Raw genomic sequence first — 57,671 nt, forward strand, 5'->3', positions numbered from 1 at the left:
TCCCTTTTTACGGATTTTGAAGGGTATACCACCTTCCGTCCAACTGCTGATCATGAAACGCAACTGAAACTAATGCTTGATCAGGTCATTGCATGGTCTGCTGCTTTAAAATCACTTCGGGAAGATAAGCTTGAGCAGGCTGTGTAGATGCTTACCTGGATTCAGTAGTTGACAAATAAAGATTAAGAGCCTGAGCGAGATCATGTGGAGCAGTTCTTTGAGGATCTAATTCTGTTCTAAGCCGGAGACTACAATTTCAAACCTGACAAAGCTGAGGACAGTACGATATCAGATTCCTGACCTAGTTTATTTGAACCGAAGAGATTAGTGGATACGCGTGACTATATCAGGTTTGAATGATAGAAGCATATTGTAGCGTTTAGTTGCATCTTTATTAAACAGCGGTTGGTATATGCAAAGGCTGTGTGTCCGGTGGGTGTTGCGTAAAAGCTAACATTGTTCAGGACTTATATTTAGCTAAAACACAGACAGACCTTCAACTGATCTACAATAGCATTTATTCTATAACTTTTTGATAAGCTTCCAAGCAAATCATGCTTTCCTTATTGAATCGTGCAGTTGTACAACACAATCATGTAAACAGCCATTCCAAAAGCACGGGGTTTGTAAGACATTTGTATGGTAAGCTTTTATAAAATTATTTCTAACCCAATTAAATTAAACATTTACAGCATGAATACTACAGCTACGTTGACCACCACCAAATGGACCATTGATCCTGCTCATAGTGAAATCCAGTTTAAGGTAAAACACCTTATGATTACGACAGTTACAGGCAATTTTAAGGATTATGCCCTGGATGTTATTACCGAAGGAGAAGACTTCACAAAGACAACACAGATTGTTTTTACTGCCGATGTTAATTCAATTAATACCCAAAATGAACAAAGGGACAATCACCTGAAATCGGATGACTTTTTTGATGCTATCAACCATGGTCAAATAAAGTTTATAGGTAAAAGATTAGAGACAGCAGGTTCTGATTATCAACTGCAGGGTGATTTAACCATCCGCGGCATCACCAAACCCATTACCCTGAAGGTAACATATCGCGGTGTTGCAGTAGATCCATGGGGACAAACAAAGGCCGGATTCAGCATTAAAGGAAAAATAAGCCGTAAAGAGTTTGGTTTAACCTGGGGAGTTGTAACCGAAGCTGGTCAGGTTGTGGTAGGCGATGAGGTTAAGATCAATTGTGAAGTACAGCTAATCAAACAAGGATAATTGCTGTGGAATATCAACCCCTGAAATACATTTACCTACCCACGCATATGCCGGAAGCGCATACCCTGTTGTTGTTACATGCAGCAGGAGGCGATGAATGCAGTCTTTTACCACTTGCCAATGAATTTGGGCAGCGCCTGAATGTGCTAAGTGTGAGGGGTAATGTATTAGAGGGTGATATGTATCGGTTCTACCGGAGCATGGGCATGGGAATGTTCGATGAAAAGGACTTAGAATTCAGGACCCATGAGCTTGTTTACTTTTTGAAGAACCTCTCTAACAAGGAAGCTTTCGATGTAGAGAAAATTATAGCTTTAGGGTATTCTAATGGCGCTAATATCGCAGGGGGAATTCTCATGCTTTACCCTGACTTTCTGTCCGGAGCCATACTACTTAGACCAATGCAGACCATGCTGGAAAAATTAGATTTCAAATCAAGCCGTCAGCAACCTGTATTCTTCAGCTCCGGAGAAGAAGATTCTACAGTTGATTCTCAGGCGACTGATCGATATGGTCAGCTACTCACGGTCAATGGCTTCCTGGTGAGCAGGTTAAATTTACAGGTGGGGTATCAGTTAACCGGACATGATATCAAACTGGCGGTAAAATGGTATCAGTCAAGATTTGATCGCGTGTTCAAGATATAGCTACAACGGGCAGTGTTATTTCTTTGGGCTTATTGCAAAAAACATATTGCTGTTACACAAAATCTACAACTACAGTTCAAGCAAAAGGAATTATAACAGGCTAAACTATACATTTGATTCTACCTTCCGGTGCTTGCTTAACAAATGCTATCTCATAGATAAACTAATATGTGCATTCATTTGATGTGCCTGCTTCGGATGAATTTGGGTAGAAAGTGCAATCAATCTTCAATATGAATTGTGCTTGGTGAAAGCAGTATTCGGTGCTTAGTAGTCCCTGGGATTCTCTTTGAGTCATATTAGTAGGGATGAATGCCAGAATATTTAGGGGACTATGCATAGGATTTTCAAAAGTTAGTAGCCTTTGTAGCCTTTTTTTCAAGTAAATGTGCATGCATACCTTCAGGCAATTTATCTATTGCTGGTCTACAGCCTTTGATTGATAGGTAGGATAGGCTTTGCTTTTTGTACAGCCCAGCGGGCTTAAGATCAAAGACCAACTGACCTTGTTTTGCCAGGAGCTGACTTTCCAAATTTTATTTGTACAACAGATGGAAAACTTATTACGAAAAAAAATCATCTCACACGAGAGTAGTGCAATCAATCAGGCAGTAGAAAGAGCGCAGGCACAGGGAACATATCCTTACTTCAGATCCATTGAATGTGTGCTGGATACAGAGGTGATCATAGGGGGAAAAAGAATGTTAATGTTCGGATCTAATGCTTACCTGGGCCTTACAAATCACCCCAGGGTTAAAGAAGCAGCGGCCAGGGCGATTGAAGTGTACGGCACGGGCTGTGCCGGATCCAGGTTTCTGAACGGAACCCTGGATATTCACCAGGAACTGGAGCACAGATTGGCACAATTCATAGGCAAAGAGGCTGCTCTTGTTTTTAGTACAGGTTTTCAGGTAAATCTGGGAGTCATTTCCTGTCTCACAGGACGTAATGATTACATCCTGCTGGATGAATATGATCATGCCTCTATTATCGACGGCAGCAGGCTTTCTTTTTCAAAAGTGCTGAAGTACAAGCACAATGATATGCACGACCTGGAGAAAAAGCTTCGGAGGCTGCCTTCGGATGCTGTTAAGCTACTTGTTGTGGATGGCGTGTTCAGCATGGAGGGCGATATTGTAAAGCTACCTGAACTGACAGCTTTGGCAGTGCGCTATGGTGCTAATATAATGGTAGACGATGCACATGGGTTAGGGGTCATAGGAGAGGGAGGGGCTGGTACTGCCTCCCATTTTGGTCTCACAGATCAGGTAGACCTAATCATGGGTACCTTCAGTAAGTCGCTGGCCTCACTTGGTGGCTTTATTGCAGGCGATCAGGTTTTGATTGATTACATCAAGCACCATGCCCGTTCTATAATATTCAGTGCGAGTATGACGCCTGCTTCGGTGGCAAGTGCCCTGGCAGCACTGGACGTGATAGAGTCAGAACCAGAGCGAATGGAGCAGTTGTGGGCGAATACCCGATACGCTACAAGCTTATTAAGTGAAGCAGGTTTTGAGCTGGGACCTACACAAACGCCAATCATCCCCATCTATGTCCGCGATAATGACCAGACCTTTCAAGTAACTAAGCTGCTGCAGGATTGGGGCATATTTGTGAATCCGGTAGTTGCACCGGCTGTTCCTGCAAACGCTACACTGTTACGCCTATCCATCATGGCCACGCATACCTTCAGCCAGATCGAGGAAGCGGTGAGCAAGCTATCTACTGCCTTTGACTTTATAGGAATCAATACCAAAAAAGCAGCGTATGATGCAAGTATTACAAGTTAGTACAAAGCAAATGCTGAAGGCCTTTATTGACTTTCCGCATACGCTGTACAAAGATGATCCTAATTATGTGCCGGAGCTTTTTACGGCACAAAATGACCTGCTTACACCTGGAAAGCATCCCTTTCACGAGCATGCAGAAATCAAACTGTTTCTGGCTCATCAGCAAGGAGCTGTTATAGGAAGAATTGCTGCTATTCTAAACCACAATCATAATACTTTCAATAATAGCCAGGATGGCTTCTTCGGCTTTTTCGACTGTGTGGATAACGGAGAGGCCGCAGATATGCTGTTCCAGCAGGTGCACCAATGGTTAAGCCTAAAAGGAGCAAAAACCATTGTTGGGCCTGTAAACTTCTCAACCAACGAAACCTGTGGCTTGCTGGTTGAAGGCTTCAACAGTTCTCCAGTAGCCATGATGCCTTATAACTATGCGTACTATGCTAAGCTGCTGGAAAACAGGGGATTCCTAAAGAAGATTGATCTGTTGGCTTACCAGTTCTCGGCCCAGAGTTTCAATGATAAGCCTCTCCGACTGTCGCAACTGCTACGGAATCGCCTTGAGCAGAAAGGTATAACGATCAGACCGATTAACCTGAAGAAGTACGCAGAAGAGGTTGCCAGCTTGCGCGAGATCTATAATGCTGCCTGGGATAAAAATATGGGTTTTGTACCTATGACACCAAATGAATTTGAATATCAGGCCAGGGAGCTTAAGCTGATTCTCGATCCTGATTTCTGTTTGATCGCTGAACACAGGGGAAAGGTGATCGGCTTCTCACTCGCCATTCCTGATATCAACCAGATTCTGAAAAAAATCAAGGGAGGACGCTTGTGGCCTACGGGCATCTTTAAGCTGCTTTTTCAAAGAAGGAGAATCAATGCAGTACGCATCGTTGCCTTAGGCGTGCTGGAAGGGTATCGAAAAATGGGCATTGAGGCTTGTTTTTATGGAGCTGCCATGCAAAAATATCGCGAGAAGAAAATGCAGATGGCAGAAGCATCCTGGGTGCTGGAGAACAATGTACTGATGAACCAGGGATTGCTGAATATGGCGGCCAGACCTTATAAAAGGTACCGCATATACCAAAAAGAATTATGAAAGAGCGAGTGCTGATAACCGGGGCGAACGGATTTATAGGCAGTCATCTGGTAGAGGCAGCACTGCAGGCAGGCTTTGAGGTTTTTGCCGGAATACGTCCGGGTTGCGACATGGGGCATTTGGGTGCATATACGCTGCAGTATACCTTTCTGAACTATTTTGATGTTGCCGATTTGCAGGAAGAACTGGAGGAAAAACAGTACCACTACATCATACATGCCGCGGGTACCACTAAGTCACGGAGTGAAGCAGCCTATAGCAGGATAAATGCAGAGTACACCAAAAACCTGGGAATAGCTGCTGTTTCTGCGAAAATTCCCCTGAAGAAATTTGTGTTTATCAGCAGCCTGGCTGCACTGGGTCCAACATTAACTCCCCATGGGGCTCCAATCGATGAACAAAGCGTAGCAAAACCTTTAACAGCGTATGGCAGAAGCAAGCTGCTTGCAGAAAAATACCTGTCAAAATTAGAAAATCTCCCCTTAGTGGTATTAAGACCCACTGCTGTGTACGGACCAGGGGAGAAGGATATATTCATCCTTTTAAAGACTTTAAACTGTGGACTTGATCTGCATATTGGTAAGGGAGCGCAGCGGCTAAGCTTTGTGTATGTGAAAGACCTGGCAAGGGTGGTCATCCATGCTTTAGGGTCTAAAGGACAACAGGAAATTTATAACGTCTCAGATGGCAACTGCTACGACCGCTATGCCCTTGCAGACTATGTTCTCCGCATTCTTGACAAAAGAGCCATTCGCTTACACCTGCCAGTAGGGTTGGTGAGGATAATTGCAAAGGTTATGGAAAAAGTTTATCGACAGGGCAGCAGCTTGCCTGCCCTTAATGAAGAAAAGCTGTGTGAACTCACGGCGATGAACTGGTGCTGCAGTATTGATCACATCCGTAAGTCACTTGGTTTCAATCCTAGCTATAATCTGGAAAAGGGTCTTGTGCATACCCTTCGCTGGTACAAAGAAAACAACTGGTTATAAGGTATAACAATCAAATAAAATTATGGAACATCAGGTAAAAAGTGCTAGTGGGCGCTTAGGAATCTTGCTCCCGGGCATGGGAGCAGTAGCCACCACGTTCATTGCAGGGGTTGAGGCTATAAAAAGAGGCATCTCACAGCCCATTGGGTCCCTCACACAAATGGGGAACATTCGAATTGGGAAACGAACAGAAAATCTTAATCCGCTAATCAAGGATTTTGTGCCTCTGGCAAATCTGAATGACATTGTGTTTGGTGGCTGGGATTTGTATGACGATAACGTTTTTAAATCGGCAGTAAATGCCGAAGTGCTTGAGCCTGGCCTGCTATATGCCATAAGATCTGAACTGGAGGCCATCAAGCCTATGAAAGCAGTTTTCGATAAGGCTTATGTCAAAAATCTGAAAGGTACACATGTAAAAGAGGCTGCCAGTAAATATGATCTGGCCCTGGCGCTGATGGACGACATGCGCACTTTCCAGGAGGAGCGGGGATGCGACCGTTTAGTAGTGGTGTGGTGCGGTTCTACAGAGGTGTACACCGAAACAAGTGAGGTACATGCCACGCTTGCAAATTTTGAGCATGGCCTGCTGAACAATGATCCACGCATTGCTCCCAGTATGATATACGCCTATGCTGCCCTGCGGCTGGGGGTACCGTTTGCCAATGGAGCACCTAACCTTACGGTTGATATTCCGGCCCTTGTGGAGCTGGCAAAGAAAAATGGAGTGGCCATATCCGGCAAAGACTTTAAAACCGGCCAGACACTTATGAAAACAATTCTGGCACCAGGTCTTCAAGCCAGAGCACTGGGAATTAGGGGGTGGTTCTCTTCTAACATCCTGGGCAACCGCGACGGTCTGGTACTGGATGATCCGGATAACTTCAAAACCAAAGAAGTTTCAAAACTAGGCGTGCTGGAAGACATTCTGCGCCCGGAAAATAACCCTGAGCTGTACGGGAACATTTACCACAAAGTACGCATCAACTACTATCCTCCTCACGGCGATAACAAAGAGAGCTGGGACAACATAGACATCTACGGCTGGCTTGGCTACCAGATGCAGATCAAGATCAACTTCCTCTGTCGTGACTCTATCCTGGCAGCTCCCATTGTTCTAGACCTGGCACTCTTTACAGACCTGGCGCAACGGGCAGGGATGACTGGCATCCAGGAGTGGCTCTCATTCTACTATAAGTCCCCCCAAACAGCAGAAGGCCTGCGGCCGGAGCACGATATCTTCAAACAGCTCATCAAGCTACAGAACACTCTGCGCCATATGATGGGTGAGGACCTGATCACTCATCTGGGACTGGACTATTATCAGGAACTGGTAGAAGGGCTTTAGGCAAAGTACCATGATCAGGGTACATAAACTAATATCCACCAGTCTTGGTATAGGCTACATAGGTAAAGGAGGAGGTACCGTTGCTGCGGCTGCTACCTGCCTGTGCTGGTACCTTGCCAGTGAGGCTGGTGGAGAAAGGTTTGAGTTTTGGTCACCCTTCCTGGTGGTGGTGCTGTCAGGAGTGGGCGTTTGGTCTGCCAGCGCAGTGGAACCTCATTGGGGTAAGGACAACAATAAGGTAGTGATTGATGAGGTGTCGGGTATGTGCATTGGCCTGTTATTTATACCCCATTGCCTTACCTATACAATGCTGGCACTACTCGTTTTCAGGTATTTTGATATCATCAAGCCCCTCTACATCAAAGATCTCGAGTACCTGAAAGGGGGCTGGGGAGTGATGTTGGACGACATCGCCGCAGGCATCTATACGAATGTCGTACTGCACCTGATGATGCTCTTCTCTGAGCTATGATGGTAACCTTACTGAAAGCGCAGACAGCCTCTTTGGTAGCCTCAGGTGTTGATTTCCTGCTAACGCTGTTGTTGGTGGAACTAATTGGAGGATGGTACCTGCTGGGAGCTGCAGCAGGTACCTTTTTAGGTGGCTTTACACATTTTACAATGAGCAGAAGCTGGGTTTATGGTGCAAGGAAGAACAGGGCAACTCCGCAGCTCTTAAGGTACCTGCTGATCTGGAACGGCAGCATGATGCTGAATATCACAGGTGTGTTTATCCTAACGGATATGCTTGGGTTTCAATACCTCATTTCCAAAGTATCTACCTCCTTACTTGTCGGTTTTTTTTACAACTACCTATTTCATAAAAAGTATGTATTCAGGTGAGCCTACACCCATCTTAAGGATCAACGCATTTGTTGGCACCCTACTGATGATTGTCTTTGGATTTTTTCCAGGTAAGGGAGAGGCACAGGAGCTAACACCTGCCAAAACAATTATCAGAGGGGTTGTTACAGATGCCGTTACGCACGAGCCTTTAACCGGAGTGCTGGTAATTTTTCCTGGTACCAGCAACGGTACAACAACAGATGCAGAAGGTGAATTTGCCCTGGAGACAAAGGAGGCTTACGCTGCAATACAAATCAGATTCCTGGGCTACAAAACCATTGACATTCCTGTACAAGCAGGGCAAGTGCAGGAACTAAAGTTAAAAATGCAGGCAGTAAACGAGCAGCTGGAGGAAGTGGTAATTGTGGCTTCTAAACGAAGAGAAAGATACCGGAATCAAAACAACCCAGCCGTAGACCTTATCCGGCTGGTGGTAGCCAATAAAGCAAAAAACCGGGCGGAACAGTATGATTTTGTGCAATACGAGCAGTACGAGAAGATGCAGCTGTCCCTGGTGAACACTCCGGAAAAAATCAGGAAAAACTTCTTTTTGCGACGGTATGATTTTTTGGCCACCAGCCTGGACACTACTGTTGTGAGGGGTAAAGCAGCGATTCCGTTTTACTTAAACGAAGTCATCAGTATGCATTACCTACGGAAATCTCCTAAAAGCCGGAAAAAAGTTATCAGGGCAGAAAAGAGGGTAGACTTTGGAACCTTCGTAAACAACCAGGGGATGCTGGCCTACATGAAGCACGTTTACCAGGATATCGACATCTATGATAATAACATTACCATCGTCACAAACCAGTTCTTAAGCCCGATTGCAGATCTGGCGCCCACTTTCTACAGGTTTTACTTAACTGATACGATAAATACTGCAGATGGCAGGAGATTAACGGAACTCTCTTTCGAACCCCGTAATCCCGCTGCCTTTATGTTCACCGGCAGAATATACATCAGCCAGGATGGCAATTATGCGGTGCAAAAGGCAGAACTGTATGTAGGGAAAACGGTGGCTGTTAACTGGATCCGAAATCTAAAGATCGCTCTTGATTTTGAACAAAGTGGAAATGGCAGATACCATCTGATTAAAAGTGATCTTCGCACCGATTTTGCCATAAGCCAGGGAAGTGATGGTGGCTTCTGGGGAAGAAGAGTAGTTTCTTATAGGAACTTTACTATCAACCAGCCACATCCAGAAAGCTGGTATCAGGAAGAGGAAGTGCAGGCACATGAAAATACTGAGGAAAAAGATAGCAGCTTCTGGAAGTTAAGCCGTCATGATACCTTATCTGTGGCAGAGGCAAATACCTATACAAACATTGAAAAGTTAGCAGGTCAGGCGTCTTTCCGAAGAACCATGGACTGGGCCACAGCCTTACTGGCAGGTTATAAAAGCGCTGGCCCAAATATTGAAATAGGCCCTTTGAATACCTTTTACAGTTTTAACCCGGTAGAAGGCTTTCGCCTAAGGCTGGGAGGACGTACTACTCCTGAATTCAGTAACAAGCTAGGTTTGGAAACCTACATAGCCCATGGTTTTAGGGATAGAAAATGGAAATACTATCTGGGCGGCACCTATTCTTTCAGCGATCGATCCATATATGAGTTTCCAATCGTGGCCATAAAAGCCAGTTATCAAAAGGATACCAAAATTCCAGGGCAGGAATTACAGTTTGTACAGGAGGATAATTTTCTGCTCTCCTTTAAAAGGGGTGAAAATGATAAATGGCTTTACAACGAGATCTATACACTGGATTACCTGCATGAGTTTAGGAATCATTTCTCCTATAAGATTGGCCTCAAACACTGGCGGCAGACACCGGCCGGATCCTTGCAGTACAAGAGTGCTGCAACTGCCGCAGAAGAAGGCCCGCCTCTGCCTGAGGTGCAAGAACTGACCACAACAGAGGTAGTGCTCGAGCTTCGCTGGGCACCTCATGAGGAATTCTTGCAGGGTAAAATATACAGAACGCCTATCCGTAACCGCTATCCAGTTTTCATCCTTCGTGCTAGCTCGGGTATAGATGGCTTTTTGTACGGCAAGCATGGATACCAGAATTTAGGTCTGAATATCTTCAAGCGCTTCTACTTATCTCAGTTGGGATATGCTGATGTGGTGGGTGAAGCTGGTTACACTTTCGGACAGGTATCTTTTCCCCTGTTAACCATTCACAGGGCAAATCAGACTTATGCCTACCAGTTGCAGTCATACAACCTGATGAATTTTCTGGAGTTTATCAGCGACCAGTATGCCAGTATCCACATAGACTACACCTTCAACGGCTTTCTGTTTAACAAGATTCCAATCATCAAAAAGCTAAAGCTACGGGAATATATAACCTTCAAAGCCCTGTGGGGAAGCCTGCGCCAGGAAAGCCTGCCGCAGAATAATCCCGAACTACTCCGGTTTCCCGTTGATGACAGCGGAATAGCCCTTACCCACACCCTCGGCAGGGAGCCTTATATAGAGGCAAGTGTGGGCATAGGCAATATTTTCAGGGTCTTTAGAATAGATGTGGTGAAGCGATTCACTTACCTGGAAAATCCCAATGTACCAGACATTGGTATAAGAGGCCGATTCAAACTGGATTTTTAATTTATATAAAGGAGGATATATGTTTCATTACGTTTTAAGAAACACACTACAGCAGCTTATTTACAAAGTAATCAATCCCTTTGTGCTTGTTCTGATCAGGATAGGTGTTACACCCAATGCTGTTACCACCGTTGGCTTAATTCTGAACATTGGTGTAGCCGCCATTTTTATCGTAGGCGGAGAAACCAGCAACAGGGGAGAGCTGGAATATGTAGGTTGGGCAGGTGCGCTGGTCCTTTTTGCCGGCATCTTTGATATGCTTGATGGCCAGGTGGCACGCCTTGGTAAAGGAGCTTCTACCTATGGTGCTTTGTTTGACTCTGTGCTTGACAGGTACAGTGAACTGATTATGTTCATGGGCATTTGTTATTACCTGATTGCCCACCATTACCTGCTTAGTTCGCTGTTTGCTTTTGTTGCTTTGATTGGTTCCATGATGGTTAGCTACACCCGGGCACGTGCAGAAGGATTAGGCATTGAAACCAAGGGAGGTTTGATGCAGCGCCCTGAAAGGGTGGTACTGATTGGTATATCTGCAATCAGCTGTGGGGTGGTTGCCTCTGTCATAGGAGGGGACTATAAGCTCTTTCTACCAGGCCTGCCTTACCACGTCTTTGAAACCATGACGGTGTTCACTTTTCCGATATCCATCATGGCAGTGCTCACCAATGTTACAGCCTATAACAGGCTGGTGGGTGCCAGAAAAGTTTTGGCAAGAAAAGAAGCTAAGGTGTAATAAGCAGGAGCAGCTGTGAGAACTTTACTGATTTTAGGATTAGTGGTGCAGAGTATTGGCGCACTGTCGGGCTTCATTAAAGGAGCTACGGAAAACGTTGAGCTAAGTGCACAGGATAGTTTCCCGGTGCCTGTGGGAAATCCAGACATGTTGTTTTACCTGCAGCGGGATCCCAATATAAATACCATTGTTTATGAATTAAACCTGGACCAGGAGGGAAACCTGATTGAGAAGGAGCCTATCCATGTGTTTTGGATCCGGTATGCAGAGGGTGGCGAAAGGGAGGAACTCAATTATATGCAGCGAAAGCTGGCTTATGGTGTAAAGTCCAGGAGGCTTGATAAAGAAAACTTTGCTATAAGGTTTAACAGCTATTCAAAGCTAGACCTTTCTCTTGAAAAGTCCGGGAATGGCAGCTACCATGTTTACACCCTCATTAACCAGAAAAAGGCAGTATTAGAACGCATTTTTGTGGGCATAGAGGGAGGTGGATTTCTGGTTCCTAACATTACTTATGTAGAATTAAGTGGTCGGGAAATAGCAACTGGAAAAAAGCTCGTTAGCCGTTTTAAGCCCTGAATATTTGATTAATTCTTATTGATCAGATTATTTTTTTCAATCATGTATACAGATCGTGATACTACAATAATGATGGAGCTGCTCCTTGGGGGGAGTGCATTTCTATTGGTTTTATGTGGAGTTCTTCTCTCTTATATAGATCCGGTTTGGTTTAAAGAGGTGTATGTGCGGGAAGATGGTATAATTGAAACCCTGACTGTATTAGTGTTGCTGGGCATTAGCCTGCTCATGTTTGGAAGGCTTTTTCGCCTGCGGAATGAAAAAGGGAAGGGATTTCTGCTGGTGTTGTTCCTGCTGGGTGCTTTTGGCTTGTTCGGGGCAGGAGAAGAGGTTAGCTGGGGACAGCGTTTATGGGAGATTGAAAGCACAGATTTTTTCCTGCAGCATAATGCCCAGGGAGAAACAAACCTCCACAACCTCGTGGTAAAGGGTGAAAAGCTCAACAAAATCATCTTCTCACAGCTCCTGTTTATTGGCATCACTATTTATTTGCTTGTACTGCCGCTGGTATACAGAAGAGTGGAAGGGTTTGAAAAAGTTATTGATGACGTGCTGGGCATTCCCATTGCGAGGAAATACCAGGTAGGGGCATTTGGGGCCATGTTGTTGCTCACAAACATGGTAACTGTAGGGAAGGGGAGCGAACTGCTGGAGTTTGGAAGTTGCATGGTCTTTTTGCTGATCTTCCTGTATCCGGCAAATAAAAAGGTATATGCTTTTACAGCTAAAACTAAGGTGGCTGATAAGCCTGAAAAGAAAGAGGTGTTCATAGCTCAATCCTATGCGGTAAAAAGTATCAGGTAGCAGGGTGAATCTGGCACCAGGCTTTTGCTGTCAGGGTGTCCTTAATTTTTAGTCCTAGAAAAATATCAAATACATTCATGAAAAAGCATTATGTATCAACCTCTCAAGCATCAGTAAGGATGTTCAGGAGCAGTTGGATGGAGGCATTGTCTAAAGTTCATTTTACAGTACCGCTCATCTTATATGTACCCGTGGTGCTGTTCCTGCTCTGGAATGCACTATTTATAGTTGGTATCAGTATAGGGGCTTGTTTAGCGTTTTTTGGGCTGGGGCTATTTTTATGGACCCTGGTAGAATATGTGATGCATCGGTGGGTGTTTCATTATGAACCTTCATCCGGGTGGGGACGGCGCCTGCATTACATCTTTCATGGCGTACATCATGCTTATCCCAATGATGAAAAAAGGCTGGTACTACCGCCATCTACCAGCATTCCACTGGCTGCTTTGCTGTATTGCTTTTTTTCTGTGCTGTTATCCGGAGCAGGTTTATATGTTTTTTTTGCTGCTTTCCTGTTGGGGTACTTGTTTTATGACATTTCCCACTATGCCCTTCACCACTTCAGTTTTAAGAACCCCTTTTGGAGGAAGTTAAAACACCACCACATGCTCCACCATTATTCCGATGCCACAAAGGGATACGGGGTGAGCTCAGCCTTCTGGGATAAAGTGTTTGGTTCTGATTTTCACAAAGAATAGCATGCGTGCCCTTACCACACCTTCGGAAGAGATAAAACCTCTTACAACGAAACAACTATTTATGCTGCTTGGACTATCAGTGGCTTACCTGGCAGCGAGTTATTTACTGCTGGGTTTCCAGCAGTACCCCCTGTTGCTGGTGGCGCTTGTAAATGGGATGTATTTTATGAGCTCCGTTACCAGAAGAATGGTAACAGGCTTTTCGGTCTTTATTGTTTATGGCGTACTCTATGACTACATGAAAGCCTTTCCAAATTATTGGTTTAATACTGTCCACATTGCAGATCTGTATACAGCAGAGAAAGCAATTTTTGGAATTTCTATAGGAGGTAACATACTTACCCCTAATGAATTCTGGGCTCTTCATAGTCATCTGTCACTGGATATTGCCAGTGCCTTTTTTTATCTGTGCTGGGTGCCTGTTCCGCTGGCGTTTGCGCTTTATCTTTTTTTTAAAAGCAGCAGGCAGTTTGTCTACTTCGCGCTTACCTTCCTATTGGTAAACCTGCTGGGTTTTGTGGTGTACTACCTTTTTCCGGCAGCCCCGCCCTGGTATGTGCAGGAGGTTGGTTTTGCTTTTGATTCCGGGACAGCAGGTAACCCGGCAGGCTTGGGCAAATTCGATGCTTTTTTCGGAATAGCCGTATTCAGTTCACTTTATGCAAAAGGTTCTAACGTATTTGCCGCTATGCCATCTTTACATGCTGCTTACCCGCTCATTGTGTACTACTATGCTTTGAAGAACAGGGTAGGGATGATGGAATGGGTGTTTGCGCTCATAATGTTAGGCATTTGGTTTGCAGCTATTTATACCTCCCACCACTATGTGCTGGATGTATTGGCTGGTATACTTTGTACTCTTTTCGGTATCAAACTATTTAACCGAATGATCACTGGCAACAACATATTAAGCAGGAAAGTGGAAACCTTTATATCTATCATCAATAAAGGGTAGCGGGAGGTTTTATGTTTGAAAAGCCTCACATCTACTGTGCATAACTTGCATTTTTTACCCATCAATAGCAAACCATGAAAAAGCACCTGTTCCTACCATTTATGATATCTCTGCTCTTTGTGTCATGCGAAGATATTGAGATTGATTTCTTTCAATACAGCCCGAAACAGGCTAAGCTAAAGGAACATGAAAAAAACCTGACGGCCAGGAATCTGGAAAAAATTCTGCAGCAATCAGCAGAAGATACCATCAGACTTATACTGATGGGAGATACCCAGCGCTTTTACGATGAAGCAGATGATTTTGTAAAGGCCGCTAACAGTATAGAAGAGATAGATTTTGTTGTGCATCTTGGTGATATATCTGATTTCGGGATGGCCCAGGAGTTTAGGTGGATGCATGATATCATGAAGAATTTGAAGGTACCATACCTGACGGTAATTGGTAACCATGACATGCTGGCTTCGGGTAGAACTGCGTATCAGCAGATGTACGGAGCTTTTAATTATGCCTTCGTGTATGGCGAGACAAAATTTATTTTCCTGGATACCAACGGGCGGGAGTATGGCTTCAATGGAAAAGTACCTGATATTGATTGGCTGCAGAGCCAGTTAGTGCCTGCTGGTGAATGGAAGCAGGCTGTGGTTATCTCACATGTAAAGCCCTTTTCCGGTGACTTTGATGATAACTTGTCACTGCCCTATCACCAGGCTCTGGTTAACAGCAAAATGGTTGACTTAAGCCTGCACGGTCATGATCATGACTGGGGTACCACCTATGGGCCAGACAGCCTGATTACCTACCAGGTAACCACTACTATGAAGAAGAGAGCATTTTCATATTTAAAGATTTGGAACAGGGGATACCGCATTGAAAGAAGGTTCTATTAGCATGAGGATAGCATTTTACTATATCGGGACTATTTCAATGATGCTGTTACCAAACTTGGTTTTTAGTCAGCAATCACAACACGCTGCCTATCATCTGAAGGGTCAGTTTGCAGGAGATATAGGTTTTTTATCAGCCGGAATAGGGAGAAGTTTCTTTGAAGAGAGACTAGAAACAGATATTTTCTTTGGCTACTTACCGGAAAGCATAGGAGGGGTGCAGGTTGTCACAACAGCAATCAAAGCCAGTTATGTGCCTTTTTCCCCGGTTAAGACAGCCGTAATGGAGTGGCAGGCGCTAAAAACAGGCTGGCAGTTAAGCTACACCTTTGGGAAAGACTATTTTGCAAAGGAACCCCGGGACCGGTACCCCAAAAGCTACTATGGATTTTCTACCGCTTTGCACCTTTACTTTTTTCTGGGAGGGCAGGTGGATTTTGGAAGGGTGCATAAGACGAAAAGATTTGGATTTTATTACGAAGCAGGCGCCACTGGTGAATACATCATCTCCTATGTTTCGAACCCTGATTACCTGAGTCTCAATAAAATATTTAACCTGGCCTTAGGCATCAGGTATGCCTTATGATTTTCTTAATCTAGCATAAGTTCTTTTCTTAAACTACTTCATGAATTATCCTTTAGACTGCCGCTAGCTTTGTGATATCAAAAAGGAAGAGGAATATGCCGGTTTCAAAACATAGCCAAATGATCAGGAGCTGTGGCAGATACAGGTTTATCCAACTGCCTTATTGAAGCGAAAAATGTTGAGCAGTAATTATTTTAACCTTTTAATTGAACATTCTAATGAAAAAGAACATGAAAAGCCTTTCTCTTGCCCTGTTAATAAGCTTGTTTGCGGTGGCATTTACGGTGGTGAAAGATACTACGTATACCGTTAATCAGCAGCAAAGCAAACTCACCTGGATTGGCCGAAAAGTTGGCGGTGAGCACACGGGCACCATTCAATTATCAAATGGAAAAATTAACTGGAACGGAAAAAGCCTGACCGGAGGCACATTTGAAGTTGATATGTCCTCCATTACCAATACAGATGTTACTGACAAAGAGTATAATCAGAAGCTGGTAAGCCACCTAAAGTCCGATGACTTCTTCTCTACCGATAAGTATCCTAAAGCCAGGTTTGTGATTACCAAGGTTACCCCTCTGGCCAACAGCCAATCGCAGATCAAAGGCAAGCTTACCATCAAGGGGATCACCAAAGAAGTAGAGTTTCCTGCTACAATTCAGGCTAGCGGCAGCCAACTGACTGCCCGAGCAAAAGTTGTCGTGGACCGTACGCTGTATAACATTCGATATGGGTCTGGTAGTTTTTTCGATAACCTCGGAGACAAAGCTATCAACAATGAATTTGAGCTGAATGTAGTGTTAGTAGCCAACAAGGCAGAGGTTATTAACTAGCTATAAAACATCTGTTCATTAGCCTCCTTCCGGTACCAGAGCTTCTGATGCCGGAAGGCTAATGGATGCTTTATGCGTTATCCGCTCGCCTCTGGATGAGGGAACAAAACATGTTTTCAGACACATCAAAAAGTTATGAACCTTAAAAGAGAATATACGATAGAGTTCAGGGGGGAGCTGCCAGTAAAGGTACTGGAAGGGCAGTCGATACTAAAGGCTTCCCTGGCTGCCGGTATTCAGCACTATCATGTATGTGGAGGACGGGGCAAATGTTCTACCTGCCGTGTACTGGTCTATGAAGGGGAGGAATACCTTACCAGCCCTACAAGAAGGGAGCTGGCCCTGGGACAAAGAATGAAGTTTTCATCCAAAGTACGCCTGGCCTGCCAGACACGCGTGTTGGGTGAACCCGTACTCATGCACCGCATCATGCGGGATGATGCAGACTGCACGCTTTATCTGGGAGAAAGTATCGGGGATGATACAGATAAAATAGGCGAAGAACGTGAACTGGCGCTCTTTTTTTTGGACATCAGGAATTTTACTCCTTTTATGACATCTCATCTTCCTTTTGATGTGATGCATATTCTGCGGCGCATGTTTAAGATCTTCAAAATTGCCATAGAAGAAAATAACGGAGGCAAGATCCTGGAGACAGGTGGAGATAGCCTTTATGCTGTTTTTGGTATTGATAGAGATCTTAAAACAGCAATAGCGGATGCTGTAGCGGCCGGTCTTGAAATTCTGAATGACGTAGAAGTTTTCAATGAAAGATACCTGACTGCATTTTTTAATTATCGCATTGATGTGGGGATTGGCCTGCATGCAGGTAAGGTGATTTTCGGAAACAGAGGGCTGGGGCTCAGCAGCAACCTGGCTGCTATGGGGCCACCCGTGAATGTTGCAGCCCGCCTGCAGAATGCCACCAAGCAGTTAAATAACAGTTTTGTTGTTTCGGATCAGGTGTTTGAACTGCTGGACAGCAAACCAACAGAGGCACCAGCTGCAACGGTTCAGCTAAAAGGAATTTCAAAGGAGCAAAAGGTAAGGCTGCTTGGTAAGCCTTATCAATGGCTAAATCTGGAACATAAAAAAGAAAGCTAAAGTCATGATACCTTCTTTATGTCTGTTCATACCTTATACATGGTATTCTACTAATTGATTACCTCTAGTCAAGTATTCCTTGCGTCACTTTTGTGGTGAAATGATATGATTCACGCTCCGACCATACACTCCGACTTGTTGAATGATGTAGCATCCTATATCAGATTCTACATGCAGTCTAAGACCAAAGCCGCACTTTTTTATCACAACCTGGAGCATACCGAAGGGGTAGTGAAAGCTGCTGATATGATTGCCCGTCATTATGCCTTAGGCGATAATGATTATTTCATTCTCATCACTGCCGCCTGGTTCCATGATGTAGGTTATTTTGATGATGTTATCGATTTGCATGAGGAGAGTGGCGCCCGTAAGGCCGCTGCTTTTTTGGAAGTAAAAGGAGTGGCCCCCAAAACGGTAGAAGCCATAAAACAATGTATCCTGGCTACTGCTTTTGGCTACCAGCCGCTAAATCTGCTGGAACAAATTATCAAAGACGCAGATCTGTTTCATTTTGGCACTGATGATTTCATGTACCGAAACAGGATGCTTCGCAAGGAACGTGAGGCATTACTGCATCAAAAGATTAATAAAAAGCAGTTCCGAAAGGAAACCATTGCCCTTCTGGAATACCATCAGTTTTATACAAATTATTGTCAAGCTATATTAGGGAGTAAGAAAGAACAGAACATCCGGGAGTTGAAGCATGAAGTAGCAGCAAAAGGCTCCGATCCCCAAGAGGCTCTTGGGGATCAACAGCCCCCGGCAAAAAACACCAGCAGGAAGCACAAAAGCGAGCGACCTGAAAAAGGGATTGAAACCATGTTCAGGATCACCTCTAACAACAGCCAGCGATTAAGTGACCAGGCAGATACCAAAGCCAACATTCTCATTACGGTAAACACAATTATTGTCTCTGTTTTATTGAGCACGGTGGTCAGAAACATTGAACAGTATACAAATCTGACTATTCCTACAATTATGTTGCTTAGCGCTAACCTAATCACGATCGTTTTTTCCATACTGGCTACAAAGCCACACATCCCCAAAGGAACTTTTACACAGCAGGAAGTAATGGAAAAGCGGGTAAATCTTTTGTTTTTTGGCAACTTTTACCAGATGCCTTTCAAGGAATATGCAGATGGTATGCTGCAAATGATGGAAGACAGGGATTTTTTGTACCTGGGGCTAATCAGGGACGTCTATAACCAGGGAGTTGTTTTAGGAAAAAAATACCGCATGCTCAAAATTGCATATTCGGTGTTTATGGTCGGCTTTATTTTATCTGTTATCACTTTTTTTATTGCTTCCAAATATTATGCTGCCTAAAGAAATAACAATAGCACCGGTAAACCATCAAAGGTACTTTGATAGAGACATCAGCTGGCTTTCCTTCAATGAACGTGTGCTGATGGAGGCTGAAAGAGAAAGCCTTCCTCTCATGGAGCGAATGAACTTCCTGTCTATTTACTCCTCTAACCTGGATGAGTTTTATCGGGTGCGTATGCCTGTGCTGAACGCTTTACATAAGCTTCACAAGAAAAAGTTTCTGGATAAAGATCTTGCAGAAAAGCATGCAGATGTGGCTGCACTATCAAGCGATATGATCGCGCAGCAGCTAAATCGTTTTGGACTGGTATTGCAGCGACTAATTCCGGAACTGGAAGCCCACGACGTGTATTTCCTGTATGGCAAGAACTTGCCTCAGGAAATTATGCCGCAGATCACCCACTATTTTTTTACTCAGGTACTAGCTTTTTTAAAGCCTGTTCTTATTCAAATAAACAGCCTGCACTTTTTTCCGGAAAATAATCAGCTCTATTTAGCAGTTACAGGCCGACATCATGGCCCAGAGGAAGCGTTATTGGTGGTTAATATTCCTACCGAAGAACTACCCAGGTTCTATGAGACTGCAGTAGGAAAAAAGCAGTATGTTGTTTTTCTGGATGACATCATCAAGGCTCATCTGCACATCCTTACTAATATGCAGGTGGAAGGCTGTTACAGCTTTAAAGTAACACGTGATGCTGATCTTGCCCTTGGAGATATTTATGAGCAGGACCTGGCTGCTGCTATTGAAGCCCAGGTGGCTAAAAGAGACCTGGGCCTTGCGACCAGGTTTTTATATGAACCAGGCTTGCCGGAAGGAGCGATTGAACGGCTGCTGGAAAAATTTGGTATGGAAAAAGCTGTGGTAGTAGAAGGGGGTGCCTATCATAATTTGAGAGACCTCAACCTGTTTTCTGTTAAACTTCCGGACCTCTACTACACTAAATGGCCACAGATTCAAAAAACTGCTGCTACTGATGGTTTGCTGCTAGAACAGGTGGCTAAGCAGGACATTATGCTGCATACGCCATACCACTCCTATGATATGGTGCTTCGTTTTTTTAATGAAGCAGCCATTGCTGCTGATGTAACACATATATACATCACGATGTACCGGGTGGCGAGTAGTTCCAGAATTGTCAATGCATTAATATCTGCAGCACATAATGGAAAAAAGGTAACCGTGGTAGTTGAGCTCAAAGCCAGATTTGATGAAGCCAATAACCTTAAATGGGCAAAAAGACTCAAAGAGGCGGGGGTGCAGGTGCTGTACACTCATACGGCGCTTAAGGTGCATGCAAAAATAGCACTGGTAAAGAGAAAAAATGCTGCCGGATCCACTTACCTGGGTCTTTTGGCTACAGGAAATCTCAATGAAGTTACTGCACGCTTTTACACCGATCATGTACTACTAACAGGACAACAGGAGCTGCTGAAGGAAGTAAAAAAGCTATTCTCCCTGATGAAAAATATGGGTGAGACCATGCAGCAGAATAAACTAAAGTGCAGGCATTTACTTGTCGCCCAGGTCAACCTGCATGAAAGGCTACTTGAACTCATAGACAGAGAAATTGTCAATGCCGGGCAGGGGTTACCGGCGCGTGTCATTATCAAGCTAAATAACCTGGAAGAAAGAGTACTGATTGAAAAGTTGTATGAAGCATCTGCGGCAGGAGTGCAAATACAACTGATTATCCGCGGCATTTGCTGTCTGATTCCTGGTGTGGTTGGTATGAGTGAGCATATTTCAGTACGCAGGATTGTAGACCGTTACCTGGAGCACGGACGTGTTTATATATTCCACAACAATGGAATGGACGATCTGTTCCTGGGATCCGCTGACTGGATGAACCGCAACATCTACAAGCGTATAGAGGTGTGCTTCCCGGTGTATGATAAGCACCTCAAAACAGAACTCATTGAGATGATTGCACTACAGCTAAAAGATAATACACAGGCTGTTATGATCAATGAATCACTGGAAAATGTACTGGTAACACAAAAGGGACCAAAAATCCAATCTCAATCTGCAATATACAGTATGCTGCAAAAAGCATGAAATTGGGATTAGGTTCAAGGCTTTTTCTGTAATAGCGAACTAGTGACTGGAATTCCGTCAGTTGCTAAAGCATAAGTTTATTTCAAGGACTCCACCTTGTACTGCAATCCTTCCCCACATATCAACCGGCCCAGCCTCCAGTGTTAGAAAATTTGCCATGGGCAACAAACATACAAGAGTGTGTCTAAAAATATTATAGAGAAAATTATGAAAACGAGCGGTATACTGATCCAAAAAAGTGGCTTGGCATGGAGTCTACTTTATCTAGGCTTCATGTTGAACTTCACTGCTTATGCGCAGCCAGATGTAAAGCAGGATAGTATAACGGTGCCAATCGCCGTAGAGTATAATGCAGTAAATAGGGCGCATCGCTTCTGGTTTGGGAAAAACTACCGGAACCTTTGGGCCACGCCAGTTAAGATGAAGGTGTTACGTCTGAGTGAGGAAAAAGGAGGTATGACTGTTCTAAAGGTAGGGGGTGGAAAACAGACGAAATCACTGCGACTTCAGGATGCTTCTGGAAAAGAGTGGGTGCTTAGGTCCCTTCAAAAAGATCCAGAGTTGGCCTTGCCTGAAAAGCTGCGTCCTACAGTGGCCAGGGTTATTGTACAGGACCAGATTTCGGCAGCGCATCCTTTTGCCGCACTGGCAGTGCCTCCCTTAGCAGAAGCGCTGAGGGTGCCGCATGCCAATCCCGTACTGGTTTATCTGCCTGAAGATCCTGCACTAGGAAAATACAATAGCGAATTTGCAAAGCAGCCTTACCTTTTTGAAGAGCGTGAACCATCAGGGGTGAAAGACACAGATAACACGCAAAAGGTGCTGGAGAAGCTTGAGGAGGACAACGATCATCGGGTAGATGAACGGATGGTCCTGCGGGCGCGCTTGCTAGACATCCTCCTGGGAGATTGGGACCGCCATGAAGATCAGTGGAGGTGGATGGAAACGGCCGGTGAAACTGGTGATTTGTACCTGCCTGTACCCAGGGATCGTGATCAGGTTTTTTTTACGAACAGAGGCGTATTCCCGAAAATAGGATCCCGCAAGTGGATCATGCCCAGATTTCAGGGTTTCGACAGGGAGATCAGAGACATAGAGGGATTTAATTTCAACGCCCGATATTTTGACCGCCTATTCCTTTCAGGACTTGGCGAAGATGTCTGGCGTGAAGAAATCTCCTTTGTGCAGAAAACTCTTACAGATGGGCTTATACAGCAGGCAATACAGCGCATGCCTGATAATATTTCTTTACTGTCAGGTGAAGAACTTATTCAGATTATGATTAGCCGAAGAGATCATCTGGAGAAATATGCACTTGCATACTATCGATTTTTGGCAGAAGCTGTAGACATACCGGCCTCAGATAAACGGGAGTTTTTTGAGCTGATATATAATCAAGATAAAAGTGTATCGGTAAGCATATATAAGCTGAAGAAAGATGGCAGCAGGGGTAGAAAGCTGTACGAGCGCACTTTTTTACCTCATATAACAAAAGAGATTCGCTTGTATGGTAGAGATAGTGAGGATGTCTTTTCTGTGGTAGGAAGCCAGGCTTCTCCTATAAAAGTAAGAATGATAGGTGGCGGAGATGCAGATGTTTTTCGGGTGGATGAAGCATTTAATAATGAAAAGAGGCTTTACATCTACGATCGCTCTGATAAAGATAATACTTTCCCGGATGCCTCCCTAGCCAGGTTGAAAGTGTCTAGGGACAGCAGTGTAAATCTTTATAACACAAGAGCCTTCAAGTACAATGTTTTGATGCCCTTAGCAGTAGCAGGATACAACCTGGATGACGGACTCCTGCTAGGGGGTGGATTTGCTTATACAAGGCATGCATTCCGGAAAGATCCATTCGCAGCCAGGCATCGTCTCCTGCTTGGCCATGCCCTGGCGACTAATGCCTTTTTTGCCCATTATGCCGGTGTTTTTACAAAAGCTGTGGGCAAGTACGATCTAAGCATAAACTTAGATGCCCGGGCACCTAACAACACCAGTAATTTCTTTGGTGTTGGCAATGAAACCCAGTTCAACCAGGAAACTGAACAGCCTATTAGGTACTATCGCACCCGTTATGACTTTATAGACACTCAGGTAAAACTTCACCATATACTAGGTAAGAGCTGGAAAATGAATGCAGGCGTTGCCGGTCAATACTACAGTAACAAAGGGAGTGAAAATAAGGGTAGGTTTATTGATACCTATCATGAGCAGCATGTTGGTGAACATGTTTTCTCAACTAAAATATATGCCGGACTTGTTGCCGGCCTGGTACGGGACACGCGAAATAGTAGTTTAATGCCGACCCGGGGCATGTACTGGAATACGGCACTAGTGGCCATGAAGCAGTTGAACAGCCAGAAAAAGGAGTATGCACAGTTAGCCACTGCTTTTAGCTTTTATATTAGCCCCACATCTGAGTTTACCATCGCAAACCGCATAGGCGGTGGTACAACCATTGGAGATCCTGATTTCTTTCAACTCCTTTACCTTGGGGGCAACACTAACTTAAGAGGATTTCGCAATTTTCGTTTTGCCGGAGAAAGCATGGCTTATCACAACCTGGAGTTGCGCCTAAAACTTTTTGATTTCTCCTCTTATTTGTTCCCGGGCTCTGTGGGACTGATTGGATTCAACGATGTAGGTCGTGTATGGGTGGAAGAGGAAACTTCAACTAAATGGCATGATGGGTACGGGGGCGGTTTATACCTGATACCGGCTAAGCTACTCCTCCTGCAAGGGGTGGTAGCTATTTCCAGGGAGGATGTACTGCCTTATGTGTCTATCGGGATGCGATTCTGAACACCAAGCCCTGGCAAGGTCATTGTACAGGAAAGGCTGAAACAGAACTATCATAACCTAGATGAAGGAGGGGGCTCGCTGCTGTAGAAGCATTGCTCTTTAACGATTTTTCCATCTCGCCATTGCTGGACTGCAACCAAAGTGTATTTTTTGTTGCCTAGTTCTTTGTGTGTGTAATCGTAGTACCATTGCACCATCGTTGTTCCTTCACCTATTGCAACCTTCAAGGGCCTGACACTACGAAACTCGATAATGGAAGATAAAAATACTTCTTTACGGTTGCGGTTAGCAGCTTTCCCAATGACTGGTGCGGCTTCGTCCTCCTGTATGATTACCTCAGGATGATAATACTTATCAAATCCCTCCAGGACTTTATCCTGTAAAATCATATCATTCAGATCACTAATTTTGTTCAATAGCGAACACATAAATGTAGTACTATCATGGTGTTGCTGCAAAATTCATGAAAGGATGAGTGACATGGAATAAACCAGATTAAGAAAAAAGCTTAGACTGGATTAAGATCTACTGTTCATGAATCAGCTGACTTCTTATTTTGCTGAAGAACTCGGGTGTGATACCCAAATAGGAGGCAATCTGGTATTGGGGCACTCGTTGATCCAGGTTTGGATAACGCTTCTTAAATTCCAGATAACGTTCTTTTGCAGGCAGACTAAAATTATAAACAAGACGCTCATATGCGGCTATATATGCTTTTTGAATGGCAATACGAGAAAAATGCTCCAGTTTTGGAATCAGCTGGTAGAGCTCATTCTGATCATGATAGGAGAGCTGAGCCAGTTCACAAGTTTCCAGACATTGCACATTGAAAGCTGAAGGTTTTTGGGTTAAGAAGCTGCCAAGATCCGAGGTCCACCAATCCTCAACCGAGAACATAACAATGCGCTCGTTTCCATTTTCATCTATGTGGTATGTCTTTAAACAGCCTGCGATCACATAGCTTTCATGGGTGCAGATATCCCCCTGTTGTACTATAAATTGCCCTTTCTGAAATTTCCTGAACCTAACTTTTGAAAGATATAAAGCTTCTTCTTCTGCTGTTAGGGTGATGTATCTGGAAAGGTTATTAATGATGGATTGTGTATTCATATTTTTTCAGGAAAGCGTATGGATGAGCGACTGGCAGGTAAAGTTTGCTGCAGTATGGGTGGCCTTGTTATTTCATTATTAAATTGAAATTTCATTGAGTGCTTTCATTCTAGTAGGACAGTACCCTCCACATCTGTCCTGAAATCATCATCGAATGAGCAGGGAAAACGATTGACACCAAAAGCCTGCTGACCACACCTGCAGGAAAGTAGTAAATGCTGCTAAGTTGACATTAAATATATTTCAAAGCTACTATCTTTTTCTGCTTGTGTCAATTGAGACCTGTTGAAGTAGTCTTCCCCAGCTTAATCTTACTGAAATAATATTCATACGGCTATCGTCACTGGAAAATAAATATGTTTAAGTAAATGAGGCTGGGAATCTATTGACTTTTGGTCTTCAAAGATCTACAGCCATAGATCATTATATTCATACTGATGCCGGTAGTAAAATACAGAAGGCAGACGATAGGGGAGCAACCGTCATCTCCCTAGTTCTTAATTTACTTTTACCTTTTTTCTTAAACTACATTATGTCCTGATGTAGTAACTGGTTATAAATTAGCAGCATATCCATACATAAACATCATGATACAGGCATAAGAAGTAAGGACAAAGCACCTCAAATGGTTTGGTGCTAAAGCAGTAGGTAACGCACGTAATTGACAGAATTTCGTGGTAAACGTTAAAAACTACGAAATCTTGTAGTACCGCTAGTGTAGAAAGTGGCTGAAATGCTAAACAACAGGCTTTTCCTGGTTGGCATTCCCTTTGATCAATTAAGGTTACTATTCCATACAACCTAAAACCATTATTTTATGAACTCTAACGTATTTTTGCTTGAGGACCTTCAGGTGAAAGAAAGTAATCCTTTTGAAATCTATACACTTGAATGGCTGGAAGAAAATCTGCAGAATCAATTTGCACATTTGCAAAGACAGGACCGTTTTGAGATTATTTGGCTCAAAAGCGGGTCAGGCTGGCATTCCATCAATAATTACCAATATCCTTTGAGCAGCCGGAAGTTGTATTTCATTGTGCCGGGTCAGGATCACAAGTTTCAGATACATCCCGGATCTAAAGGGTATGTACTTTCATTCACTGAATCTTTTCTGCACCAGAATCACGATGATTTCAATCCCATGCATGAGATTGTTTTATTCAAACAATTTTCGGAAAAGCCTGAACTTGCGATAAACACTGAGATCGAAGAAGAGATGGAAGATGTACTAATCAGGTTGTTGAAAGAAACAGAAAATTACTTTTTACATAAATCTGAAATATTAAGTAAGCTTCTGAAGATATTTTTGATTTACCTGAAAAGACAAATGCAGGCTTCTTTAGCAGATGTACAGATTGATCCTCACAATCATCTGTTAAACAACTTCCTTTATCTGCTCGAAAATAACTTTAGAGTTAAGAAAGCGGTATCCTATTATGCCAGTGAGCTTTTTGTAACCCCAAATCATCTGAACCACGTGATCAAAAAAAATACAGGTTTTTGTGCACGTCATCATATTCAGCAACGAATCATTCTCGAAGCTAAAAAGATGGCACTTCATAAAGATGCAAGTATGAAAGAGATTGCCAGCTATCTTGGCTTCGATGATGTAGCACATTTTAGTAAGTTCTTTAAGAATGCTGCAGGTGCTAACTTCACTTCATTCAAGAAAAACCAGTTTGGTGCATTGCCTTCATGAAAAGTGCTCTTTTCCGGTAGTTAATTTTTCACAAAGTGCACAACTTATGTGGTGTATGCGACTAAAGTAAGAGATCTAAGAACAAGAGAAGTATTCACTAAGTGGGTTTTTACATTGAAAGCTATCGCTACAACCTATCCTCTTATCTTTCATGGTTTTAGCTACTCCTGATAATTCAAAAATCATACATAATGTATCTGCTTGATTCCTTTGCTCTATGTTCTACCTGTAGATAGCATCGAGCGTATATAATAAAAACAGCTAAAGCGTATAGGAGTGGACATATCATGACAGAAAAAATTGATTTGACTAGCATTCTAAAACTGCCATTCAGTTCTTTCCTATAAGCTAAAGGGTAATGCCAGAACTAATCTGTTTAACTATCTGTACGGGCACATCTTGACTGATCAGCTGTTGAATGAGCTAGCTGTCCTGTTGAGGAATTGATTATTGGACAAAAAAGAGGGCTAAAGCCAGTACTTTCTGCTTAAAGCACTTCTCTTCTGGTGCTTTATGAAGGGGTACCGAGGCTTTAGCCCTTAATTTGTTAACGGTTACAACGTTCCGGGAGGGAAAATATTAACCCTGTGAACCATGAGATCTATTGCTCAAGCTTAGGAAAGTTTGGTTAATATTTTCATCAAGATGAATGCCATTCAAGTGTGATGGATCAGAAGGGAGCATCCATGCCTCCATCTACTCGGAACGTTGTACCAGTGATGAATTCACTTTGGTCAGAGCTCAAGAATAGCACCATATTTGCAATTTCCTCCGGTTCAGCATAACGTCCAAAGGGGATAGCCGCAGAAAAGGTCTTTCTCACCTCTTCTGCATTTCCCAGGTCTTTTTCAATAGATGTCATCATCCTGGTATTCACCTGGCTTGGGTGGACCGTGTTCACGCGAACCTTTCGGGGCGCTAACTCCAGGGCAGCGGTACGCATGATGCCTACAACGGCATGCTTACTCGCTACATAACCAACGGCCCCGGGGGAACTCCCTAAACCACCAATAGATGAAGTGATGACAATGCTACCGCCATCCTGTATCATGGGAATTACATACTTAAGTCCCAGAAATGTGCCTTTCAGGTTTACTGCAATCACTTTGTCAAAAGTATCAGTGGTGTAATCCTGAATTGGGTTCATTTTCCCCTCTATACCTGCATTGCAAAAGAATATGTCTAGTTTGCCGAATCTGTCGATAGCATGCTGAACATATGCCTTTGTATCTTCTTCCTTTGAAACATCAGCTACACTATAGGCCACATTGTTATTTTCAAATTGCCGTACAATATTTTGTAATGCATCCTCATTGACATCAACCAATAATACTTTTGCTCCTTCTTTTAAGAACCGTTCGGCAGTGGCTTTGCCAATGCCGCCGCCGGCTCCAGTAATAATGGCGACTTTGTTTTCTAAGCTTTTCATTTGGTGAATTAAATTAATGTTTTGACCAGCGACCTTATTCCAGTGTTGTCCTTTATTATGTTCAGTACCCACATCATGCTAGCATGCAAAGCCATTCGCTGAACTGAAATTTCCAGCGATAAAAGGAAAAGATGCGGCATGTTGCTTAACAGCCATCCTACAGTGACGCTAGCTTTGGGGTTGTAGCTGTTACTGTAGGATGGCTCTTTTATCCCTGGTAAGATGTTTTTATGGCAGGGCTTATTGTTCCCTTAATCAAGGATTTGATGTACTTCCATATATCCTTAGGCGCAGGCTTGAATGGTCACTTTCAGATATTTATCGTTTAAAACTAAAAAGTATTACTTAAGGATCTTAATGATATTGTTACCAGTAAATGGGCCGCCAAATCCTTGTAATTTACCGCCTGAAGCAAGACTGCCAAGGTCTATACCTGCAAAACCCATCTTGTCCAGTAGCTGCAAAACTTCTGCTTTGGCAGCGGCGTCATCACCTGAAATAACCACGACTCTTTTCCCTTTGCCTTCATTTGGATCAGATGCCAGCGTAGCTGCCTCTATTGTATTGAATGCTTTCACCACACGGGCGCCTTGTGCTGCTGCCGCCACTATTTCACTGGATGTTTTTTCACCCAAATCAAGTGGTTTGAAGGAAGGGAATGAGATGGCGTTTGTAGAGTCTAATATGATTTTTCCATTCCAGGACTTTTTTTTGTGTAACACCTCTGATACCTCTGTCCAGGGTATAGACAGAAGTATAATATCTGCTTCTGACGCCTCATCTACAGTACCTGCTTTTACCTTCGAACCAAACGTCTTTACAGTCGCATCTAAAGCATCGGTCCCGCTTTTGTTGCTCATAATAACATTGTAGCCTGCGTTGGCTGCATGCTTTGTGAAAGCTTTCGCAATACGTCCTGCACCAATTGTTCCAATTTTCATTTTTTTTTGTTTAAAGATTGAAGCTACAAGGTATAAGTCTGTAGAATTAGTGTAAATGGATATACACTGCCTGATGTTGTATCGTCAATGGAAGTTTTGAAAGCTTATACTGTACGTGATGATCATTTACAGCAAAGAAGGATTATCACTTGCAGGAAATTGCTAAAAAAGCAGGTTCTTTAATTACTGCTTGCTACTACTCTGGTTTATTGTGCTCAAAAAAACTATACTTTAATATGTGCTACAGGATTGCTTTCTATATTAAGGCATGTTTATCAAAATGATTGATATGTTATTAAGTATGAGAAGCTATTAAATACCTGTTTTGTACAACTTACCCCTTTATTCGTGTATCGTTTTTAGCATGCAAACAATCTACATTTGATTATTATTAATCATTTACCTAAAAACGATTTTTTATGGCTATCGAAAACAATTCAGTTCCAAATGTTAATTATCGGTCCCGGTTTGCAGATGTGGAATACGCAAGCCCTGAACTATTGAATCCTGGTAACCACGCCCTTATTTTGATTGACCATGAAGGGCAAATGGCTTTTGCCATGGAGGGTGTTAACAAAACAGAACTGCGTAATAACCTGGCTCTTCTGGGTTATTACACCCGCTTATATGATATTCCGGTCATCCTCAGCACCATTGGTGAAAGAATGTTCTCCGGCCCCATTATTAAGGAGTTAAGAGATTTTTACCCCGATGCTGTTATTTATGATCGCATGAGCTTAAATCTGTGGGAGGACAAGCCATCCAGGGATGCTGTTATCGCTACTGGCAAAAAGAAGCTGGTTTTTGCCGGTCTGTGGACAGATGTATGTCTGGCTTTCCCTGTCATCTCAGCGCTCAAAGCAGGTTATGAAGTTTATTTTATCACGGATGCCTCGGGCTCTGTAAGTAAGGAGGCACATGATATGGCCATCCAGCGCATGATACAGGCTGGTGCCATACCAATGACTTCAGTTACCTACATTTCTGAAAACATCAGGGACTACAGCCGGCAGGATAATGCAACACCTGAAGTCGCAAAATTAATGCATGAAGGGTTCATAAAATATATCAGCCTGGGTATAGGTGCGGATTACGCCGACTACATGGTACCATCCTACGGATTTTTTAAAGGATTCCCCAGTGCATCTAACACCCTGGAAAGTAATGAAAAGCTAGTGCCTGTCCAGTCATAGCCCCAGGGTTCTGCTTCTTACAACCTATTATTTGTCAAACTGCCACTTCTAAAAGCAGTACTGTTTTTAGAAGTGGCAAAACTTAAGCACTCTTAGCCGCAATGATGGCAGTACTAATGCAGGAGTAAGTCCGGATAATGGCAGAATAGCAAGGCCTTACCTACCAATAATACCTTCTTTTTTAAGGACTTTTAATAGTTGGAAATTTGCCTATGGGATCCCAGTCAGCCCTGTAAGCCATAAGCAAGTGGTCTTTGATTTACCCTCCTTAACATCATGCATGTCTAACTTTCTATCAACCTCCTGATTGTGCTTCTTTTATCCCGAAGCAGAGTCGCTTTCCGAATGTTGTTTTCTGACTATTGGCCCATTACTAATAAATTAATCCCTCTTTCTGAACATGTATTATAATGAGAAAAAGAAACCTGAAGCGTATTTTGGGTTAGCGTCCGCCTTGAATTTTAACATGGACATGGACCCGGCAATAAAGAAAGCCTTGCATGCTGCCGGTATAAGTGTGGATTCGCTGACTGAATTTCCAGAGCTAGCTGCTTGGCGTGCAGGTGTGGCAAATTATGGGCTTTCAGTAGCAGCTACCCAGACTCCTTTTGACGACAAGGTCATACTAGAAGATAAGCTCTTAACACTAGGTGGAGATGGCAATATCATCAGACTAAGAATGTACAGGCCAACACAAAATAAAGGCTTGCTGCCTGCATTTTACTGGATGCATGGCGGTGGAATGATGCTGGGTACACCAGAGCAGGATGATGTTCAGATGAAGCAAATTGCAGCTGAAACCAATGCTTTGGTTGTATCAGTAGATTATCGTCTGGCACCTGAATTTCCTTTTCCAGTACCGTTAAATGACTGCTATGCAGGTTTACAGTGGCTGGCAGAGCATGCAAAAGAACTGGGCGTTGATAACAGTAGAATAGCAATTGGCGGAGCCAGTGCCGGTGGCGGACTGGCGGCATCACTTGCCCTGATGGTTCGTAAAAAAGGAGGACCTAAGCTTGTGCATCAATCGCTCACCTATCCCATGCTGGATGATAGAAACCTGACAAGGTCCAGCCACCAAATTACATCCCTGGGCTTGTGGGACAGGTGTTATAACATATTTGGCTGGGAGTCTTACCTGGGGACAAAAGATGGCAGACAAGATACCCCTGAATTTGCTGTACCTGCCCGTGAACAGGATCTGTCTTCCCTTCCACCTGCTTTTATCGGGGTAGGGGCACTTGACCTTTTCCGGGATGAAGACATAGATTTTGCCTTACGCCTGATGGAAGCGGGAGTAACAACCGAGCTGCATTTCTATCCGGGGGCTGTTCATGGTTTTGACTGGTACACTCCTCATTCAGCAATGTCAACGTCATTCCTGAGCAAACGGTTGAATGCACTCAAACTAGCATTTGAAAAATAGTACCCCTTTGGAGGAGCTAAGTCACTTTGCTGTATCAGAGTACTATTGCAGGAAGTGAAAATCAATCTCTCTTTTGCCCTTTACAAATTTGTAACCATTGTTGTAACAGCCTGGGTGATACCATCAAAAAAATCATCAGGTACTGCCTCAGGAGTTGTCTGCTGACACAAAGATCTTTGTTGGTGAAGCGGAAAAATATATCCTGCAAAAGAGAACTTGTAATCTTACTCCTGCCTAAGCTCCAGAAAATTTTTACAAGCTATACATCTATAAACCTAAACTTAACATTTTTCAAACATCAAGAACTTATGGAAACAAAAGCACATTTATCCAGTGCCGGTAACCCGGAAGCTGGTCTTAAAAAGAATCATCAGCGAACAGCTGTTATCACTGGTGCGGGGGAGGGGCTAGGAAGAGAGATGGCCCTGATACTGGCAAATAAAGGGTACCGGGTCTTTGGTACTGCACTTTCAGAGAAAGAGGTTTTGGAACTTGCCAGCACCTCCAGTAATAGGGTATCTTTAACCATTACTGATATCACCGATGAAGCAGCTGTACAGCACTTCAATAAAGTGGTTGCTAGTGAAATAGGACAGGAAGGCATAAACTTACTAATTAGCAACGTAGGAATTCTAACCCCCGGTCCTATGGAAGCGATTACAGTTGATGCGTTAAGGCATGAATTTGAAGTTGATGTGTTTGGTGCTGTGCGGGTAATCAATACTTTTCTCCCGCTCCTGCGTAAAACACAGGGAAGAATTGTCCAGATCAGTTCCTATTCAGGTAAGTTTTCGGTTCCATTCAGTGGTCCTTCCAGCGCCTGTAAAGCCGCTCTCGAATCACTGGCAGATGCCTACCGCACAGAACTAAAGCCATTCGGAGTCGATTTTATTGTTGCAGAGCCTGGCAATATGCGCACGAATGCTCCAGCAAAGTCTGCTGCAGCTATCAAAAAAATGCAAGATCGAATGACGCCAGAACTGCATGAACTGTATGGGGCTGGCTTTGCCTCTTTTGAGGCTGCTTTCAATAGCCTCCAGGATGCAGGCTTACCTGCGGCTACGGCAGCAGCAATGATCATCGATCTCGCTGAACAGCAACCTGCTCCTGCAAGAGCTCCCATAGGTGAGGAAGCAGCACGGGTTATTCAGACGGCCCATGATAAGTCTGATGCAGAACTGGATGAAATCCGGCTATCTTTCTTAGGACTTGATAAACTGGACGCATATACCCGCAACAGGAAACCAGCTGGAGATAAAAGCAGTGAAAACGGGATTAGCAGCTCCTCGCTGGACCCTGGGATTGCAATTGTTCGCCGTAATACGGAAGAGGTTCAGGGCAAGGGGAATTATGATGTATTTGAAGAACTGTTTGCTGCTGATTTCATAGATCATACGCCACAGCCCGGCGGATTTTCTGCAGACCGGGAGGGTGCGCGTGAACTATATAAAAAGCTCCGGGAGGCATTTCCTGATTTCCATGCAGAGATTCACTGGCAAACTACGGATGGGGATCGTGTCACTACCTTTAAGACTTATCATGGTACCCACCAGGGTACATTCTGGGGCTTAGCACCTACCGGCAAGAAGATTCATTTCGAAACCGTAGATGTAATGCGCGTTCGCGAAGGTAAAATAACCGAGCACTGGGGTGTTGCAAACCTGTTTTCACTCCTGCAGCAGTTTGATCTGGGGCCAGACCTAGGCAATAAAAAATTACAGGCAGCATCTTAAGTATGGGTTTATTCTACATCAGTACCCCCAGGTGCTGATGTAGAATATAGTCAGGTGGAAAGATTTTGTTTTAGCAGGAGTTTTTTCACAAGAGCCAGGTTAAAGGAAGTCCTGCTTTCTGATAAGCCAGCTGGAGGTAAACCTACAATAGCATCTTGCTGGGTGGCAAACTACTGCATTTGCTGTCAAGTGGATATGCTATAATAGCAGCTTGTCCTTTCACCTAATCAATCAAAGATTTACAAAAGTAAGACTACAACACTAAACTATTGATATCATGTACAAACTTAAAATTATTTCTTCCACGGTAAGGCCAGGTCGAAAAGGTCCCAAAATAGCAGCCTGGGTGGCTGATACAGTACGAAGGGATGGAAGGTTCCAGGTAGAGGTATTAGATCTGGGAGATACCAATCTGCCTTTGATGAACGAAGCAGCACATCCAGTACTTAAACAATACGAACATGAGCATACCAAAAGATGGAGTGAGAAAATAGAGGAGGCGGATGCTTTCATTTTTGTTACCGCTGAGTACAACTTTGGCTATCCTTCTGCCCTAAGAAATGCGCTGGAATACCTGGTTCAGGAGTGGGCATACAAGGCAGCTGGCATTGTAAGCTATGGCGGTGTTTCTGCTGGCACACGGGCGGCAAACAGCTTACGTGCCGATCTTACCACACTGAGAGTCGTGCCTGTATATGAAATGGTAAATCTTCCGTTTTTTGCTCAATTCATCAATGATTTGCAGGAGTTTGTGCCGAGCGAAGTTACCCAAAAAGCTGCAGAGGCCATGCTTAATGAACTTTTCCGCTGGACTAAAGGAATGAAGCTGATCAAAGAAAATAAAGAAACTGCTTTGAATACCTTAGGGGTATAACAGACTGAAAGCAAATGGAAAATAATATACAAACTGAGGTCCAGAGGGGCCAGGCCAGGCTTCAGGGTTTGGTAGCGCTGATTACTGGCGGGGGTACCGGAATCGGTGCTGCGACAGCGGCCATGTTTGCCAGAGAAGGTGCAAAAGTAATGATCACCGGTAACCTGGAGCACCATTTGGTAGAGATAGCACAGGCAATAGAAAAAGAACAAGGAATCATTGCCTATACAGTTCATGACGTCTCAAAAGAAGCGGACTGGAAAAGAGCTATTGAAGCAACAATGGCAGTTTATGGTAAGCTTGATATCCTGATCAATAATGCCGGGATTTCGGGAAACTTGTCTGCCACCCTTGAAGAGCGTACTGAAGAGGAATTCGGTAAAGTGCTTGCAATCAACTTGACCGGCCAGTTTCTAGGCATCAAAGCAGTTGTGCCTTTTATGAAACCAGGGGGATCAATTGTAAACGTTTCTTCTATTGCTGGTATTACCGGCAATGCTGGCGCAAATGCCTATACTGCTTCTAAGGGTGGTTCTCGTCTGCTTTCTAAAGGAGCCGCAGTAGAGCTGGCTGCCAAAGGGATCCGTGTTAATTCTGTCCATCCAGGTTACGTAGATACACCAATGGTCAGGGTGATGGAAGGAGCGCAATCCTTCAAGGAAATGGCTATTGCAAACACACCCTTGGGCAGAGGGGCATCACCGGAAGAAATTGCACAGGGTATCTTGTTCCTGGCTAGCAAAGAAGCCTCTTACGTTACCGGCGCTGAGCTAATTATTGATGGGGGCTTTACTGCATTCTAAGCGTTGAATGCCTTCAATAGATCACTACTTTTAGTCTGCTTGGTATCCACTGCAGACTTAAGTAGGGTCTGATAACTTCTTACCACCTTGCTCTCCTTATTTTCAAGTTGGCTGTTCATGGAAAAGAACTGTTAATGGAGAACGAGTCGATGCATTCATGCGTATAAAGCACATTAAATAGGGATACATGGGGCCTTCGTAAAATCAGAAAATGGCCAATAAATACAGAGAATTCGACGCTGCCTGCAGGCCTTGTTTTGATCCCACCCTTAGTAACAAAGGTGTGGGTTTATTTTTGTGATACAGTAATTTCCTATCATGGATAAAGCACAAAGCGTAGAAGAGTTTTACAGGACTAAACTTAAAACCATTCCCGATAATCTGCGGAAAGAGTTGGGGCATTTTAACGTGTTCAGCCTTGATGAATATGTTGGTAAGAAGGCTAAACCAATTCCGTACAGCAGGAAGAGCTACTACAAAATAAGCTTGATGATAGGGCCGAACAGAATCCACTACGCTGATAAAATTGTGGAAATTGAAAAGCAGGCCCTGTTGTTTGCTAATCCCCACATCCCCTACAATTGGGAACCACTCTCAGAGGAGCAGTCAGGCTTTTTTTGCATCTTCACTGAATCATTTTTTGAACACTTTGGCAGCATCAAAGAGTACCCTGTGTTCAGGCCGGGAGGTGAACCTATTTTTGAAATATCAGACCAGCAACTTGCCGACATAGAGAAAATATTTATCAGAATGTTGGATGAGATTGCCTCACAGTATGTATATAAGTACGACATTTTGAGAAACCTGGTATTTGAGCTCATTCACAGCGCACAAAAGATGCAAGCGGTAACAAATGCTTTATACAGCAACTCTAATGCTGCCATGAGGGTGTCATCACTGTTTTTAGAGTTGTTGGAGCGACAATTCCCCATTGAATCTCCCACCCAAAAAATCCGTTATCGTTCAGCTATTGCCTTTGCTGAACAGCTGTCAATTCATGTAAATCATCTGAATCGTTCATTAAAAGAGGTTACTGGTAAAACCACCTCTCAATTAATCGCTGAAAGAGTGATCCAGGAAGCAAGAGTTTTGTTGAAACACACCGACTGGAATGTATCAGAAGTTGCCTGGTGCCTTGGCTTTGAAGACCTTTCCAACTTTATTAATTTCTTCAAAAAGAATTCCGGAATAACGCCTGCCACCTTTCGGAAAGGCGATATTTGATTTTTACAACTTTCTGTTTGTTTTTAACATCAACCCTTCTCTATTCTATTCTTATTTTTATACCTGCATCACACATGCAGGAGAAGGTACAACCCAACTACAGACTAATTTTCAGCACTTAGGCTGATTTTGTCTGCGATCCAGTCAGGCACCTATGTAAAGGGCTGAACAGCCTGAAAATAAAGCTGATAATAAGTTTAGCCCAAAACAGATGTCCTGTTTGATAAGTGGTAGATGAACTGAATTATAGCATGTTTTTAATAGGCAGTTACATTCGCTAAGCTTATGGTATAACGCTGATGCCTATCGATAGAAGTGAAAAGAGAAGAGTTATGGACGTTATCTGAAGGAGCAGCCGCTAATGATACACGGGGGTTGTGTGACAGTTGATTCATGATAACTTTCTGGCGAAGTTTTAACATTAGAGAAAATAACAATTTTCAAATGATGTGGCAGCTGTTTGATAATTACACCAAAATCTTTAATTATCTTATGTTGCAAACGCATAGCTGCAGCATGCCCCTTCAGGATATGATGAACACGCTAAAGACGTGGCCTTGATTTTAGATCTCTGCAAAATGTGATGAATGTCTGGATAGCAGGTCATTTTCTGCTTGGTTCTTGTACGTACGCCCTATATTTACATTGTTTAGACAGAGTTTGATGATGACGAAAATATTTATAGTTGAGGATCATTTTGCACAAGCCCATAGCCTGAAGCTTATTCTACAAAAGGCAGGGTATGAAGTGTGTGGCATTGAGGCTAGCATGGATGCTGCACTGGAAGGGATTATGAAAGAAAAGCCACAACTGGTGCTGCTGGATATCTTTCTAAAAGGAAATGGTACAGGAATTGATCTGGCAGGAAAAATAAAAGAGCGTGGTATAGCTTTTGTTTATATATCAGCAAATTTCGATTCAGAAATTCTGGCGGCAGCAAAAGAAACGCAGCCTTACGGGTTTTTAATTAAGCCATTCAGGGATAAAGATGTACTTGTTACCATAGAGATTGCGCTGTTCCGTCACCAGTATAGCCTGGAGTCTAATTATCATAAAATAGAATTGATTCACAGCCAACTGGAAGATGCTCATTTAGCTGACAATAAAGAGGGTGATCTTTTTCTAAGATTTGGCAGGATTCTGCAACCTCACATTCCCTTTGACTTTATGACCATCAGTACTGCTACGCCAGATACAGACTTTATCATCATTGACAGTTACAGGAGGGTTGCTTTTAATGAGTATCAGCGTATTGGCCTGCAAGAGTGGTTAACAATTACCGGCTTAAAACAATCTGCATTTGTAGCATTACAAAAAACGCTGTCGATACCAGCGGAGCCGGGGTATTTCAATGGAGAGTCTTTTGAGCAGGAAATGGCATCTTCAAAGATGATCAAGACTATTGAAAGATGCTTTGATGTAAACTCCCTTTTCAGAATACCTGTCTTCTCGCATGTTGACTTACCCGTACAGGTGAACTTATTCAACAGACGACCGGACGTATATAACAAAGGTCATCTGGATATGATTGGTTTTTTAAGGAATGCCTTACAAAACTTTTTCAAGAAGAGCATTACATCCACTGTGGGTGCTGTTGCAAACCCATCCACAACTAAGATTAATGCACCATCTGCCAGGCGTAATACGGGGAGTGTTTTCCCGGGAATCATTGGTATGAGCCATGGACTGTTGACTGTTTTTGATAATATCACACAAGTAGCTCCTTTTGATACCTCGGTGTTAATATTGGGAGAGAGTGGTACAGGTAAAGAACGTGTCGCAGAGTGTATTCAGCATTTATCAGCCCGAAAAGGAAAAGCGTTTGTGAAAGTGAATTGTGCAGCTTTACCCCCTTCGTTGGTTGAATCAGAGCTGTTTGGTCATGAAAAAGGTGCTTTTACCGGTGCTGCTGAAGCCCATATCGGACATTTTGAACAGGCAGCTAATGGTACTATCTTTTTAGATGAAATTGGTGAACTGCCTCTGGACGTACAAGTCAAACTGCTGCGGGTTTTACAGGAAAAGGAAATACGTCGCGTCGGGGGTAAATCTACTATTAAAGTTAACGTTAGGGTTATAGCAGCAACAAACAGAAATCTGGAAGAACTAGTAACACAAGGAAGTTTCCGTCTGGATCTATATTATCGATTAAATGTTTTTCCTATTCAGTTACCTCCATTACGGGAACGGAGGGAAGACATACCCCTGCTTGCTAATTATTTTATCAAAAAATATGCTGAAATGACTGGAAAGAAAATTGAGGGTCTTTCAGAAAATGCCCTGCAGGAGTTAATGGAGTATAATTGGCCTGGAAATATCAGGGAGCTGGAAAACCTAATGGAGCGTTGTGTATTAAGAAGTTCAGGTTCCTCTATTACAGAAGTTAACCTTGCTGTAAATACATTGAATGTAAAAGATGCTGTAAATGTAGCAGAATCCTTTTTCAAAACCATAGAAGAAAATGAAAGAGAATACATCCTATCAATCTTAAAAAAATGTAACGGCAGAGTATGGGGAAAAAATGGAGCTGCTGCTCTATTGAAAATGCCTCCTACTACTCTAAATTCAAAGATCAAGAAGCTTGGAATCAAGAGGGAGTTTATAGGTTGAAAAAAAGGATTCAGTCTGGAGAGAGGTAGGATAAGTCTATTATAACCCATTGGGATTAAGCTGACTTATGAAGATGTGTGTCCGTTGGTGATGTTATCAAACTGTTGTGCGTTTGTATAACCAGTAGCCAGCACTTGCAGCACTTCATTCTAATGTTATTAAATTCCCTGAGACCTGCGTCATCAGGATAATCATTGTTGTTTCCACTAATCCAATACCGGCTCCGGAAAGCAATGCAATGATTGATGAGCGCATCATCATGCTTTCGAGCAATTGAGAAAAAGGAAGCGTTTCCTGCTTGAAAATTTATCTTCTTTTCGTAGTACTACGAAAAACTGTAGCTGATCATACTCTTCATTTCTTGCAACTGGCTCAAAATCAGGCTTGGTATAAAATGTCACATTTTTTGCAGCGTTCCTGTTACACGACAGTTGATTTGATTGGCAGCAATTGATCATATCAATGGTCAGGTGGAGGTAAACGGAGACAGAGCGGTAGAACAAGGTTTTGTTTATATAGTAATGAGGGACAGGATATCTACATCAAAGCGCTGGAAAGCAGTGTGTTACTGCTGTTAAGTGGTGAGCCAATCCAAGAGCCTATTGCCAGCTATGGTCCTTTTGTGATGAATTCCCGGCAGGAAATACTAGAAGCTGTTCAAGAGTTTGAATCAGGCAAGTTTGGTGTATTGGAATAACAAGATATATTCCAGATCAGAAATGCAAAGTAAACAGCTACAGTTTTATGCAAAAGAAAATAACACACATACTTGCTGGCAGGGAGAAGAAGATCACAGCAACAGATACAGTGCTGCAGCCACTGCCGCATCCGAACTTCAGATTTGCTAATCCCTTTATTGTATTGCATCATATGCGGCCTCAACACATTGCTGCCGGATCTGAAATGCGTATGCACCCGCATCCACATAGAGGATTTGCCCCCGTGACTTTTATGCTTCAGGGTGAGGGGTATCATAAAGATAGTGCTGGTCATCATGCAGTGATAAGGGCGGGTGATGTACAGTGGATGTTTGCCGGTAAGGGCATATTGCATAGCGAGGGTCCTTCTATAGCTATGCTGCAACAGGGGGGTGTGCATGAGTTGATTCAGCTCTGGATTAACGTACCAAAGGTACATAAATGGAAAGATCCTCATTACCAGCATTCTTTAAAAGAAGATCAGCCACAGATACTGCAGCAGGAGGGTGTTGACCTGCGACTGGCCAGTGGTGATTATCATGGTAAAAAAGGTCCGGTGATAAGCTATACACCCATTGTTTCCATCATTGGTGAAATAACAAAGGGCCGTGAAGTGCAACTGGACACAACACCAGGATACTGGACGCTCCTGTACATAGCAAAGGGTAGTCTTGTTGTAAACGAGCAATTGATAGAAGCATTTAACCTGATCATTTTTGAAAAAGAAAATGAGGAGATCTCTCTATCTGCAGAAGAAGATACTCAAATATTAATGCTGTCTGCTGAACCAATAGATGAGCCTGTCGCTGCTAAAGATAACTTTGTGATGAATACGCCAGAAGAAATCGGACAGACCATTGCTGACTATCAAAGCGGCTTGTTTGGCAGCCTTGATTACTAATATTAACTTTTACAACAGATCATGAGCGGTAAAACCATGGAAATTGTTCAACTTAATAAAGATAAAAAAGGGGGATCATTCAGTTTTATGCTCAACGGTGAAAAGCTGGAAGAATTTTTTTTATGTGTTGGCTGGTGATATAAGGATGATCATAATCATACCCATGTGGATGACGCTTTGAAGGGAAAAGAGATTGGCAGGAAATTCTAATTTAGTAGAACAAGTTAGGGCAAATCAGAGAAAGGTGATTCCACTGTGTACCTTTGCTACTGCCACTTTTCAGAAAACAAAAGAAGGGCAGGAGATACTAGCCTAATCAAGTATCTCCTGCCGTAAGGTCTAAAATTTTATTTTACCTACGCATCGCCACCTATTCTCATCCCGTCAGCTTGTGGTTGGCCTAATGATAAGTTGCTTTATAAGACATTGTTACCTGTGAGTCTGGAAAGATGTGGAAGTACAGTCCCTGCAGGATCGGTCATTCTTTCTGAAGACTAATGGTGGCAGTCTCATGCAGTGTTGATTTGTAGACTTTTGAACTTTCTGCATTGTAGACCCAAACCGGCCTGTGCGCATGGCTAATCAACTCTTCAGGCAAGTTTGAAGATAGTATATTGAATATTCCGCTTCTATGATGAGTGCTGAGGGCAATAAGATCAGCGTTGATCTCTTCTGCAAAATGCAGGATACCGGCTTCTTCACTTTCCTCAGCATAAAGGCTTATGGAGTAATCTTCAATTCTGTTCTCTTCTGCAAAAGCAGTAGTTTGCCTCTGTATCAATCTACTATTCCGGAACTTTTCAGGAGTGATGACAGTAAGGATATGCACATGAGCATTCAGTAGCTTTTGGAGCTTGACCAGTTCATGAATCATCTCAGGCTTATCTTTTTCAAGGTTGAGCACATACAGGATGCGCTGCATATTTTTAATATTATCCACATTGCATTTCATTGTAATGACAGGGCATTGCGCTTTTCTTATTACATCCTCGGTTGTAGATCCTAATATTAAACGATTTATCCTGCTCGCTCCTCTCGAACCCATAATGACAAGGTCGATATTGCTTTTGGTGATATCCAGGATAATAGAATCAGCAGGCTCTCCAAATCTTACTTCGTACTCTATTTCAACCCCTTCATCGCTATACTTATGGACAATTCCTTCCAGGAGTTTTTTGGTTCTTTCCACGAGTTTCAAGATAAAAACATCATCTAGATGGTTTTTGATAATTTCTCCGGTACTATTCATAGTGCCAGAGGCAGGAGGATCCACTATATGCAGGAGTTTTATACCTGCTTTGTAAATTTTTGCAAATTGAACAGCAAAATTAACAGAACAATTTGCCAGGAAGGAAAAGTCTGTAGGAACCAGTATTTTATGCATAAGTAGGGTAATAAAAAAAGGATAGGTGGTTGTTAGGGTAGTTGTTTGTATTGTTAGGAGGCGTCCAGTAACCCATTCGCCATTTTTTCAACAATTAGGTTGTTGTTCACCCAGTTTAATACAGGTGATACATAATTGGCGGGTAATAACTTTGCTATACCGTCTATGTCTTTGCAGGTAAAGCCGTATTCCACAAACATCTCGGCTACTTCCCTGCTGTTTATCACGTAGTACTTATCCAGACATGCTCTTAGCTCATTTTCATATACTGGCCACTGCATGAGGGTCAACATTGGCTTTATATTTCTTGAAAGTACTTCTGATAATATACTATTTACTTTTCCTAAGACTTCCTTACCCATCTTTGCAGCACTTAATTTTTCAAATGTTTCCGGATGCAGTTGTAAATGCCTACGCAGGGAGTTGGTGAGCCTCATATTGGTAAATGGGGTGTAGTTGTATTCCAGGTCAGTAGGGTTAGTGTTCTTTTCCAGCACGCTTGACATCTCATGCAGTTGCTGTTTTGCCGGGAACACATTGGTACTGTAAGCCATTGCTACAAGTGCCTTTGCTAGTTTGTCGTTGTTATCAATGAGTTCATTCATTCTTTCAGAAGGAAACATCATCACCTGTACCTGTTCTGTAGCTTGTCCGTTGATACCAGCAATGGTACTGGTTGAACATGGCAGGTATCCGAGCACTTCTTTGGCAGAAAAACTTCCAATGGTTCTTAGGCCGCATGCGAGAGCCAGGGATACACGGATTCTGCCTTTGATGATCATATAAGTGCCTTTTATTGGCTCACCAGAGCTGATCAACAAAGCATCATTCTCAAGCATAAAGTGATTGCTGTTTGCTATCCACCATCTCAACTGAGTAAGCGGAACATCATGGAATGATGATATTGATTGCAGCCATTCTGGTGTTACAGTCTCCATATATATGTTGATCGTGGAAGTAGAGTTTTTGCTGTTTCTAGATAAAAATGCGGCAACCTCTTACGCAGGAAAGCACAGGGGGCGTCCTTTTTGAGCAGCCATTGTTACCTCCTGGCACTAAAGCCATGGCAGTGGGGCCAAGTCAATACAATCAAAGTTTAATGATCATAAAGCAGCTTAACACCTCATGCATGATACTTTTTTAAGCTGCTAACTAATAAGTAAGTGTTGTAAAAGTAGCAATGGTACCTGCACATAACAATTGATAAAAACAGGTTTTGATTGTACTGTTTACTTGTAATAAGTTGCTTACAAAGGATAATACCGTGCTGCTGGCAAGTGAGATACGCTCAAGGTTTGGACAGGTAAATTCTACCAATGATCATGAAGCCTGAAACATACAACTAAAGCATGCAAGAGGTTATTGCTTAGGGTGTAACTGCTTTAATCTTATGGTACAGGCTGGCGAAGGCAGTCTGCCCTGAAGCTGCAGGGCCTGCTGCTCCCAGTAAAATTAAGCTTTTACGTTAGCTGCTCATTATTGCTGATGATGGAACTGGCCTGAACAAGGATTTTCGCCTTGTTCACAGCATCACTTTAGGCATGAGCCTAATGAGGGGCCAAAGTAGGCAGCAGGGTGGCCCCTTTGACATTCAATGCAACACCAATTAGGATTAGGCCCATCTTCATCAATAATAGTGGTACCAGCTCTTACCCGAATGGCGTTACTGTGCCTGTCTGCAAATTAAAAAGCGCTCACAGCTTACCCTATATGGCGCTCCCTGTGGTTACTATCTTTAAAAGCGTCCTGCACCTTTTCATCCATGATGAATTCCAGTTCCAACAGTGTCTGGCGTGCGGCTTCGATATAACCAGCGCTATGCCGCAGGTATGATAGCTGACGAACAACCATTTCGTCGTAGTTGAAGAACGCTTCTGCTGAGCGTTCTACCAGATCATGCCTGTGGTTAAGAGATTTAAGGATATCCTTGCCAAGTCGTAGGCTGGTGTCAATTGTTTGTCGGTAGATATCAGTTACCCCAGTCTCAAGAATATCAAAGGCATCATACTTGTTAGAGGCCCTACAAAGGATTTTAAGATTAGGAAAATGCTTTTTCACTACATCAATTACCTGTAGCCGGGTTTTGGCATCACCCATGGCAACTACTATCATTCTGGCCGTAGAGGCTCCGGCAATTTCCAGAAGTTCGTATCTTGTAGCATCTCCATAGTATACTTTCAGTCCAACTCTTCTTAACAGATCTACATTGTCAGGATTAAAGTCCAACACAGTAGTGTTAACTTTGTTGGCGTTCAGAAATCTCCCCAGTGTGTTACCAAAAGAGCCATAACCTGCAATAATAATTTGATTTTGTTCCTGTTGCACATCACTTGGTTTGTCGTTTGGTTTTTCTTTGCTAATCAGGTGAGGAAGTACAAATCGCTCATTAAGTGCTAGTAGTATTGGCGTTATGGACATACTGATGGCAGTAACCGCCATAGCGATGTCAGTAACCTCTTTGTTCAGTATTCCTTCGTGCAGGGAGAAGCTCAACAGCACAAATCCAAACTCTCCTCCCTGGCAAAGGGCAATTGAGAAGATAAGGTTATCTCGAATTTTCAAACCAAACGATCGCCCTAAAACAACAAGAACAGAAAACTTAGACAGGATCATAATTGCTACCAGGAAAGCCATTAGGAAGGGCTTAGTTCCAATGAAGTCAAAGTCAATAGCAGCACCGACAGCCATAAAAAAAAGACCAAGTAGCAAACTTTTGAAGGGGTCGATAGCACCTTCAAGTTCATGTCGATACTCGCTGTTGGCAAGTACGATCCCTGCCAGCAATGCTCCTAAAGCTGGGCTCAAGCCTATCAGGTGCATCAGCAATGCAATGGCAACAATAATCAGTAAGGCTGTTACAGTAAACATTTCACGGAGCTTTGTCCGTGCAATTATTTTAAAAACCGCGCGTATACCAAAACGGCCAAAAAGTATTACCAGTGCAATGCTCCCAATGACAAGTAACCCATGTTGAAAGGCAGGTAGGGTATTGGGAAAAACTAAAGAAGCATCAGATGCTGCCTGTTCTGTCTGCACATTCTTCAACAATGGCAAAACCGCCAGTATCGGAATAACCATTATATCCTGAAAGATTAGCACTGAAAAAGCTCTCTCTCCGGCAGGAGTGTGGTTTAACCTTTTTTCATTCAGATACTGAACGCCCAGAGCGGTGGATGAACATGAAGTAATAAGCCCTAGCACAACTGCCTGTGGCCAGTTCTCTCCAGCAAGAAACAGTAATAGTCCCGTGAGCGCAGCTGTAAGCAGGAGTTGTAGTCCTCCCAGGCCGAAGATCATTTTTCTCATGTTCCATATGTGCGATGGTTCAAGATCCAGGCCTATGATAAATAACATCATGACAACACCCAGTTCAGCAATTTCTAACAGCTGATGGCTCTCCACACCAGTAACATCTAAAACAGCTGGGCCAATAAGTATGCCTGCTATCAGATACCCCAAAACTGATCCCAAACCCAGCCTTTTGGCAATCGGCACCATGATCATTGCAGACAGCAAAAAGATCATGATTTGAAAAAGAATATTATCATTCATGTTAGCTTAAATCCTTTGTTATATAAATCATCAAACCTTATTCATGGCTGTCATAGAATCCACTTGGGTGCCTACAGCATTTATAAAAAATAAGCAGGCTTGACTGTAAGCCTGCTCCTGATCAATGCTTATGCGCACGCTGTCGAATCAAGTCTGTTATAGGTAAATGTTATTGTAGCAGTAAAAGACAGAGGGACTTGTAACAACATTTTTTTAGCCATGCCACTACTCACCTAGTGTATCATGATGATGCGCTTCTAAAGGAAATATACTCAAGAAAGCAGAAGGCCATGCACTGATTTAAAGGAAGCAAACAGTATTGTCTGCTGCTGAACTTACTACTGTGCATCCATAAATAGTGTCAGACTGGTGACTTTTCTGTTTCAACCTCCATTACATCTACTCTATTCAGGGAGGAAAAAGAGCCGGCATCAGGGTCTCCATTGATAAAAATACCTCCTACCAGAATCACATATTTACAGCTAAACTTTGTTTTAGAAACTAAAAGTTGATACGCTCCTCGATGGCTTCATACATTACTTCAGTAGCTTCTTTGATAGGTACAGGGGCCTGTGTAATGCGTTCTTTTTGTTTGAATAATATCTGCTCAATGGTATTTTGCTGATAGTCAAGATCTGTAAGTTCGCCAATATTTATTTTGTTGCCTTGCAGTTTTTGCAAAGCTGCACTGACTGCACCACAACAAGCAGAGGGTTGTTTTTGACCTATGCGATTTACCTGTCCTATAGACCCTTCTCCTGTGATGCCAATATGCGGGGCATAAAATATAACCACGGCGCCATCTTTGGGTACATGATGTGCAAAAGCACTCATTCCTGTTAGTCCTGCAAATGGATAACCGTCAAGGCCTCCCAATTTGAAGGGGCCTAACATGTCATACGCACTTGGTGGATATTCTATGCTGTTAACATCATCACTGCAGATGCTGTCTGCATGTAGTATCTGGTGTGGTGCTAGACCAAACTTTGATTGTAGTTCATTAAAAAGCGTATGCACCGAAGCGGTGGTTGTGTTGGCTTTTGGATAATGCCTGCGTACAACAGCTAAATATTCTTCATCTTTCATAGCAATCAGGTTAGGATATTGTTGGTGGGGGTTAGGACGGGTGGTACTTCTTTCTCATCCAACATTTGTCGCAAATCAATTTCAATTGTACGGCTTAGTGCCGTAATCGGAACATCATTGGCTGCACCTTCAAAAGGGCTTTCAGTACTTTCGCCCACGCCCTCCAGTGTCGTGAAAACCCAACTGACAATCATACTGAAGGGGATATTAAGCCAGACAAGGTTTTCATCCAGGCTCCTGAATTCATTGAGCATGCCTAAGGGCAGCATGATGATAAACAGGTGAATAAAGATGGTACTAATGCTGGAGAACTGTCTTGGATAAGGGAAGTTTTTGATGCGTTCACTTCTTCCCTGGTGATCAAACAGATCTTTTAGCACTTTCTCCAGTTCTACGTAGGTAAAAACATGCAGCTTTCCGCTTTCCTCCAGTTGTTTCAGATGGGCGGACTGTAAGGCTATGATGTGGGTTGCTGCGTTTGCTTTAGGTGTTATAAAATCCAGCTCTTCGGCAGAGAGCAATAGAGCCAGTTCATCATGGAGCTTAGATTCCCATTCACGAACAGGGTATAGCTTCTGGTACCGGATGTATCTGGTTTTTACTCTGGCATTTTCCCAACTGCGCTTCTCCCGTAGTTGAAAACACATAGCCGTAAGCCAGGCAATGTGGCGATAGATGAATATTCTTTGCACATTTCGCAGTTCTTCAGGAGGAAGATCACGTATGAAATCTTTCACCATGATGCCCCAGGTTCTGCTGCTGTTAACAATACTACCCCATATTTTTCTGGCTTCCCATGAACGTTCATAGGTGGCATTATTTCTGAACCCTGTAATGAAAGCCGCAGCTGTGCCAATGATGGTAATGGGCGCCCATGGCAGTGCAATCCAGTGCCATCCTGCCAACTTATAAAGGATGGTAGGTACAACAGACAATACAAAAAGCAGCAGCACATCTCTTTGAGACCAAACGATAAATTCGTTCAGTGTAAAGTTTCTACCTGCATGCATAGTAGACCTAAATTTAATAGTGTAATAAAAATGACTATGTCCTGCTTTGCCTAACGCTGGACATCTACGTCTAATCAGGTGCTCATCCTATTCCCCCTGACCCCCTTGTAACCCAGGGAAGTATACGTATTGGTGGTTGTAATTCTTATTGCTGATGCTGCAACTAATCAGACTATAGGCATAGAAATAATCAAAAACAGAAGGTATTATGATTTGTTTTCTGCTCTATAAAGCACCATGCCCGCGTGGTAGAGTACACCATCAATAAAGTCACCATCAGCTGTAAATCCGGTATCATCAACATACTCAATATGATCACCCACTATGGTATATCGTCCCTGATAGGCACTTTCTTTACGGCCGCGTGCTTCGTTGTAACGGCCGTTTGGTAACAGCTCATGACGGATGTACCCATCTATTGTTATCCACATGCCGGCATACTTATGGTTTGGTTGCAAAGCCTGAGATGAGGTGGCAGATTTTGTTTTTTTTGATTCTGTTTTCATACTTTCTTAAGTTGTAGTTAATGTGATAAAGAACACCACTGCACACATAACTGGTAATAATGTATTACACTGCTTGCAAGTGAAAAATCAGAAACTGCACATCTTTCCGGGATTCTTTAAGGCAGCTTGTACGCAATTTTTTTTGTAGATCCCAAAATATTGATTGTTCCCTTTGTATGTTACAAATATACCTGGCAGCAGGTAGCGGGAGGCTACTGCTTTCAAACCAATGCCTGCAAAATTCAAACAACCATTACGGAAAGACCAAAGCGACTAAGTAGTACTGGTAATAAACTTGATCAGTGAAGCTGCTTCCATGATCGGAAATTAGAATGAAGTAAAAGCTCTTCAACAGGTGCCTTCACTAAAAAACCTCTCTCAACAACGTTGATGTAAATGGAGCTGTTAACCATTCCTGCGTGTCCCTCACAAACTTTTGGAGATGGGGTTGTTCCAGGTGCCTGTTTAACATGTCCTGACTGCTCCAGCTTTCCCGAACGTAATATATCAAAGGATCTTCTTTTGACTGGAATACTTCGTAATGTACCATTCCCATTTCATCCTGACTCAACTTCTTTAAGTGCAGCAGGGCATTTTTTAAATGTTCTGCATTTTGATTGTCCTTTGCTTTCAGATTTACCAGTGCTGTTTCCATATGTTTAAATAAAAATGTTAACTGTTTAGAAGTTGATAGAAAAAAGTGTATAGGTAATTAAAGATTTGAAGGCTTAAAATATGTGTTTTGCCCAATCCATGCAGCTGATTACTGCATGCAAAAAGCATGTAATTCTATACAAAGGAATACCTAGTTTGAAATGACGTTCATTACTTTTATTTCATCTTCTGCTTCAGCCATGGCAGGTTTTATGCACCCTTTCCAGTTTCATGCCCCCCAACCCTATATTGTAGTTAAAGCTTGTAATAGAATAGATTTATAAAAGGAAAATATGATTGCACGCACGCCCCCTGCTAAGCTTTTATTTAATGTATATACGATAATATAATTTGAGAATATCCCTCGAACATTTGTTGCTAAAAATCGGCATGTTAAATAACACTTTATTTAAACTACCAGAATAGATGTTTTATAGGATACATGCTCTAAATATGCAGATAATGTAAAATTAAGGGATGGCTTATTTTCGGACAATGTACAGATTATGCCTGAAGTTGTAAGTTTTAGTGCAGTTGCTTCGGGTATATTAGAACATAGATAATATTTATGTTCGTATACACGGTCTTATAACTTCTTCTTGTTTCCAATAGTAAGGAATGCTCCCAATAATGGCTATTCTTTTGATCCTTAGCCGCTGACTTGCAGGCATATTGGCAAGTGTAACTTACGGCTAACTGAAGTTTGGCAATATAAAGTCAGTAGATGCTGATGTTAATAAGAGTACTTTATATATTTATCTTAGCTTAAGGATTGGAGCGGAGGATCATCTATTGAAATGAGCTTTGTCTGCAACAGTTTTATCTGAGATCAATACATATCTTTATCTTATATGATGCCATGTTAGCTTATCTGCGTTTTCTCAATCTTATACTAATCCTGGTAGTGTGTGGATCCGCTGCAGTTTTGCAGGCAGCCCCTTTGTTTCCCCGTTTACCCCAACCAGCAGTAGATAGTGTGCATTGGCGGCTTAAGGAAAGCAGGCCTGACACCCACAGGGTGGAGCTCCTGCTGCAGTTAAGCCGGCATTTTCTTAATATAGCCATCAATAAGGAAATACAAAGAGAAGTGAACCTGGACAGTTCCTACTTCTACAGCAGTAAGGCAGCAGCATTGAGTACCTCTTTGTCTTTTGGCAAAGGCTACATACAGAGTCAGTACCTGCTGGGCAGCTTTTTTTTCCAAAAAGGAGAGGAGGAAAGGGCAAGAGCACTGGTGAAGCAGGCACTGGAAGAGAGCCGGCACTACGACAGGCAGCTGCAGGCCGAGGGCTGGTATTTCCTGGGAGAGTGTTATGGCTATACAGCAGCAGATTTAACAGAAAAGATCAGGTTCAAGGAGCAGTCGATGGAGATTTACCGGCAAACAGGCAATACAGAGCAGCAGGCGTATTTACTGGAGGCCATTGCCAACCTGCATTACATACAGGGGCAGACAGCCCTGGCGAATATCAAGCTGCAGCAGGTGCTGGCCCTTTACGGCTCTATCAACTATCCTTTGCTGCACTATACCTATAATTTACTGGCAGCTGTTAACCGGGAGATGGGCAACTACAAAGAATCTATCCAGTACAGCCTTGCAGCCATAGAAAGCAGCAGCATTACCAGGGATACTTCTGAACTGGGGGAATACAATGCCACCCTGGCCAGAACCTACCTGGCCATCGATCAGCGGGAGGAAGCTTTGTTCTACTATCGCAGTGCATTTAAGTACGCACAGCAGGAAAAGAACCTGTACTATATTCATGATTTAGCTGGAAGCATCTCCAGGCTGATGATCGCCGGGGGGCAAACCCGGGAAGCCCTTGCCTTTTATATCGATGCCACCAAAGCTTTTCCCCCGTATAATCATTTGACCAAGGAAGTATCCGCAAGAGCTCTTGCTGAATGTTACCTGGCCCTGAAGGAATATGCACAGGCTGAAAAGTACTTTCTGGAGGCGGTTTATCTACTTGAGACAGAGCGGCTGGATCATGGCGGGTACATGGGCGGAACAGATATTTATAAAAGGGCAGGTAACTTTTACCTGACGGTAAAGCAGTACGATAAAGCTGACAGCTACCTGGATAAAGCCATAGGCCTAAATGCAAAAGCAGGCTCTTTAAGGCATGCGGTGGATCTTCACTTGCTTATGTTCAAGGTAGATTCGGCCCGGGGCAACTTCCGGGAAGCCATTGCCCACTACCAGCGGCATAAGTGGCTCAATGACTCGATTTTCAACGAGACCAAGAGTAAGCAGATTGCCAATCTGCAGATCCAGTACAAGACCCAGCAGAAGGATCAGGACCTCAAGCTCAAGCAGCAGGACATAGCCCTTTTGACCAAGCAGAACCAGGTGCAGCAGGCAAGTATCCAGCAAAAGGAGTTCCAGCGCAATACTTTCATTGCAGGAAGCCTGCTACTGCTGCTTTTTTCAGTAGTCGTTTATAACCGTTACCGGCTCAAGCAGCAGAGCAACCGGAAGCTGGAGCAAAAGCAGCAGGAGATAAACCAGAAGCACCAGGCCCTGGAGCAGGTGTTGCTGGAGATGGAAGAGCTGCTGACAGAAAAGGAGTGGATGCTCAAGGAGATTCACCACCGGGTGAAGAATAACCTGCACACGGTGATGAGCCTGCTCAATTCCCAGGCCTGCTACCTGCAGGATGAGAAAGCATTGTCAGCCATCCAGGAGAGCCAGCATCGGGTGTATGCCATGTCCCTGATCCACCAGCGGCTTTACCAGTCAAAGAACCTGGCCAGAGTAGAGCTGTCCGCTTATGTACGGGAAGTGGTAGAGTACCTTGGAGATTCCTTTGATGTGCAGGAGCGGATTCGTTTTTGCTTGTCCGTTGCCTGTGTAGAGCTGGATGTAAGCATAGCTGTGCCCCTGGGTTTGCTTATCAACGAGGCGGTGACCAACAGCCTGAAATATGGTTTTGCTGATGGAAGAAGCGGCACGGTGAGCATTGGGGTGGAGGCCCTGGGGGAGGAGAATTACCTGCTCACTATTGCAGATGATGGCATGGGCCTGGATAAAGATTTTGACCCTGTCCAGAGCAACACCTTAGGCATGAGCCTGATGAGGGGCTTAAGCCGGCAGCTGGGGGGCAGCTTTGACATCCAAAGCAGTACAGGGGTGCGCATTAGCCTGATCTTCGCCAATACCACGGATGCCAGCCCTTATCCTGATGCCGCCACTGTGCCTGGATGATTTTTGACAGGACTTGCCTGAATACAACTGATCATAGCAGCTCCGGCCTTCCTTTAACAACAGCTATTCAGGTACGAACGGGAGATTGTTTGAATTTTGTAAGTATTGGTTTGAAAGTGGCAGGACCTTCCTTTCTGTGGCCACGTACATTTGTACTATACAAATTAAACAACGCTATGAAAACATAATTATGCTACTGCTTACCAGTAAGCATGACATCCGTCAATCAACTGCTTACTCGCCTTTGAGTAAGCTAACATTTTCAACGAAACAAAAATTTACCAATGAATACAAATAATAATTTTGCTTGTATCAAACTTTCCGACAACACTATTGTGTGTAAGCCAGCAAAAAAGCAAGTGGGAGGCAACAATGGTGGAACCTGGGCAGTAAACGTTTCTGCCCTTTTAAAGGACTACACAAGTTTGGGAGAAGAACGGCATTTGGCTTTGCTTTTTCTGAACATAAGGCGTTACACCCAGCTAATGGAAACAGATACTTCGGTGGATGTACCATATTTAGTGAAAATCCTTTTTCAAATATTTCAAGAATCCATCAGGGATGCCGGCGGCACGATAGTAGAGACTGCAGCTGACAGCCTCTATGCTGTGTTCGGAAAGGGAGAAGACATCCGGGATGCAATGAGCTTGGCACTGGAATCTGCTAATACAGTTATTCAGAATCTGAAGGCTTTCAATCAGTCCTACGCAAAACCTTATCTTGGTCACGATATTGAAGTATGCGTTGGTTTGCACGAGGGAGATGTGCTTGTGGGGCATTCAGATCACAAGGGTCAGGAGAGTATTGAAGTGATGGGTTTCCCGATGAACCTGATGTCTCGGCTAGAGTCAGTTACCAGGGAACTGAATAATAATTTAGTGATGTCAGAGGAAGCATATCAGAGTCTTGATAACCCTAAACCAAGGAGTACACGTATGTCAGTTGCATTGAAGGGTACGGCCAAACCTGTAGCAGTTCGCCTGCTGGGTGAACCATATATTGCTCAGCATGCACAGAGGGCTAAAACAGTAACTACATGCTGAATTGAGCTGTAAAATATCTAATAGCTTTTGGGCCTTTAGCATTGATTGATAGTCTTTTCAGCTTTAGAGACAAACAAGAGTAAAACTTAATTGATAAGGTTAAATAAAAATTTTTTAACGATGGCTACTACTGAAACTTTAGAGCATTTCTATCAACATAAGTTTGGATGGTTACCCGATAGACTGCAACAAGACATTGGGCATTTTAACGTGTTCAGGCTGGAAAACTGTTCCGGTTTCGGTGGTGCTCCTCCACAGTATGCCCGCAGAGACTTTTACAAGATCAGTCTGATCAGGGGGCATTATATATTTCATTATGCAGATAAAAGTCTGGAGACAAACGGCATCACCCTTATATTTTTTAATCCCCAGGTGCCTTATACAGTACAAAGCCTTTCTGGTGATAATACAGGCTATTTCTGCATATTTAAAGAGGCTTTCTTTACTGAAAAGATGAGGGGGAACATCAGTGAGCTCCCTATGTTTATGTTTGGAGGAAAACCTGCTTACCTGCTTAAGGAAGAGCAGGATTCACAGGTAAGCGGGATCTTTGAGAAGATGCTGGAGGAAATCGGATCTGACTACCTCTACAAGTACGACTTAATTAGAAACTACGTGACAGAGCTTATTCACTTTGCGCTTAAAATGGAGCCTTCAGAAACCCTGTATCAGCATCCTAATGCCAATGCACGTATCACCTCCATATTTACCGAGCTTCTGGAGCGCCAGTTTCCTATAGAATCTCCTACACAACGGTTTACCCTTCGCTCTGCAAGAGATTTTGCGGAAAGACTGGCGGTACATGTCAATCACCTGAACAGGGCAATACGGCAAACCACCGGTAAAACTACTACAGAACATATCACTGAGCGTCTACTCAGTGAAGCAAAAGCACTGCTGAAACATACTAATTGGAATATTTCGGAAATCAGCTATTGCCTTGGTTTTGAAGAGGCTACTCATTTTACCAATTTCTTTAAAAAGCGAACCAGTCAAAGTCCATCTGCTTTTAGAATGGTTTAAGCTTTCCGGCACCCCTAAGTGCCTGTGCAAGAAAAGCGTGGGTGCATTTATGTAATTTAGCAGCAATACAGTCATCATTGGAATTTAGGATAAACTTCAAGGGACCCCCGAGGCATAGATTCTGTTGAGAATGTCCCGGAAAAAAGCCAGGGCTTTAGGAATCATCAACATCCATAACAGTTTTTTAACATTTGAGAAAAGCCTGACCAATGTTGTCCCCCTACCTTTATCAGATATTCCAGGCTATTGGCCTGGCGCTATCTTAACTCTGGTTTCATGTGGCAAGTTGTTTTTAGGCTGCGCCTTTACTTGATGTTACTTTTACTAAGTGGCATAGCTGGGGGTATTTTTTCCTTTACTCCCCCAGCCCTGGATGCAGTCCCGGGTATCAAGGGGGGTGTACGGGAGTTTTATCAGGCCACAAACAGTCTTAAAAATATAGGGCAGGCTTTCAAGTTCAAACGCATTACTGCAGATTCTTTGCAGGCAACGCTTAGCAGTACCAGGCTGACTTACAAGAAAATTGAGTTTATTCTGGCTTACTACTATCCTGAATATGTGGAGAGTCACATTAACGGAGCTCCCTTGCTGCACCTGGAAAGTGAGAATAGCCGTCCAGTTGTGATGGAGCCGGAAGGGCTCCAGGTACTGGATGAGTTGGTCTTTGCTGCAGAAGTTGAACATGAACGTGTGAAGATTGCCGAACTTGCCCAGAAGCTTGAGACGCATGCGGGTATCCTGTTGGCTGATCTGGATAAAAAGAGCCTGGACAGAGGCGATGTAGTGGAGGCCATGCGCCTGCAACTGGTGCGCCTCTTTACCTTGGGCCTGACTGGTTTTGATACGCCAGGCTCCCAGAATGCCCTGCAAGAAGCTGCTGCTTCTCTGGAATCCCTGAAAGAAGTTGCTTCTTCCATCCATGCTGATAAGATTGCCAGCGGGGACAGGCTCTTTCAGGAAGCAATCATCAGCTTACAGCAAACCTTGTCATTCAATTCTTTTGATCGTTTATCTTTTCTTAAAACCTATATTAACCCGCTCTACCAGCAGCTTGGACAGCTGCAAAAGGCGATAGATACTGCTGATGCTTCCGGTATCCAAGCCTGGAACAGGGGGAGTAATAGTCTGTTCGATGAAGATTTTCTGGACCCTTACTATTTTACAGCCCTGGGCCGGGAGGAGGATAGTCCTGCATTACGAAACCTGGGTAAGGTGCTTTTTTATGATCCGTCCCTAAGCCAAAACGGGAAAATGAGCTGTGCAAGCTGCCATAATCCTCAAAAGGCATTTGCAGATGGGGAGGCTAAATCTTTGAGTTTGGTAGAAGGAAAAACAGTGGAGCGCAATGCACCAACCCTTATCAATGCCGTGTATGCCAGCCGGTATTTCTATGACATGAGGGCTTTTAACCTGGAGCAACAGGCAGCGCATGTAATTTTTAACGAGATTGAATTTAATACAGCTCATGCTGAAATACTGGCAAAACTGAAAGCAAATAAGCAGTATAGAAAGCTTTTTAAAAAAACGTTTGGCAATAAAGTGATCACACGTGATCGGTTTTCAAAAGCCCTGGCTTCTTACGTACTTTCTCTTCGCTCTTTCAACAGCCCTTTTGACCAGTATGTGCGGGGAGAAACCAGCATGCTGGATGAGCAGGCAAAAAGAGGCTTTAACTTATTTATGGGAAAAGCGGCTTGTGGTACCTGCCATTTTGCACCTACTTTCTCCGGGCTGGTTCCGCCCTTATACATGAAAAACGAAAGTGAAATTCTGGGTGTGCTGCAGAATCCGAAGGCTGCTGCAAAAAATGTAGATCCTGACGAGGGTAGGCTCCGGAATGGTATTTTCCGGGAAGAAGCCTGGATCTATGAAAAGTCATTTAAAACCACTACCGTCAGAAATGCCGCACTTACCGCCCCCTACTTTCATAATGGCGCTTATGAGACACTTGAGGAAGTAGTTGACTTTTACGATACAGGTGGTGGCCAGGGGCAGGGACTTGAGGTGGTGAATCAGACGCTGTCTGCGGATTCACTCCACCTTACAAAGGACGAAAAAGAAGCCATCATCGCTTTTATACGGTCGCTGAATGATGTCGCTGTGGACGCTGCACCAGCAACAGGTGTAGCAGATCATGCTAAACAGCAGGGAGCCCCTGGCCATAACAGGCGATGATCCCTGCGCTTAAAATACCTCATGTTTCTGTACTGCCGGCAGTCATCCTGCTGCTCATGGTGATACTGGTGCAGTTTACGTACAGGAAAGATCCCGGTGTTGCAGAAGCAAAAGCCATTGTTTTACGCAAAGCAGCTGAATTTGAGAAACACTTGCAGCTGCTACAGCAGACAGCCCGGGAATACCACTCGGGTAAAGTAACTGCAGCAGCAGTCCAAAAACAATTTTTGGAGACCAGGCTGGTTTATAAACAGGTAGCGTTTCTGCTGACTTACTACTATCCTGAACACATTAAGGAGTATATTAATGGAGCACCACTGCCTCACCTGGATCCCTATCCTTACGAGGAAATACAGTTGCCAGAAACTTATTACCAGGACACTAACTATATCAGACTGGCACCCCTGGATTATCTGGAACCTAATGCTTACCTGAAAACCAGAAAAGTACTTGCACCGCGAGGGATGCAGGTAATGGATGAGCTTATCTTTTCCGAAGCGCTGGCAGGGGAAAGAGATAAGCTGCTGACGCTGACAGATGAGCTGGCATTTCGTAGCCGCATTATGCTGCAGGCGCTCTACAAAAGACGCTACATACAGGCGCATGAGCTGATGGAAGCTGCCAGGCTTGAGATGGTGAGGCTGTTCACGCTGGGGATTACAGGCTTTGATACGCCAGGTTCTCTACATGCACTACCGGAAGCTAAAGCCTCGCTGGCAGGCATGTTTTATACGCTAAAACCGTTGTTAACAGCGCTTCCCATCCATGAGCAAAACCATCTTCTAGCTACTTTTTCAGGGGCGATGCAGTACCTGGAGGTGCACCATGATTTCAATACCTTTGATCGGCTGGCTTTTCTAACCCGTTACATTAATCCGCTGTATCGCCTGTTGCTGGAGGCCCACCAGGCGCTCGGGCTAGTTAACAGCAGTGCACTCACGGTTGAGGAACCCTCCTGGAATTTTTTCAGCCAGAATATTTTTGCAGAAGACTTTCTCAACCCATACTACTATTCCCTACTACAAAAGGAACAGGATAGTGAACGCCTGCGCGGCCTTGGCAAGACGCTCTTTTACGATAAGCGCCTGAGCAGTAGTACGCGCATGAGTTGTGGGAGCTGCCACCAGCCGGCACTTGCCTTTACTGACGGAAAGGCAAAATCACTGGCGAGCGTGGAGGGTCAGGTGGTTAAGAGAAACGCCCCCAGCCTGATCAATGCAGTTTATGCAGACCGTTACTTTTACGACCTCAGGGCATTTGACCTGGAAGAACAGCTGGAGCATGTGGTGGTGGATCACCTGGAATTTAATACCAGTTTTGATGCACTCGTAGAAAAACTGAATGCAGATACAGCCTATCGACAATCTTTCAATCAAGCCTTCAGGCTGGAGGGTAAGCCTATCACCCGCTACCAGTTTTCTGCAGCCCTGGCCTCTTACGTGTTGTCCCTA

Annotated in this window: 46 protein-coding genes and 1 pseudogene (1 of these 47 running past the window's edge); 36 read left to right on the plus strand and 11 right to left on the minus strand. The window is 43.5% G+C overall.

Going from position 1 to position 57,671, the window contains the following annotated elements; translation table 11 throughout:
* The first annotated feature begins 693 nt into the window (after positions 1–693).
* From KWJ01_RS02050 to KWJ01_RS02150, 21 genes are all read left to right on the plus strand, one after another.
* Positions 694–1,245 (plus strand): YceI family protein, encoded by a 552-nt coding sequence (locus tag KWJ01_RS02050; protein ID WP_224994606.1) that lies wholly within the window; start codon positions 694–696, stop codon positions 1,243–1,245.
* Between the two features lie 5 nt (positions 1,246–1,250).
* Positions 1,251–1,892 (plus strand): alpha/beta hydrolase, encoded by a 642-nt coding sequence (locus tag KWJ01_RS02055; RefSeq protein WP_224994607.1) that lies wholly within the window; start codon positions 1,251–1,253, stop codon positions 1,890–1,892.
* 551 nt (positions 1,893–2,443) lie between these two features.
* On the plus strand, positions 2,444–3,685 hold the full coding sequence (locus KWJ01_RS02060; protein WP_224994608.1) for a pyridoxal phosphate-dependent aminotransferase family protein: 1,242 nt from the start codon (positions 2,444–2,446) through the stop codon (positions 3,683–3,685).
* Positions 3,663–4,784 (plus strand): hypothetical protein, encoded by a 1,122-nt coding sequence (locus KWJ01_RS02065; RefSeq protein ID WP_224994609.1) that lies wholly within the window; start codon positions 3,663–3,665, stop codon positions 4,782–4,784. Before KWJ01_RS02060 ends, KWJ01_RS02065 begins: the two co-directional genes overlap by 23 nt.
* Positions 4,781–5,773 (plus strand): NAD(P)-dependent oxidoreductase, encoded by a 993-nt coding sequence (locus tag KWJ01_RS02070; protein ID WP_224994610.1) that lies wholly within the window; start codon positions 4,781–4,783, stop codon positions 5,771–5,773. The genes KWJ01_RS02065 and KWJ01_RS02070 overlap by 4 nt, the downstream gene beginning before the upstream one ends.
* A gap of 22 nt (positions 5,774–5,795) precedes the next feature.
* Positions 5,796–7,121 carry an inositol-3-phosphate synthase gene (locus KWJ01_RS02075; protein ID WP_224994611.1) on the plus strand — a complete coding sequence of 442 codons (1,326 nt, stop codon included), beginning with the start codon at positions 5,796–5,798 and terminating at the stop codon, positions 7,119–7,121.
* Between the two features lie 10 nt (positions 7,122–7,131).
* Positions 7,132–7,593, plus strand: coding sequence for a phosphatidylglycerophosphatase A (locus tag KWJ01_RS02080; protein WP_224994612.1), 462 nt, complete (start codon positions 7,132–7,134; stop codon positions 7,591–7,593).
* Positions 7,590–7,964 carry a GtrA family protein gene (locus tag KWJ01_RS02085; protein ID WP_224994613.1) on the plus strand — a complete coding sequence of 125 codons (375 nt, stop codon included), beginning with the start codon at positions 7,590–7,592 and terminating at the stop codon, positions 7,962–7,964. Before KWJ01_RS02080 ends, KWJ01_RS02085 begins: the two co-directional genes overlap by 4 nt.
* Positions 7,951–10,569: a DUF5686 and carboxypeptidase-like regulatory domain-containing protein gene (locus KWJ01_RS02090; RefSeq protein ID WP_224994614.1), complete on the plus strand. Its 2,619-nt coding sequence runs from the start codon at positions 7,951–7,953 to the stop codon at positions 10,567–10,569. Before KWJ01_RS02085 ends, KWJ01_RS02090 begins: the two co-directional genes overlap by 14 nt.
* Before the next feature lie 19 nt (positions 10,570–10,588).
* Complete coding sequence (locus KWJ01_RS02095) at positions 10,589–11,305, plus strand: CDP-alcohol phosphatidyltransferase family protein (protein WP_224994615.1); 717 nt, start codon at positions 10,589–10,591, stop codon at positions 11,303–11,305.
* Positions 11,306–11,320: 15 nt separating this feature from the next.
* On the plus strand, positions 11,321–11,884 hold the full coding sequence (locus KWJ01_RS02100) for a DUF4833 domain-containing protein (RefSeq protein WP_224994616.1): 564 nt from the start codon (positions 11,321–11,323) through the stop codon (positions 11,882–11,884).
* A gap of 42 nt (positions 11,885–11,926) precedes the next feature.
* Positions 11,927–12,688 carry a hypothetical protein gene (locus KWJ01_RS02105; RefSeq protein ID WP_224994617.1) on the plus strand — a complete coding sequence of 254 codons (762 nt, stop codon included), beginning with the start codon at positions 11,927–11,929 and terminating at the stop codon, positions 12,686–12,688.
* A gap of 77 nt (positions 12,689–12,765) precedes the next feature.
* On the plus strand, positions 12,766–13,386 hold the full coding sequence (locus tag KWJ01_RS02110; RefSeq protein WP_224994623.1) for a sterol desaturase family protein: 621 nt from the start codon (positions 12,766–12,768) through the stop codon (positions 13,384–13,386).
* A gap of 1 nt (position 13,387) precedes the next feature.
* On the plus strand, positions 13,388–14,341 hold the full coding sequence (locus KWJ01_RS02115; RefSeq protein WP_224994624.1) for a phosphatase PAP2 family protein: 954 nt from the start codon (positions 13,388–13,390) through the stop codon (positions 14,339–14,341).
* A gap of 74 nt (positions 14,342–14,415) precedes the next feature.
* Positions 14,416–15,231: a metallophosphoesterase gene (locus KWJ01_RS02120; RefSeq protein ID WP_224994626.1), complete on the plus strand. Its 816-nt coding sequence runs from the start codon at positions 14,416–14,418 to the stop codon at positions 15,229–15,231.
* A 1-nt stretch (position 15,232) separates the two neighbouring features.
* On the plus strand, positions 15,233–15,814 hold the full coding sequence (locus KWJ01_RS02125; RefSeq protein ID WP_224994627.1) for a hypothetical protein: 582 nt from the start codon (positions 15,233–15,235) through the stop codon (positions 15,812–15,814).
* 230 nt (positions 15,815–16,044) lie between these two features.
* Entirely contained in the window at positions 16,045–16,647 is a 603-nt protein-coding gene (locus KWJ01_RS02130; RefSeq protein WP_224994630.1) for a YceI family protein, read from the plus strand.
* Between the two features lie 135 nt (positions 16,648–16,782).
* Positions 16,783–17,751 (plus strand): adenylate/guanylate cyclase domain-containing protein, encoded by a 969-nt coding sequence (locus KWJ01_RS02135; RefSeq protein WP_224994631.1) that lies wholly within the window; start codon positions 16,783–16,785, stop codon positions 17,749–17,751.
* 171 nt (positions 17,752–17,922) lie between these two features.
* Positions 17,923–19,077, plus strand: coding sequence for a Pycsar system effector family protein (locus KWJ01_RS02140; RefSeq protein WP_224994633.1), 1,155 nt, complete (start codon positions 17,923–17,925; stop codon positions 19,075–19,077).
* Positions 19,067–21,136 carry a polyphosphate kinase 1 gene (gene ppk1 / locus KWJ01_RS02145; protein ID WP_224994634.1) on the plus strand — a complete coding sequence of 690 codons (2,070 nt, stop codon included), beginning with the start codon at positions 19,067–19,069 and terminating at the stop codon, positions 21,134–21,136. Before KWJ01_RS02140 ends, ppk1 begins: the two co-directional genes overlap by 11 nt.
* Positions 21,137–21,409: 273 nt before the next feature.
* Positions 21,410–23,938, plus strand: coding sequence for a BamA/TamA family outer membrane protein (locus KWJ01_RS02150; protein WP_224994635.1), 2,529 nt, complete (start codon positions 21,410–21,412; stop codon positions 23,936–23,938).
* A 50-nt stretch (positions 23,939–23,988) separates the two neighbouring features.
* Here the strand turns inward: KWJ01_RS02150 and KWJ01_RS02155 are convergent, their stop codons facing one another.
* Together KWJ01_RS02155 and KWJ01_RS02160 are read right to left on the minus strand one after the other, a co-directional pair.
* Entirely contained in the window at positions 23,989–24,327 is a 339-nt protein-coding gene (locus KWJ01_RS02155) for a nuclear transport factor 2 family protein (protein WP_224994636.1), read from the minus strand.
* Positions 24,328–24,463: 136 nt separating this feature from the next.
* Entirely contained in the window at positions 24,464–25,048 is a 585-nt protein-coding gene (locus tag KWJ01_RS02160; RefSeq protein ID WP_224994637.1) for a Crp/Fnr family transcriptional regulator, read from the minus strand.
* A gap of 853 nt (positions 25,049–25,901) precedes the next feature.
* Here KWJ01_RS02160 and KWJ01_RS02165 point away from each other — a divergent pair.
* Positions 25,902–26,747, plus strand: coding sequence for a helix-turn-helix domain-containing protein (locus KWJ01_RS02165; protein WP_224994638.1), 846 nt, complete (start codon positions 25,902–25,904; stop codon positions 26,745–26,747).
* A gap of 670 nt (positions 26,748–27,417) precedes the next feature.
* On the opposite strand, the gene KWJ01_RS02170 is transcribed toward KWJ01_RS02165, so the two are convergent.
* Positions 27,418–28,176, minus strand: a complete 759-nt coding sequence (locus KWJ01_RS02170) for an SDR family NAD(P)-dependent oxidoreductase (protein ID WP_224994639.1) — start codon at positions 28,174–28,176, stop codon at positions 27,418–27,420.
* A gap of 341 nt (positions 28,177–28,517) precedes the next feature.
* Positions 28,518–29,117: an NADPH-dependent F420 reductase gene (locus tag KWJ01_RS02175; protein WP_224994640.1), complete on the minus strand. Its 600-nt coding sequence runs from the start codon at positions 29,115–29,117 to the stop codon at positions 28,518–28,520.
* A gap of 419 nt (positions 29,118–29,536) precedes the next feature.
* On the opposite strand from KWJ01_RS02175, the gene KWJ01_RS02180 reads away from it, so the two are divergent.
* The 9 genes and pseudogenes from KWJ01_RS02180 to KWJ01_RS02220 all read left to right on the plus strand — a co-directional run bounded on the left by KWJ01_RS02180 (position 29,537) and on the right by KWJ01_RS02220 (position 40,579).
* Complete coding sequence (locus KWJ01_RS02180; protein ID WP_224994641.1) at positions 29,537–30,310, plus strand: hydrolase; 774 nt, start codon at positions 29,537–29,539, stop codon at positions 30,308–30,310.
* A 472-nt stretch (positions 30,311–30,782) separates the two neighbouring features.
* Positions 30,783–31,736 (plus strand): alpha/beta hydrolase, encoded by a 954-nt coding sequence (locus KWJ01_RS02185; protein WP_224994643.1) that lies wholly within the window; start codon positions 30,783–30,785, stop codon positions 31,734–31,736.
* Positions 31,737–32,044: 308 nt separating this feature from the next.
* A complete protein-coding gene (locus tag KWJ01_RS02190; protein ID WP_224994644.1) occupies positions 32,045–33,469 on the plus strand; it encodes an SDR family NAD(P)-dependent oxidoreductase in 1,425 nt (474 codons plus the stop codon).
* 277 nt (positions 33,470–33,746) lie between these two features.
* The gene (locus KWJ01_RS02195; RefSeq protein ID WP_224994646.1) at positions 33,747–34,343 is read left to right on the plus strand and encodes an NADPH-dependent FMN reductase; all 597 of its coding nucleotides are present in this window, start codon (positions 33,747–33,749) and stop codon (positions 34,341–34,343) included.
* Positions 34,344–34,357: 14 nt separating this feature from the next.
* Positions 34,358–35,146 (plus strand): SDR family NAD(P)-dependent oxidoreductase, encoded by a 789-nt coding sequence (locus KWJ01_RS02200; RefSeq protein ID WP_224994647.1) that lies wholly within the window; start codon positions 34,358–34,360, stop codon positions 35,144–35,146.
* Between the two features lie 318 nt (positions 35,147–35,464).
* Complete coding sequence (locus tag KWJ01_RS02205) at positions 35,465–36,370, plus strand: AraC family transcriptional regulator (RefSeq protein WP_224994649.1); 906 nt, start codon at positions 35,465–35,467, stop codon at positions 36,368–36,370.
* Between the two features lie 663 nt (positions 36,371–37,033).
* Entirely contained in the window at positions 37,034–38,980 is a 1,947-nt protein-coding gene (locus KWJ01_RS02210; RefSeq protein WP_224994650.1) for a sigma 54-interacting response regulator, read from the plus strand.
* Between the two features lie 505 nt (positions 38,981–39,485).
* Positions 39,486–39,677 (plus strand): annotated as a pseudogene (locus tag KWJ01_RS02215) (pirin-like C-terminal cupin domain-containing protein); the annotation flags it as partial.
* Between the two features lie 47 nt (positions 39,678–39,724).
* On the plus strand, positions 39,725–40,579 hold the full coding sequence (locus KWJ01_RS02220) for a pirin family protein (protein WP_224994651.1): 855 nt from the start codon (positions 39,725–39,727) through the stop codon (positions 40,577–40,579).
* A 478-nt stretch (positions 40,580–41,057) separates the two neighbouring features.
* On the opposite strand, the gene KWJ01_RS02225 is transcribed toward KWJ01_RS02220, so the two are convergent.
* The 7 genes from KWJ01_RS02225 to KWJ01_RS02255 all read right to left on the minus strand — a co-directional run bounded on the left by KWJ01_RS02225 (position 41,058) and on the right by KWJ01_RS02255 (position 48,772).
* A complete protein-coding gene (locus KWJ01_RS02225) occupies positions 41,058–41,963 on the minus strand; it encodes a universal stress protein (RefSeq protein ID WP_224994652.1) in 906 nt (301 codons plus the stop codon).
* A gap of 53 nt (positions 41,964–42,016) precedes the next feature.
* Positions 42,017–42,901 carry a cyclic nucleotide-binding domain-containing protein gene (locus KWJ01_RS02230; protein ID WP_224994653.1) on the minus strand — a complete coding sequence of 295 codons (885 nt, stop codon included), beginning with the start codon at positions 42,899–42,901 and terminating at the stop codon, positions 42,017–42,019.
* Positions 42,902–43,664: 763 nt separating this feature from the next.
* Positions 43,665–45,515, minus strand: a complete 1,851-nt coding sequence (locus KWJ01_RS02235; RefSeq protein ID WP_224994654.1) for a monovalent cation:proton antiporter-2 (CPA2) family protein — start codon at positions 45,513–45,515, stop codon at positions 43,665–43,667.
* Positions 45,516–46,016: 501 nt separating this feature from the next.
* On the minus strand, positions 46,017–46,601 hold the full coding sequence (locus tag KWJ01_RS02240; RefSeq protein WP_224994655.1) for a hypothetical protein: 585 nt from the start codon (positions 46,599–46,601) through the stop codon (positions 46,017–46,019).
* A 5-nt stretch (positions 46,602–46,606) separates the two neighbouring features.
* Entirely contained in the window at positions 46,607–47,611 is a 1,005-nt protein-coding gene (locus KWJ01_RS02245; RefSeq protein WP_224994657.1) for a bestrophin family protein, read from the minus strand.
* Positions 47,612–47,817: 206 nt separating this feature from the next.
* Positions 47,818–48,117 (minus strand): Atu4866 domain-containing protein, encoded by a 300-nt coding sequence (locus KWJ01_RS02250; RefSeq protein WP_224994658.1) that lies wholly within the window; start codon positions 48,115–48,117, stop codon positions 47,818–47,820.
* A 364-nt stretch (positions 48,118–48,481) separates the two neighbouring features.
* Positions 48,482–48,772 carry a putative quinol monooxygenase gene (locus KWJ01_RS02255; RefSeq protein ID WP_224994660.1) on the minus strand — a complete coding sequence of 97 codons (291 nt, stop codon included), beginning with the start codon at positions 48,770–48,772 and terminating at the stop codon, positions 48,482–48,484.
* 975 nt (positions 48,773–49,747) lie between these two features.
* Between KWJ01_RS02255 and KWJ01_RS28205 the strand changes: the two genes are divergently transcribed.
* The 5 genes from KWJ01_RS28205 to KWJ01_RS02280 form a co-directional block, all read left to right on the plus strand.
* Positions 49,748–51,979, plus strand: a complete 2,232-nt coding sequence (locus KWJ01_RS28205) for a histidine kinase dimerization/phosphoacceptor domain -containing protein (RefSeq protein WP_224994663.1) — start codon at positions 49,748–49,750, stop codon at positions 51,977–51,979.
* Between the two features lie 284 nt (positions 51,980–52,263).
* Positions 52,264–53,022: an adenylate/guanylate cyclase domain-containing protein gene (locus KWJ01_RS02265; RefSeq protein WP_224994665.1), complete on the plus strand. Its 759-nt coding sequence runs from the start codon at positions 52,264–52,266 to the stop codon at positions 53,020–53,022.
* A gap of 120 nt (positions 53,023–53,142) precedes the next feature.
* Positions 53,143–54,045 carry an AraC family transcriptional regulator gene (locus KWJ01_RS02270; protein ID WP_224994667.1) on the plus strand — a complete coding sequence of 301 codons (903 nt, stop codon included), beginning with the start codon at positions 53,143–53,145 and terminating at the stop codon, positions 54,043–54,045.
* Between the two features lie 312 nt (positions 54,046–54,357).
* The gene (locus KWJ01_RS02275; RefSeq protein ID WP_224994685.1) at positions 54,358–56,220 is read left to right on the plus strand and encodes a cytochrome-c peroxidase; all 1,863 of its coding nucleotides are present in this window, start codon (positions 54,358–54,360) and stop codon (positions 56,218–56,220) included.
* Positions 56,217–57,671, plus strand: the 5' portion of a protein-coding gene (locus tag KWJ01_RS02280; RefSeq protein ID WP_224994668.1) for a cytochrome-c peroxidase. It continues 546 nt past the right edge of the window; the window shows 1,455 of its 2,001 coding nt (coding positions 1–1,455); it begins with the start codon at positions 56,217–56,219; its stop codon lies beyond the right edge, outside the window. Before KWJ01_RS02275 ends, KWJ01_RS02280 begins: the two co-directional genes overlap by 4 nt.

This window comes from Cesiribacter sp. SM1 (genome assembly GCF_020178975.1).
Lineage (GTDB): Bacteria > Bacteroidota > Bacteroidia > Cytophagales > Cyclobacteriaceae > Cesiribacter.

What these genes read in the sequence shown, in the direction of transcription:
- KWJ01_RS02240 (WP_224994655.1), bottom strand. Translation starts at nt 46,601, where the DNA reads ATGAAAGATGAAGAATATTTAGCTGTTGTACGCAGGCATTATCCAAAA.
- KWJ01_RS02130 (WP_224994630.1), top strand. Translation starts at nt 16,045, where the DNA reads ATGAAAAGCCTTTCTCTTGCCCTGTTAATAAGCTTGTTTGCGGTGGCA.
- KWJ01_RS02110 (WP_224994623.1), top strand. Translation starts at nt 12,766, where the DNA reads ATGAAAAAGCATTATGTATCAACCTCTCAAGCATCAGTAAGGATGTTC.
- KWJ01_RS02155 (WP_224994636.1), bottom strand. Translation starts at nt 24,327, where the DNA reads ATGATTTTACAGGATAAAGTCCTGGAGGGATTTGATAAGTATTATCAT.
- KWJ01_RS02170 (WP_224994639.1), bottom strand. Translation starts at nt 28,176, where the DNA reads ATGAAAAGCTTAGAAAACAAAGTCGCCATTATTACTGGAGCCGGCGGC.
- KWJ01_RS02205 (WP_224994649.1), top strand. Translation starts at nt 35,465, where the DNA reads ATGGATAAAGCACAAAGCGTAGAAGAGTTTTACAGGACTAAACTTAAA.
- KWJ01_RS02265 (WP_224994665.1), top strand. Translation starts at nt 52,264, where the DNA reads ATGAATACAAATAATAATTTTGCTTGTATCAAACTTTCCGACAACACT.
- KWJ01_RS02275 (WP_224994685.1), top strand. Translation starts at nt 54,358, where the DNA reads ATGTTACTTTTACTAAGTGGCATAGCTGGGGGTATTTTTTCCTTTACT.
- KWJ01_RS02200 (WP_224994647.1), top strand. Translation starts at nt 34,358, where the DNA reads ATGGAAAATAATATACAAACTGAGGTCCAGAGGGGCCAGGCCAGGCTT.
- KWJ01_RS02060 (WP_224994608.1), top strand. Translation starts at nt 2,444, where the DNA reads ATGGAAAACTTATTACGAAAAAAAATCATCTCACACGAGAGTAGTGCA.
- KWJ01_RS02175 (WP_224994640.1), bottom strand. Translation starts at nt 29,117, where the DNA reads ATGAAAATTGGAACAATTGGTGCAGGACGTATTGCGAAAGCTTTCACA.
- KWJ01_RS02065 (WP_224994609.1), top strand. Translation starts at nt 3,663, where the DNA reads ATGATGCAAGTATTACAAGTTAGTACAAAGCAAATGCTGAAGGCCTTT.
- KWJ01_RS02220 (WP_224994651.1), top strand. Translation starts at nt 39,725, where the DNA reads ATGCAAAAGAAAATAACACACATACTTGCTGGCAGGGAGAAGAAGATC.
- KWJ01_RS02125 (WP_224994627.1), top strand. Translation starts at nt 15,233, where the DNA reads ATGAGGATAGCATTTTACTATATCGGGACTATTTCAATGATGCTGTTA.
- KWJ01_RS02195 (WP_224994646.1), top strand. Translation starts at nt 33,747, where the DNA reads ATGTACAAACTTAAAATTATTTCTTCCACGGTAAGGCCAGGTCGAAAA.
- KWJ01_RS02160 (WP_224994637.1), bottom strand. Translation starts at nt 25,048, where the DNA reads ATGAATACACAATCCATCATTAATAACCTTTCCAGATACATCACCCTA.
- KWJ01_RS02210 (WP_224994650.1), top strand. Translation starts at nt 37,034, where the DNA reads ATGATGACGAAAATATTTATAGTTGAGGATCATTTTGCACAAGCCCAT.
- KWJ01_RS02150 (WP_224994635.1), top strand. Translation starts at nt 21,410, where the DNA reads ATGTTGAACTTCACTGCTTATGCGCAGCCAGATGTAAAGCAGGATAGT.
- KWJ01_RS02120 (WP_224994626.1), top strand. Translation starts at nt 14,416, where the DNA reads ATGAAAAAGCACCTGTTCCTACCATTTATGATATCTCTGCTCTTTGTG.
- KWJ01_RS02075 (WP_224994611.1), top strand. Translation starts at nt 5,796, where the DNA reads ATGGAACATCAGGTAAAAAGTGCTAGTGGGCGCTTAGGAATCTTGCTC.
- KWJ01_RS02135 (WP_224994631.1), top strand. Translation starts at nt 16,783, where the DNA reads ATGAACCTTAAAAGAGAATATACGATAGAGTTCAGGGGGGAGCTGCCA.
- KWJ01_RS02235 (WP_224994654.1), bottom strand. Translation starts at nt 45,515, where the DNA reads ATGAATGATAATATTCTTTTTCAAATCATGATCTTTTTGCTGTCTGCA.
- KWJ01_RS02255 (WP_224994660.1), bottom strand. Translation starts at nt 48,772, where the DNA reads ATGGAAACAGCACTGGTAAATCTGAAAGCAAAGGACAATCAAAATGCA.
- KWJ01_RS02090 (WP_224994614.1), top strand. Translation starts at nt 7,951, where the DNA reads ATGTATTCAGGTGAGCCTACACCCATCTTAAGGATCAACGCATTTGTT.
- KWJ01_RS02270 (WP_224994667.1), top strand. Translation starts at nt 53,143, where the DNA reads ATGGCTACTACTGAAACTTTAGAGCATTTCTATCAACATAAGTTTGGA.
- KWJ01_RS02230 (WP_224994653.1), bottom strand. Translation starts at nt 42,901, where the DNA reads ATGGAGACTGTAACACCAGAATGGCTGCAATCAATATCATCATTCCAT.
- KWJ01_RS02085 (WP_224994613.1), top strand. Translation starts at nt 7,590, where the DNA reads ATGATGGTAACCTTACTGAAAGCGCAGACAGCCTCTTTGGTAGCCTCA.
- KWJ01_RS02115 (WP_224994624.1), top strand. Translation starts at nt 13,388, where the DNA reads ATGCGTGCCCTTACCACACCTTCGGAAGAGATAAAACCTCTTACAACG.
- KWJ01_RS02050 (WP_224994606.1), top strand. Translation starts at nt 694, where the DNA reads ATGAATACTACAGCTACGTTGACCACCACCAAATGGACCATTGATCCT.
- KWJ01_RS02080 (WP_224994612.1), top strand. Translation starts at nt 7,132, where the DNA reads ATGATCAGGGTACATAAACTAATATCCACCAGTCTTGGTATAGGCTAC.
- KWJ01_RS02225 (WP_224994652.1), bottom strand. Translation starts at nt 41,963, where the DNA reads ATGCATAAAATACTGGTTCCTACAGACTTTTCCTTCCTGGCAAATTGT.
- KWJ01_RS02140 (WP_224994633.1), top strand. Translation starts at nt 17,923, where the DNA reads ATGCAGTCTAAGACCAAAGCCGCACTTTTTTATCACAACCTGGAGCAT.
- KWJ01_RS02070 (WP_224994610.1), top strand. Translation starts at nt 4,781, where the DNA reads ATGAAAGAGCGAGTGCTGATAACCGGGGCGAACGGATTTATAGGCAGT.
- KWJ01_RS02250 (WP_224994658.1), bottom strand. Translation starts at nt 48,117, where the DNA reads ATGAAAACAGAATCAAAAAAAACAAAATCTGCCACCTCATCTCAGGCT.
- KWJ01_RS02190 (WP_224994644.1), top strand. Translation starts at nt 32,045, where the DNA reads ATGGAAACAAAAGCACATTTATCCAGTGCCGGTAACCCGGAAGCTGGT.
- KWJ01_RS02245 (WP_224994657.1), bottom strand. Translation starts at nt 47,611, where the DNA reads ATGCATGCAGGTAGAAACTTTACACTGAACGAATTTATCGTTTGGTCT.
- KWJ01_RS02185 (WP_224994643.1), top strand. Translation starts at nt 30,783, where the DNA reads ATGGACCCGGCAATAAAGAAAGCCTTGCATGCTGCCGGTATAAGTGTG.
- KWJ01_RS02105 (WP_224994617.1), top strand. Translation starts at nt 11,927, where the DNA reads ATGTATACAGATCGTGATACTACAATAATGATGGAGCTGCTCCTTGGG.
- ppk1 (WP_224994634.1), top strand. Translation starts at nt 19,067, where the DNA reads ATGCTGCCTAAAGAAATAACAATAGCACCGGTAAACCATCAAAGGTAC.
- KWJ01_RS02095 (WP_224994615.1), top strand. Translation starts at nt 10,589, where the DNA reads ATGTTTCATTACGTTTTAAGAAACACACTACAGCAGCTTATTTACAAA.
- KWJ01_RS02180 (WP_224994641.1), top strand. Translation starts at nt 29,537, where the DNA reads ATGGCTATCGAAAACAATTCAGTTCCAAATGTTAATTATCGGTCCCGG.